At 70.3% G+C, this 56642-nt stretch carries 51 protein-coding genes, 1 tRNA gene and 1 riboswitch; of the genes, 27 read left to right on the forward strand and 25 right to left on the reverse strand.

Annotation, left to right across the window (positions count from 1 at the left end):
- The 5 genes from ACIBVL_RS38170 to ccrA form a co-directional block, all read left to right on the forward strand.
- Positions 1-843 (forward strand): alpha/beta fold hydrolase (locus tag ACIBVL_RS38170; RefSeq protein WP_399104947.1); only part of this gene is annotated, 843 nt, incomplete at its 5' end.
- A 78-nt stretch (positions 844-921) separates the two neighbouring features.
- Complete coding sequence (locus ACIBVL_RS38175; RefSeq protein ID WP_399104949.1) at positions 922-7353, forward strand: amino acid adenylation domain-containing protein; 6432 nt, start codon at positions 922-924, stop codon at positions 7351-7353.
- Positions 7354-7401: 48 nt separating this feature from the next.
- The gene (locus tag ACIBVL_RS38180) at positions 7402-8139 is read left to right on the forward strand and encodes a thioesterase II family protein (protein ID WP_399104951.1); all 738 of its coding nucleotides are present in this window, start codon (positions 7402-7404) and stop codon (positions 8137-8139) included.
- Positions 8140-8208: 69 nt separating this feature from the next.
- Entirely contained in the window at positions 8209-8439 is a 231-nt protein-coding gene (locus ACIBVL_RS38185; protein WP_399104953.1) for an MbtH family protein, read from the forward strand.
- A gap of 61 nt (positions 8440-8500) precedes the next feature.
- Positions 8501-9736: a crotonyl-CoA carboxylase/reductase gene (ccrA, locus tag ACIBVL_RS38190; RefSeq protein WP_399104955.1), complete on the forward strand. Its 1236-nt coding sequence runs from the start codon at positions 8501-8503 to the stop codon at positions 9734-9736.
- 216 nt (positions 9737-9952) lie between these two features.
- Here the strand turns inward: ccrA and groL are convergent, their stop codons facing one another.
- The 4 genes from groL to thrC form a co-directional block, all read right to left on the reverse strand.
- Positions 9953-11575: a chaperonin GroEL gene (groL, locus tag ACIBVL_RS38195; RefSeq protein ID WP_399104957.1), complete on the reverse strand. Its 1623-nt coding sequence runs from the start codon at positions 11573-11575 to the stop codon at positions 9953-9955.
- Positions 11576-11910: 335 nt separating this feature from the next.
- Positions 11911-12117, reverse strand: a complete 207-nt coding sequence (locus tag ACIBVL_RS38200; protein ID WP_007493268.1) for a cold-shock protein — start codon at positions 12115-12117, stop codon at positions 11911-11913.
- A 462-nt stretch (positions 12118-12579) separates the two neighbouring features.
- On the reverse strand, positions 12580-12855 hold the full coding sequence (locus ACIBVL_RS38205) for a ubiquitin-like small modifier protein 1 (RefSeq protein WP_242765365.1): 276 nt from the start codon (positions 12853-12855) through the stop codon (positions 12580-12582).
- A 43-nt stretch (positions 12856-12898) separates the two neighbouring features.
- Positions 12899-14188 (reverse strand): threonine synthase, encoded by a 1290-nt coding sequence (gene thrC / locus ACIBVL_RS38210; RefSeq protein WP_399104959.1) that lies wholly within the window; start codon positions 14186-14188, stop codon positions 12899-12901.
- Between the two features lie 18 nt (positions 14189-14206).
- Positions 14207-14353, reverse strand: a riboswitch (SAM riboswitch).
- Between the two features lie 178 nt (positions 14354-14531).
- Between thrC and ACIBVL_RS38215 the strand changes: the two genes are divergently transcribed.
- On the forward strand, positions 14532-15476 hold the full coding sequence (locus tag ACIBVL_RS38215) for a glucosyl-3-phosphoglycerate synthase (RefSeq protein WP_399104961.1): 945 nt from the start codon (positions 14532-14534) through the stop codon (positions 15474-15476).
- Positions 15477-15569: 93 nt separating this feature from the next.
- Positions 15570-17051: a trehalose-6-phosphate synthase gene (locus ACIBVL_RS38220; protein ID WP_399104963.1), complete on the forward strand. Its 1482-nt coding sequence runs from the start codon at positions 15570-15572 to the stop codon at positions 17049-17051.
- On the opposite strand, the gene otsB is transcribed toward ACIBVL_RS38220, so the two are convergent.
- From otsB to ACIBVL_RS38235, 3 genes are read right to left on the reverse strand one after another with little or no spacing between them, the layout of a single operon-like run.
- Positions 17039-17893: a trehalose-phosphatase gene (otsB, locus tag ACIBVL_RS38225; protein ID WP_399104965.1), complete on the reverse strand. Its 855-nt coding sequence runs from the start codon at positions 17891-17893 to the stop codon at positions 17039-17041. The two genes, ACIBVL_RS38220 and otsB, sit on opposite strands and share 13 nt — an antisense overlap.
- A 17-nt stretch (positions 17894-17910) precedes the next feature.
- Positions 17911-18141 carry a DUF3263 domain-containing protein gene (locus ACIBVL_RS38230; protein ID WP_399104967.1) on the reverse strand — a complete coding sequence of 77 codons (231 nt, stop codon included), beginning with the start codon at positions 18139-18141 and terminating at the stop codon, positions 17911-17913.
- 34 nt (positions 18142-18175) lie between these two features.
- Positions 18176-19441, reverse strand: coding sequence for an ABC transporter substrate-binding protein (locus tag ACIBVL_RS38235; RefSeq protein ID WP_399105210.1), 1266 nt, complete (start codon positions 19439-19441; stop codon positions 18176-18178).
- 214 nt (positions 19442-19655) lie between these two features.
- On the opposite strand from ACIBVL_RS38235, the gene ACIBVL_RS38240 reads away from it, so the two are divergent.
- The 3 genes from ACIBVL_RS38240 (at position 19656) to ACIBVL_RS38250 (ending at position 22870) form a co-directional block, all read left to right on the forward strand.
- Complete coding sequence (locus ACIBVL_RS38240; RefSeq protein WP_399104969.1) at positions 19656-20600, forward strand: ROK family protein; 945 nt, start codon at positions 19656-19658, stop codon at positions 20598-20600.
- Between the two features lie 104 nt (positions 20601-20704).
- Positions 20705-21808: an N-acetylglucosamine-6-phosphate deacetylase gene (gene nagA, locus ACIBVL_RS38245; RefSeq protein ID WP_399104971.1), complete on the forward strand. Its 1104-nt coding sequence runs from the start codon at positions 20705-20707 to the stop codon at positions 21806-21808.
- A gap of 123 nt (positions 21809-21931) precedes the next feature.
- Positions 21932-22870, forward strand: a complete 939-nt coding sequence (locus ACIBVL_RS38250; RefSeq protein ID WP_399104973.1) for a 1-phosphofructokinase family hexose kinase — start codon at positions 21932-21934, stop codon at positions 22868-22870.
- On the opposite strand, the gene ACIBVL_RS38255 is transcribed toward ACIBVL_RS38250, so the two are convergent.
- Both ACIBVL_RS38255 and cdgB read right to left on the reverse strand, forming a co-directional pair.
- Complete coding sequence (locus ACIBVL_RS38255) at positions 22855-23814, reverse strand: carbohydrate-binding protein (protein ID WP_399104975.1); 960 nt, start codon at positions 23812-23814, stop codon at positions 22855-22857. The genes ACIBVL_RS38250 and ACIBVL_RS38255 overlap by 16 nt on opposite strands.
- A 143-nt stretch (positions 23815-23957) precedes the next feature.
- Positions 23958-25628 (reverse strand): diguanylate cyclase CdgB, encoded by a 1671-nt coding sequence (gene cdgB, locus ACIBVL_RS38260; RefSeq protein WP_399104977.1) that lies wholly within the window; start codon positions 25626-25628, stop codon positions 23958-23960.
- 399 nt (positions 25629-26027) lie between these two features.
- Between cdgB and ACIBVL_RS38265 the strand changes: the two genes are divergently transcribed.
- Positions 26028-26546: a flavin reductase family protein gene (locus ACIBVL_RS38265; RefSeq protein ID WP_399104979.1), complete on the forward strand. Its 519-nt coding sequence runs from the start codon at positions 26028-26030 to the stop codon at positions 26544-26546.
- Positions 26547-26593: 47 nt separating this feature from the next.
- Positions 26594-27064: a GNAT family N-acetyltransferase gene (locus ACIBVL_RS38270; RefSeq protein WP_399104981.1), complete on the forward strand. Its 471-nt coding sequence runs from the start codon at positions 26594-26596 to the stop codon at positions 27062-27064.
- Between the two features lie 3 nt (positions 27065-27067).
- Here ACIBVL_RS38270 and ACIBVL_RS38275 read toward each other — a convergent pair whose 3' ends face one another.
- Entirely contained in the window at positions 27068-27985 is a 918-nt protein-coding gene (locus ACIBVL_RS38275; protein ID WP_399104983.1) for an alpha/beta hydrolase, read from the reverse strand.
- A 97-nt stretch (positions 27986-28082) separates the two neighbouring features.
- Positions 28083-28520: an alternative ribosome rescue aminoacyl-tRNA hydrolase ArfB gene (arfB, locus tag ACIBVL_RS38280; protein WP_399104985.1), complete on the reverse strand. Its 438-nt coding sequence runs from the start codon at positions 28518-28520 to the stop codon at positions 28083-28085.
- Between the two features lie 190 nt (positions 28521-28710).
- Here arfB and ACIBVL_RS38285 point away from each other — a divergent pair, with 190 nt between their 5' ends.
- The 3 genes from ACIBVL_RS38285 to ACIBVL_RS38295 all read left to right on the forward strand — a co-directional run bounded on the left by ACIBVL_RS38285 (position 28711) and on the right by ACIBVL_RS38295 (position 30845).
- Complete coding sequence (locus ACIBVL_RS38285) at positions 28711-29286, forward strand: TerD family protein (protein ID WP_037709701.1); 576 nt, start codon at positions 28711-28713, stop codon at positions 29284-29286.
- Between the two features lie 112 nt (positions 29287-29398).
- A complete protein-coding gene (locus tag ACIBVL_RS38290) occupies positions 29399-30370 on the forward strand; it encodes a GNAT family N-acetyltransferase (RefSeq protein ID WP_399104987.1) in 972 nt (323 codons plus the stop codon).
- A gap of 7 nt (positions 30371-30377) precedes the next feature.
- The gene (locus tag ACIBVL_RS38295) at positions 30378-30845 is read left to right on the forward strand and encodes a hypothetical protein (RefSeq protein ID WP_399104989.1); all 468 of its coding nucleotides are present in this window, start codon (positions 30378-30380) and stop codon (positions 30843-30845) included.
- Positions 30846-30862: 17 nt separating this feature from the next.
- On the opposite strand, the gene ACIBVL_RS38300 is transcribed toward ACIBVL_RS38295, so the two are convergent.
- A complete protein-coding gene (locus tag ACIBVL_RS38300) occupies positions 30863-32266 on the reverse strand; it encodes a M1 family metallopeptidase (RefSeq protein WP_399104991.1) in 1404 nt (467 codons plus the stop codon).
- A gap of 54 nt (positions 32267-32320) precedes the next feature.
- Here ACIBVL_RS38300 and ACIBVL_RS38305 point away from each other — a divergent pair, with 54 nt between their 5' ends.
- Positions 32321-32821 (forward strand): hypothetical protein, encoded by a 501-nt coding sequence (locus tag ACIBVL_RS38305; protein ID WP_399105212.1) that lies wholly within the window; start codon positions 32321-32323, stop codon positions 32819-32821.
- 34 nt (positions 32822-32855) lie between these two features.
- Here ACIBVL_RS38305 and ACIBVL_RS38310 read toward each other — a convergent pair whose 3' ends face one another.
- On the reverse strand, positions 32856-33536 hold the full coding sequence (locus ACIBVL_RS38310) for a pentapeptide repeat-containing protein (RefSeq protein ID WP_399104993.1): 681 nt from the start codon (positions 33534-33536) through the stop codon (positions 32856-32858).
- 160 nt (positions 33537-33696) lie between these two features.
- Here ACIBVL_RS38310 and ACIBVL_RS38315 point away from each other — a divergent pair, with 160 nt between their 5' ends.
- Positions 33697-34698 carry a zinc-binding dehydrogenase gene (locus ACIBVL_RS38315; RefSeq protein ID WP_399104995.1) on the forward strand — a complete coding sequence of 334 codons (1002 nt, stop codon included), beginning with the start codon at positions 33697-33699 and terminating at the stop codon, positions 34696-34698.
- A 63-nt stretch (positions 34699-34761) separates the two neighbouring features.
- Positions 34762-36267, forward strand: a complete 1506-nt coding sequence (locus tag ACIBVL_RS38320) for an MFS transporter (protein WP_399104997.1) — start codon at positions 34762-34764, stop codon at positions 36265-36267.
- A 66-nt stretch (positions 36268-36333) separates the two neighbouring features.
- Here the strand turns inward: ACIBVL_RS38320 and ACIBVL_RS38325 are convergent, their stop codons facing one another.
- The 3 genes from ACIBVL_RS38325 to ACIBVL_RS38335 form a co-directional block, all read right to left on the reverse strand.
- Positions 36334-37749, reverse strand: a complete 1416-nt coding sequence (locus ACIBVL_RS38325; protein WP_399104999.1) for an FAD-dependent oxidoreductase — start codon at positions 37747-37749, stop codon at positions 36334-36336.
- 9 nt (positions 37750-37758) lie between these two features.
- Complete coding sequence (locus ACIBVL_RS38330) at positions 37759-38424, reverse strand: rhomboid-like protein (RefSeq protein WP_399105001.1); 666 nt, start codon at positions 38422-38424, stop codon at positions 37759-37761.
- Between the two features lie 50 nt (positions 38425-38474).
- Positions 38475-38548, reverse strand: a tRNA-Thr gene (locus ACIBVL_RS38335).
- A gap of 217 nt (positions 38549-38765) precedes the next feature.
- Between ACIBVL_RS38335 and ACIBVL_RS38340 the strand changes: the two genes are divergently transcribed.
- From ACIBVL_RS38340 to ACIBVL_RS38350, 3 genes are all read left to right on the forward strand, one after another.
- A complete protein-coding gene (locus tag ACIBVL_RS38340) occupies positions 38766-39851 on the forward strand; it encodes an ABC transporter ATP-binding protein (protein ID WP_399105003.1) in 1086 nt (361 codons plus the stop codon).
- Positions 39852-40047: 196 nt separating this feature from the next.
- Positions 40048-40515 (forward strand): hypothetical protein, encoded by a 468-nt coding sequence (locus tag ACIBVL_RS38345; RefSeq protein WP_399105005.1) that lies wholly within the window; start codon positions 40048-40050, stop codon positions 40513-40515.
- Between the two features lie 141 nt (positions 40516-40656).
- Positions 40657-41388 carry an NDP-sugar synthase gene (locus ACIBVL_RS38350; RefSeq protein WP_399105007.1) on the forward strand — a complete coding sequence of 244 codons (732 nt, stop codon included), beginning with the start codon at positions 40657-40659 and terminating at the stop codon, positions 41386-41388.
- Between the two features lie 105 nt (positions 41389-41493).
- On the opposite strand, the gene ACIBVL_RS38355 is transcribed toward ACIBVL_RS38350, so the two are convergent.
- The 6 genes from ACIBVL_RS38355 to ACIBVL_RS38380 all read right to left on the reverse strand — a co-directional run bounded on the left by ACIBVL_RS38355 (position 41494) and on the right by ACIBVL_RS38380 (position 47835).
- On the reverse strand, positions 41494-43140 hold the full coding sequence (locus tag ACIBVL_RS38355; RefSeq protein WP_399105009.1) for a DoxX family membrane protein: 1647 nt from the start codon (positions 43138-43140) through the stop codon (positions 41494-41496).
- Positions 43141-43256: 116 nt separating this feature from the next.
- Positions 43257-44198, reverse strand: coding sequence for a 23S rRNA (guanosine(2251)-2'-O)-methyltransferase RlmB (gene rlmB, locus ACIBVL_RS38360; protein WP_399105011.1), 942 nt, complete (start codon positions 44196-44198; stop codon positions 43257-43259).
- Positions 44199-44284: 86 nt separating this feature from the next.
- Positions 44285-45685 carry a cysteine--tRNA ligase gene (gene cysS / locus ACIBVL_RS38365; protein WP_399105013.1) on the reverse strand — a complete coding sequence of 467 codons (1401 nt, stop codon included), beginning with the start codon at positions 45683-45685 and terminating at the stop codon, positions 44285-44287.
- 83 nt (positions 45686-45768) lie between these two features.
- Positions 45769-46266 carry a 2-C-methyl-D-erythritol 2,4-cyclodiphosphate synthase gene (gene ispF / locus ACIBVL_RS38370; RefSeq protein ID WP_399105015.1) on the reverse strand — a complete coding sequence of 166 codons (498 nt, stop codon included), beginning with the start codon at positions 46264-46266 and terminating at the stop codon, positions 45769-45771.
- A complete protein-coding gene (ispD, locus tag ACIBVL_RS38375) occupies positions 46256-47008 on the reverse strand; it encodes a 2-C-methyl-D-erythritol 4-phosphate cytidylyltransferase (protein WP_399105017.1) in 753 nt (250 codons plus the stop codon). Before ispD ends, ispF begins: the two co-directional genes overlap by 11 nt.
- 344 nt (positions 47009-47352) lie before the next feature.
- Positions 47353-47835 carry a CarD family transcriptional regulator gene (locus ACIBVL_RS38380; protein ID WP_003953493.1) on the reverse strand — a complete coding sequence of 161 codons (483 nt, stop codon included), beginning with the start codon at positions 47833-47835 and terminating at the stop codon, positions 47353-47355.
- 663 nt (positions 47836-48498) lie between these two features.
- Here ACIBVL_RS38380 and ACIBVL_RS38385 point away from each other — a divergent pair.
- Complete coding sequence (locus tag ACIBVL_RS38385; protein ID WP_399105019.1) at positions 48499-49140, forward strand: DUF461 domain-containing protein; 642 nt, start codon at positions 48499-48501, stop codon at positions 49138-49140.
- Positions 49141-49246: 106 nt separating this feature from the next.
- On the opposite strand, the gene ACIBVL_RS38390 is transcribed toward ACIBVL_RS38385, so the two are convergent.
- Positions 49247-49927, reverse strand: a complete 681-nt coding sequence (locus tag ACIBVL_RS38390; RefSeq protein ID WP_015659563.1) for a response regulator transcription factor — start codon at positions 49925-49927, stop codon at positions 49247-49249.
- A complete protein-coding gene (locus tag ACIBVL_RS38395; protein WP_399105021.1) occupies positions 49924-51348 on the reverse strand; it encodes a sensor histidine kinase in 1425 nt (474 codons plus the stop codon). Before ACIBVL_RS38395 ends, ACIBVL_RS38390 begins: the two co-directional genes overlap by 4 nt.
- Positions 51349-51570: 222 nt before the next feature.
- Between ACIBVL_RS38395 and phoU the strand changes: the two genes are divergently transcribed.
- The 3 genes from phoU to ACIBVL_RS38410 all read left to right on the forward strand — a co-directional run bounded on the left by phoU (position 51571) and on the right by ACIBVL_RS38410 (position 54096).
- Complete coding sequence (gene phoU / locus ACIBVL_RS38400) at positions 51571-52263, forward strand: phosphate signaling complex protein PhoU (RefSeq protein WP_399105023.1); 693 nt, start codon at positions 51571-51573, stop codon at positions 52261-52263.
- A 548-nt stretch (positions 52264-52811) separates the two neighbouring features.
- Positions 52812-53060 (forward strand): SCO4226 family nickel-binding protein, encoded by a 249-nt coding sequence (locus ACIBVL_RS38405; protein ID WP_399105214.1) that lies wholly within the window; start codon positions 52812-52814, stop codon positions 53058-53060.
- Between the two features lie 370 nt (positions 53061-53430).
- Positions 53431-54096, forward strand: coding sequence for a rhomboid family intramembrane serine protease (locus ACIBVL_RS38410; protein WP_399105025.1), 666 nt, complete (start codon positions 53431-53433; stop codon positions 54094-54096).
- Positions 54097-54167: 71 nt separating this feature from the next.
- Here the strand turns inward: ACIBVL_RS38410 and ACIBVL_RS38415 are convergent, their stop codons facing one another.
- Complete coding sequence (locus ACIBVL_RS38415; RefSeq protein WP_399105027.1) at positions 54168-54482, reverse strand: hypothetical protein; 315 nt, start codon at positions 54480-54482, stop codon at positions 54168-54170.
- Between the two features lie 233 nt (positions 54483-54715).
- Here ACIBVL_RS38415 and ACIBVL_RS38420 point away from each other — a divergent pair, with 233 nt between their 5' ends.
- Positions 54716-55855 carry a pentapeptide repeat-containing protein gene (locus ACIBVL_RS38420; RefSeq protein ID WP_399105029.1) on the forward strand — a complete coding sequence of 380 codons (1140 nt, stop codon included), beginning with the start codon at positions 54716-54718 and terminating at the stop codon, positions 55853-55855.
- Positions 55856-56000: 145 nt separating this feature from the next.
- Complete coding sequence (locus tag ACIBVL_RS38425; RefSeq protein WP_399105031.1) at positions 56001-56429, forward strand: YrdB family protein; 429 nt, start codon at positions 56001-56003, stop codon at positions 56427-56429.
- The last annotated feature ends 213 nt before the right edge of the window (positions 56430-56642 follow it).

Here is a 56642-nt window from a genome sequence, read left to right on the forward strand (position 1 = left end):
CACACCCTGGGCGTCGAACAAGTCGGAGTAGACGACAGCTTCTTCCACCTCGGCGGCCACTCCCTCCTCGCCGCCCAACTCGTCAACCGCATCCGTACCGAACTCGGCCTCGACCTCACCGTGCGCGATCTCTTCCAGGCCCCCACCGTCGCCGAACTGGCACATCGCCTGGAGACCCCTCGACGAGGGAACGACGACGTCCTCGTGCCGCTGAGGACCACCGGCACCCGGCCCCCGCTGTTCTGCGTGCACCCCGTAGGGGGCGAAAGCTGGCACTACCAAGCTCTTTCCCACCAGTTGCCGGTCGAGCAGCCCGTATACGGGTTCCAGGCACATGGACTGATCCACTCCGACGGCGCGCCGTCGTCCCTGGAGGAAATGGCCACGAGCTACCTCGACCGCATCCTCGAGACCGACCCCGACGGCCCTTACCACCTTCTCGGCTGGTCCTTCGGCGGGCTGGTGGCATTCGAGATCGCCACCCAGCTGCAGGCACTGGGGCGGCCCGTCGGTTCCCTGATCCTTCTGGACTCGTGTCCTCTGACGGCGATGCCCGCGCCGGACGACGACGCCCTGCGCCCCGTCCTCTCCGCATCCGGCGTAACCCCGCAGAACATAGCCCTGGCCCTCGGCTGGACACCGGGGCAGTACGACGGTGACGTCCTGTTCCTCAGCGCGGCGCTTTCGCGGTCGAGGACAGTCGGCCCGCTGCACCACATATGGCGGAAGCACGTCACCGGGCGGATCACGGCACACGACATGGCCTGCCGGCACGACGACATGCTGAGCCCCCCTCACCCGACCGAGATGGCAAAGCACATCGCCGACCACCTGGCGCGGTGACCGACACCCCCCGCCGGCCTGTCCGACACCGCTCCCGCCAACCTCGAAGAGAGCGCCCTCATGAACCGCATGAACCCCATGAACCTTGTTGAACCTGTGAACCCTGAGATCAGTTCGTCCGAAGGCCGGCGGCAGTTGTCGTCCGCGCAGAGCGGTGTCTGGGTCGTCGAGGAAATGAATTCCGGCGGCACGATATTCAGAGCGGGTGAGTACACCGAGATCCACGGTCCCGTCGATCCGGTCGCTTTCGAAGCCGCGCTGCGTGTGGCGGTGAGTGAGGCAGACGGAATCCGCGTCAATCTCGACACCACATCGGGACTGCCCCAGCAGTTCGTCAGCGAGCACGCGGACTGGTCCATGCGGTTTCTCGACGTCGGTTCGGAGGCCGATCCCCGCGCCGCCGCCGAGTCGTGGATGCGCGAGGACCTCGCACGGGACATCGACACCTCGACCGAGCCGCTGTTCACCTTCGCGCTGTTCCGCGCCGCCGCGGACCGGTTCTTCTGGTACCAGAGCTACCACCACATCGTCATCGACGGCGTCGGCGGATCGCTCCTCGCCCGTAGGGTCGCAGAGGTCTACACGGCGACGATGAACCAGACCGACCGTCCGCGGGCCTGGTTCGGATCGTTCCTCGATGTGCTGGACGAGGAGGACGACTACAGGAACTCGGAGGAGTTCTCCAGCGACCGGGCGCACTGGCTCGACAAGCTCTCCGGAGAACTCCAGACCCATCCGTTCATGGCTCCGCCGACGGCATCGGTCTCGGACCACCGGCGGCAGACCGCCTTTGTGCCACGGTCCCTGACCGAGCGCGTCCGCGCCGCCGCGGCGTCAGCCGGAACGAGTCACTCCCGGTTCCTCTTGGCCACGGCCGCGGCTTACGTGCACTGCTGGACAGGGGTCCAGGACGTGGTCCTGGACGTGCCCGTCACCGGCCGTGTCACTCCCACGGCACGTACCACTCCGGGAATGATGGTCAACGTCCTCCCGCTGCGACTGGACGTGCGCCCCGACATGCCGGTGGCCGCCCTAGTCGAGCAGGCTTCACGTGGGGTCTCGGAACTCGTCAGGCACCAGCGCTACCGCGGCGAGGACCTGCGGCGCGAACTGAACTCCGGCCGGGTCGGGCGGGGATTCGGTCCCGTGGTCAACATCATGGCCTTCGACTACTCCACGCAGTTCGACGGACACGCCACCGCCACCCGCAACGTCTCGCTGCGGCGGGTCGAGGGCCTTGCGATATCGGTCTACGACCGTTCCGACGGCAGCCCTGTCCGCGTGGACTTCGAAGTCAACAACGCACTGCCCACCGGACACCCGGGCCTGCGGCCCGAACGCTTTGTGCAGTTCCTGGAGCAGATGGTGGACGCCGCGACGGATCCTTCCGTCCGCGTCGGCAGTCTCGTCACGCTCTCGGGGGCGGAACAGCAGGAGATCCTCGCCGCGTTGAACGGTCCGGTGCGGCGCGTGCCCGAGGCGTCCCTGCCGCAGCTCTTCCAGGCTCGGGCCGCCAGGTCACCCGAGGCGCCGGCGGTCGGTTCCGTCGCGGACGGGCTGAGCTACGGGGAACTGAACGAACGGTCGAACCGTCTCGCCAGGCTGCTGGTCTCCCGTGGGGCGGGCCCCGAACAGGTCGTGGCCCTGGCGCTGCCGAGAACAGCCGACATGGTCGTGGCAGAGCTCGCGGTCCTCAAGGCGGGTGCGGCCTGCCTGCCGCTGGACCCGTCTCTTCCGAAGAGCCGGTTCGCGTTCCTGCTCGCCGACGCCCGGCCGATGCTGCTGGTGACCACCGGGCAGACTGTCCCGGTACGGCCCGGCGAGCCGACCCGCCTGGATCTCGACGACGACGCGGTCCGGACGGAGCTGGCCGGGCTTCCCGGCACTGATCTGGAGGACACCGAACGGATCCGTCCGCTCCATCCCGCGAACCCCGCGTACCTCATGTACACGTCCGGATCGGCCGAAAAGCCCAAGGGCGTCGTGGTGTCGCACCAGAACGTCGCTCGACTCGTCGACGGCTACCGTCCTCGCCTGGATCTCGACGCCGGCGATACCTGGACGCTCTTCCACTCCTTCGCCTCCGAGGTCTCGGTGTCGGAGATGTGGGGCGCACTGCTCAACGGCGCCCGGCTCGTCCTGGTCCCGGACGACGTGAGCCGCTCGCCGGATGAGTTCCTCGCACTCCTCGTACGCGAACGCGTCACCGTCCTGTCCCAGACACCCATGGCATTCCACCAGCTGACCGAGGAGGCCCGCAGGTCTCCCGAACTCCGCCGGAATCTCTCCCTGAGGTATGTGGTCCTCGGCGGCGAGAAACCCGACCCCGCGCGGCTGAAGGGCTGGTACGACCTCTTCCCCGACCGCTCACCCGAACTGGTCAACGCCTACGGCTCGGCCGAGACCACCGTCCACGCGACAAGCAGGTCGCTGACCCGGTCCGATGCCGCGGCCGGAGCAGCCAGTGCCATCGGCCGCGGCTTTGCGGACCTGCAGGTGTACGTCCTGGACGACGGTCTGCGTCCGGTGCCGACGGGTGTCGCCGGTGAGCTGTACATCGCGGGAGCCGGAGTGGCCCGCGGCTACCTCAACCGACCGGCACTGACGGCGGAGCGGTTCGTCGCCAACCCCTTCGGACCCGCCGACAGCCGCATGTACCGGTCCGGTGACGTGGTGCTGTGGCGGGAAGGCGGAGAGCTGGAGTTCCTGGGCCGGGCCGACCAGCAGGTCGAGTTCCGCGGCTTCCGCATCGAACCCGGCGAAGTGGAAGCCGCCCTCACCCGGCACCCTTCCATCGCACAGGCAGCCGTCGTCGTACGCGAGGACCGGCCCGGCGAACCACGCCTGGTCGCCTACGCCGTCCCCACCGAGGGCGCCGTCCCACACTCCGGGACGCTGCGGGAGCACCTGGCCGGACTTCTCCCGGAATACACGGTGCCCTCCGCGTTCGTCGTGATGGACGCCCTGCCGATGACGCGGGACGGAAAACTGGACCGGGCAGCGCTGCCCCAGCCGGAATACAGCACGCCCGATGCACACCGGACACCGAGCACCCCTCGCGAAGAAGCGGTGGCAGGCCTGTTCGCCGACGTACTCGGAATTCAACGAGTCGGTGTCAACGACAACTTCTTCGCCCTCGGCGGCCACTCCCTCTTCGCTGTCCAATTGGTCAACCGGATGCGTGCGCGGCTTGGTGTGCGTCTGACCGTCCGTGATGTGTTCGAGGCGCCGACGGTTGCGGGGCTGGCCCGTCGTGCGGGAAACGAGGACGATGGCCGGCCGACCCTGCGGAACACGGTGCGACCTGAGCGGGCTCCGCTGTCCTTCGCGCAGCGTCGGTTGTGGTTTCTGGACCGGTTGGAGGGTCCGGCTCCGACGTACAACATTCCGGTGGTGGTGCGGTTGTCGGGGGTGTTGGACCGGGATGCGCTGGGTGTGGCCCTGGGGGATGTGGTGGGCCGGCACGAGGTGTTGCGGACGGTGTTCGCGGAGGCGGAGGGCGAGCCTTTCCAGCGGGTTCTGGACGAGGTCCCCGATGGTTTGCTGAGCGTGGTCGAACTGCCTTCCGAAGACGCGGTGGAAGCCGCGGTCGGGCAGGTGGTGGGGCATCGCTTCGATCTCGCGGTGGACGTGCCGCTGCGGGCCTGGCTGTTCGCGGTGGGTCCGCGGGAACACGTGCTGGTCGTGGTGGTGCACCACATCGCGGCCGACGGCTGGTCGATGGGGCCGTTGCTGGGTGATCTCGGTGCGGCTTACCAGGCACGGTCGGCCGGGGCGGTTCCGGCGTGGAGCGAACTGCCGGTCCAGTACGCGGATTTCGCGGTGTGGCAGCGGGAACTGCTGGGTGCGGAGGGTGATGCGGACAGTCTGATGGCCGTGCAGTCGGCCTTTTGGCGGCGGGCTCTGGAAGGGCTGCCGCAGCGGGTGGAACTGCCGGTGGACCGGCAGTATCCGGAGGTCGCCGGGACCGAGGGCGGCTCGGTGCGGTTCAAGGCGGACGCGGGAGTGCACCGCGGGCTGGTGGAACTGGCCCGTGCGCGGGGCGCGTCGGTGTCGATGGTGCTGCAGGCAGCCCTGCTGGTGGTGCTGCACCGGTCGGGCGCGGGAGTGGACGTGCCGCTGGGTGTGGCGGTCGCGGACCGACCCGACGCGGACCTGGAGGGCCTGGTCGGATTCTTCGTGAACACCCTCGTGATGCGGGGTGATGTGTCGGGAGATCCGAGTTTCGGCGAACTGCTGGAACGGGTCCGTGCGGTGAACCTCGACGCCTTCGACCACCAGGACATCCCGTTCGAGCGGCTGGTGGAAATCCTGAACCCCCCGCGCACCCTGGCCCACCACCCCCTCTACCAGATCCTGCTCTCCCACAGGAGTTCTCCCGCTGCGGAATTCACACTGCCCGGAATCAATGTCGAGCCCTGGGCCTCAGGAGTCGACACCGCCAAAACGGACCTCGCCTTCAGGATCACGGAGTTGCGTGATGAGGCCGGTGAGCCGGCTGGTGTGCAGGGTGGGGTGTCGTATCGGACGGACCTGTTCGACGCGGTGACGGTGGAGGCCCTGGCCGAGCGCCTGGTGCGGGTACTGGACGCGGTCGTGGCCGATCCGGACCGCAGGGTAAGTGCGATCGAATTGCTCTCCGGGGAAGAGCGCGAACGCGTCCTCGTGGAGTGGAACGACACAGCCGCGCAGGTACCCGACGCCACCCTGCCGGAGCTGTTCGAGGAGCAGGTACGCCGCTCACCCGACGCCACCGCACTGATCACCAGCGCGGGAGAACGGTCGTACGACGACCTGAACACGGCGGCCAACGCGCTGGCACGGCTGCTGCGGGCCCAGGGCATCGGCCCGGAGAACGTGGTCGCCCTGGCACTGCCCCGCACGGCGGCCCTGGTCACCGCCGTCCTCGCGGTACTGAAGACCGGAGCCGCCTATCTCCCCCTGGACACGGGCCATCCGGCCGACCGGCTCACGCACATGCTGCACGACACCCGGACCGCCGTCATCCTCACCGACACCGGCATCAGCGGTCTGATCCCCGACGCCGGCATCCCCGCCATCCACCTCGACGACCCCGCCATCACCGCAAAACTCGCCGAACTGCCCACCCACGACCTCACCGACGCCGACCGCACCACACCCCTCCACCCGCAGAACCTCGCCTACATCATCTACACCTCCGGCTCCACCGGCACCCCCAAAGCCGTCACCACCCCCCACAGCAACGCCGTCAACCTGGTGACAACACTCATCGAGCGGTCCGCGATCGGGCCGGACAGCAGGGTGCTCCAATTCGCCCCGCCCACTTTCGACGCTTCGATCAGCGAGATATTCCGGGCGCTGCTGTCCGGGGCGACACTCGTGATACCTCCGGCGAACCGGCTGGCCCCCGGCCCCGACCTCGCGCAACTGGTCGCCGAGTGGGGCATCGACCACTGTGCGCTGCCGCCGTCGGCACTGGCGGTCATCCCCGCAGGAGGCCTGCCCGTCGGAACGAATCTCGCGGTCGCCGGCGAGGCCTGCCCTCCGGACATGGTCGAGCGCTGGTCCGCCACTACCCGAATGCTCAACGTCTACGGTCCGACCGAGACCACGGTGTGCTCCACCATCAGTGGCCCTTTGTCCGGGTCGGTGGTGCCGCCGATCGGCCGGCCGATCGCGAACACCCGAGTCCACGTACTGGACGAGGGTCTGCGGCCGGTACCGGTGGGCGTCACCGGCGAGCTGTACATCGCGGGAGCCGGAGTCGCCCGCGGCTACCTCAACCGGCCCGCGCTCACCGCGGAGCGCTTCGTGGCCGACCCCTTCGGACCGGCGGACAGCCGTATGTACCGGACCGGAGACCTCGCCAAATGGCGCCATGACGGACAACTGGACTACCTCGGCCGAGCCGACCAGCAAGTCAAGCTGCGCGGCTTCCGCATCGAATGCGGCGAAGTGGAAACCGCCCTCACCCGACACCCCTCGGTGGCGCAGGCAGCCGTCGTGATCCGCGAGGACCAACCCGGCGACCGACGCCTGGTCGCCTACACCGTCCCCGTCGACGGCGGCACACTCCCCGGCGGGACGCTGCGCGAGCACCTGGCCGGGCTCCTCCCCGACTACATGATCCCGTCCGCGTTCATGACGGTCGACGCCCTGCCACTGACCCGCAACGGCAAACTCGACCGCACCGCGCTCCCCCGGCCCGACTACACCTCCACCGACACCTACCGGGCCCCCGACACCCCCCGCGAACAGGCACTCGCCACCCAGTTCGCCCACACCCTGGGCGTCGAACGAGTCGGAGCGGACGACAGCTTCTTCGCCCTCGGCGGCCACTCCCTCCTCGCCGCCCAGCTCGTCAACCGCGTCCGTAACGACCTCGGCCTCGACCTCACCGTCCGCGACCTCTTCCAGGCCCCCACCGTCGCCGAACTGGCACGTCGCCTGGAATCACGGTCTCCTGCTCGGCCTCGCCCCAAACTGCGGCGGATTCCCAGGAATCGGGGAGACGGCCCGGACGCATGAACGGCAGAAAAACCCTTTCACATGAAAGCCAGAACAGGAGATTCTTCGGTGCCCTTTGACAACAGCGTCTGGCTGCGCCGCTTCCATCCGGCCTCGGAAAACTCGGTACGTCTTGTCTGCTTCCCCCACGCAGGGGGAGCGGCCAGCTTCTACTTCCCGTTCTCCGCGGCTCTCGCACCATCCGTGGAAGTGCTGGCCGTGCAGTATCCCGGGCGACAGGACCGGCTGGCCGAGGAAGGAGTCCCGGACATCGGCCGGCTGGCGGACGGAATCTTCACGGAGCTCCAGTCCCTGACCGACAAGCCAATGGTCCTCTTCGGCCACAGCATGGGTGCCATCATCGCCTTCGAAGTGGCCCACCGACTGGAACAGAAGGCCGGTATCTCGCCACGGAACGTGATTCTCTCGGGGCGGGCCGAGCCGTCGGCGCGGCCCGAGCAGATGTTCGACATCACCGACGAGGGCCTTGCCGCGGAGATCGGGGCGATGGCCGGCACCGATCCCGCACTGCTGGACCACCCGGAAATCCGGCAGATGATGTTCCGTGTCCTCCGCAACGACTACATGGCCATCTGGCGGTACCGCTCATCGTCCGACGCCGTACTCGACTGTCCCATCACCGTTTTCACGGGAGACCGCGACTCGAAGGTCACGGTTGACGAAGCGGAATCATGGCGCCACCGCACGAACAGTGAGTTCGGTCTCCAGGTGTTTCCGGGCGGCCACTTCTACCTCACAGACCAGAAGGAAGCCGTTGTCAGTGCTCTGATCGGCAGCGCCGCATAGGTTTTCCGGCCTCGCGCCACAGTTCCTTCCGCGCCCATCATCCGAACAAAAGAAAGCGAAGAAACCGTCATGACGAACCCGTTCGAGCGCGACGACGCAACCTACTATGTCCTGCTCAACCACGAAGGCCAGTACTCACTGTGGCCGTCGTTCGCGGAGATCCCCGCCGGCTGGTCGGTCGCTCACGGCGAAGCGAGCCGTGCGGCGTGCCAGGAATTCATCGAAGAAAACTGGACGGACATGCGGCCGAAGAGCCTCGTCGAGCTGATGGAGCGACGGCCCGTCCAGAGCATGAGGTAGCTGAATCGCCGCCGGGCGACCGCCGTGGACCGATATCAAGCCGACGAAGGAGCAGTACACCATGCGTGAGATCTACGAGCCCGGGCAGCTCCCCCCGCTGGGAGTCGTCCCGAAGTACATGTACGCCGCGATGATCCGGCCGGAGCGCTACGGCCCGCCGGAGAAGGCGATCTGCATCGAGACCACCGAGGTACCCGAGGTGGGACCCGGCCAGGTGCTCGTCAAGGTGATGGCGGCCGGGGTCAACTACAACAACATCTGGGCCGCGTTGGGCAGTCCGGCCGACGTGATCGCCGACCGGCAGCGGCTGGGGGCGAAGGAGGACTTCCACATCGGCGGGTCGGACGGCGCCGGTGTGGTCTGGGCCGTGGGCGAGGGCGTCAGCCAGGTGAAGGTCGGCGATGCGATCGTCATCTCGCCGGGGATCTGGGACGAGAAGGCCGCCGACATCCGGATGGGCGCGGACCCGATGACCTCGAAATCCGCGTTGGCCATGGGGTATGAGACCAACTACGGCACGTTCGCACAGTTCACCGTGGTCGACGAGTACCAGTGCCATCCCAAACCGGCCGGGCTGACCTGGGAGCAGGCGGGCAGCTTTCTGCTCACGGCCAGCACCGTCTACCGGCAGTTGCGCGGCTGGCAGCCGCACGTGGTCGAGCCCGGCGACCCTGTTCTTGTCTGGGGCGGTTCGGGCGGCCTGGGCTCGATGGCGATCCAGATCGTCCGGCAGTTCGGCGGCATCCCCATCGCGGTGATCTCCGACCCCTCGAACGAGGAGCACTGTCTCCGCCTGGGCGCGAAGGGGGTGATCAACCGGAACGACTTCGACCACTGGGGGCGGATCCCGTCCGCTTCCGACGGGGCCGCGTTCGCCACCTGGCTGGCCGGCGTCCGGGCGTTCGGCAAACGCATCTGGGACATCCTGGGCGAGCGCCGCTCACCCAGGATCGTCCTGGAACACCCGGGCGAGGACACCATTCCGACCTCGATGTACGTCTGCGACAACGCGGGCATGGTGGTCACGTGCGGGGCCACCAGCGGCTACGCCGCCGATGTCGACCTGCGGTTCCTGTGGATGCGGCAGAAGCGGCTGCAGGGTTCGCACGGGGCGAACACCTCACAGTTCCGGGCGGTCACGGAACTGGTCGCGCAAGGGCAGCTCGACCCCTGCCTGTCCATGGTCGTCCCGTTCGAAGACACCCCCGGTGTGCACCAGTTGATGTACGAGAACCGCCACCCGGGGGGCAACATGTCCATCCTGATCGGCGCCGCGGCTCCCGGACTGAAGGAGTGACCCAGCCGGAGTTCGGCTCCCTGTGCGGGCCGTCGCGTCCGCCGGCGGATCGGCGATGACCAGCGGTGTGCCTCCGGCACCCGTCCCTGGTCGGTGGACCGGTCTGGCCCTCAACAGTCGGCAGCGGCAGCTGAAACGCCCGAGGGCGGCACCCCCAGCCGTAGCCAGGGGATACCGCCCTCGGTCCGAAGGACAGGCGATCAACCGTCAGGTCGATCAGAAGTCCATGTCACCGCCCGGCATGCCGCCGCCGGCCGGGGCCGCGGCCTTCTCCGGCTTGTCGGCGATGACGGCCTCGGTGGTGAGGAAGAGCGCGGCGATGGAGGCGGCGTTCTGCAGGGCAGAGCGGGTCACCTTCGCCGGGTCGATGATGCCTTCCTTGACCAGGTCGACGTACTCGCCGGTCGCGGCGTTCAGGCCGTGCCCCGGGGTCAGGTTGCGCACCTTCTCCACGACCACGCCGCCCTCGAGGCCGGCGTTGACGGCGATCTGCTTCAGCGGGGCCTCGAGCGCGATGCGCACGGCGTTGGCGCCGGTCGCCTCGTCACCCTCGAGGTCCAGCTTCTCGAAGACGGAGGACGCCTGGATGAGCGCCACGCCACCACCGGCGACGATGCCCTCCTCGACGGCGGCCTTCGCGTTGCGGACGGCGTCCTCGATGCGGTGCTTGCGCTCCTTGAGCTCCACCTCGGTGGCGGCACCGGCCTTGATCACGGCCACGCCGCCCGCGAGCTTCGCCAGGCGCTCCTGCAGCTTCTCGCGGTCGTAGTCCGAGTCGCTGTTCTCGATCTCGGCGCGGATCTGGTTCACACGGCCCGCGACCTGGTCCGAGGAACCGGCACCGTCGACGATGGTGGTCTCGTCCTTGGTGATGACGACCTTGCGGGCCTTGCCCAGCAGGTCGAGGGTCGTGTTCTCGAGCTTGAGACCGACCTCCTCGGAGATGACCTCGCCGCCGGTGAGGATGGCGATGTCGTTCAGCATCGCCTTGCGGCGGTCGCCGAAGCCCGGGGCCTTGACCGCGACGGACTTGAAGGTGCCGCGGATCTTGTTGACGACCAGGGTCGACAGGGCCTCGCCCTCGACGTCCTCGGCGATGATCAGCAGCGGCTTGCCCGACTGCATGACCTTCTCCAGGAGCGGGAGCAGGTCCTTGACGTTCGAGATCTTGGAGTTCGCGATCAGGATGTACGGGTCGTCGAGGACGGCCTCCATACGCTCCATGTCGGTGGCGAAGTACGCCGAGATGTAGCCCTTGTCGAAGCGCATACCCTCGGTGAGCTCCAGCTCCAGACCGAAGGTCTGGGACTCCTCGACGGTGATGACGCCTTCCTTGCCGACCTTGTCCATGGCCTCGGCGATGAGCTCGCCGATCTGGGTGTCGGCGGCGGAGATGGAGGCCGTGGAAGCGATCTGCTCCTTGGTCTCGACATCCTTCGCCTGCTCCAGCAGGGCGCCGGAGACGGCCTCGACGGCCTTCTCGATGCCGCGCTTGAGGGCCATCGGGTTGGCGCCGGCGGCGACGTTGCGAAGGCCTTCCTTGACCAGGGCCTGGGCCAGGACGGTCGCGGTCGTCGTGCCGTCACCGGCTACGTCGTCCGTCTTCTTCGCGACTTCCTTGACCAGCTCGGCGCCGATCTTCTCGTACGGGTCCTCGAGCTCGATCTCCTTGGCGATGGACACACCATCGTTGGTGATCGTGGGGGCGCCCCACTTCTTCTCGAGGACGACGTTGCGGCCCTTGGGGCCGAGCGTCACCTTGACGGCGTCCGCGAGCTGGTTCATGCCGCGCTCGAGGCCGCGCCGCGCCTCCTCGTCGAACGCGATGATCTTGGCCATGTGAAGTGGTCCCTCCAGGACTGGGGGTGATTCCTTCGGACCGCGCCCGCGCCCGCGACGGACGGCTCGCAATGCCGCGTGGTTCCTTGCCCCACCTGGCCTGCGGGCCTCACCGACCCGGTCCTTCTTTGTCACTCTCACCTTCAGAGTGCTAACGCAATGATTAGCACTCGGCATGGTCGAGTGCAAGCGCCTCTCCCGGATGCGGACCACTTGCCACCCCTGACGCCGGGCACGCCGAAGGGCTCGTACCCGGGAGGTACGAGCCCCTCGATCATGTACGGACCGCGTACAGAGTCCGTACAAAGAAAGTGCGCTCTCAGTCGGCGCGTGCTTCAGCCGGTCGCCAGCCGGACCATGTCCGCCTGCGGCCCCTTCTGACCCTGCGAGATCTCGAAATCGACCCGCTGGCCCTCTTCCAGGGTGCGGTACCCGTCCATCTGGATCGCGCTGTAGTGGACGAAAACATCCGCACCACCGTCGACCGCGATGAAGCCGTACCCCTTCTCCGCGTTGAACCACTTGACGGTGCCCTGAGCCATGCCTAACTCCCCTATTACTGGCCCTTGCACAGATCCACACTTCGCGGATCCGGGTCAGACCTCACCCCCCAGTTGGTTGGGGGCGTGCGCCGGAACGCGTCGACCGCGGCTGAATGTATCTGTCCAACTGCCGTCTGCAACAGGTCAGTCGGACGAGAATTCTGGACGCACGCGATCCGGAATGTGGCGAGAATTCGCCAGAATTCAGGGCAAGTCGGGCCCCGCAAAAGCCACAAATGCCACACAAGAGACACACACTTTGGCTGCTTCTTGTCGGGCCAGGGCAGAAATCAAAGGCTCCGGATCAGGGTTTCGCGACCCGGTTCCCCAACTGTACCGCGCTCAACCACACTGAATTGCCCCCTCCGCTTCTCTCACGGAGGGGGCAATTCGATGAACTCTCGGTAATCACTGTTACCGACGGTTACTACCGGCCGGTACTGACCAAAGGTCAATCACGACTCAGCCGCCGGCGACGGCGGGAATGATCGACACGCCCGCACCGTCCGGAGTGGCCGTCTCCAGCCCCTGCTCGAAGCGCACGTCGTCGTCGTTCACGTACACGTTGACGAACCGCCGCAGCTTGCCCTGGTCGTCCAGGACACGGGCGGCGATGCCGGTGTGGTTCTTCTCCAGATCGGCGATGACCTCGCCGAGGGTCGCCCCCTCGGCGGAGACCTCGGCCTGCCCGCCGGTGTAGGTACGCAGGATGGTGGGGATGCGGACGTTGACGCTCACGATGTGACCTCCGGTCGGGTGTCTGTCTGGGGACGGGCCGCTCTTACGCGAGACCAGCCTCGCGGAACGACTCCAGGTTGGGGCGGATCGTCGCCGTGAGCCCCGTCCCGGCCACCGCGTCCAACGTCTTCAGACCGTCACCGGTGTTGAGCACGACGGTCGTCAGCGTCGGGTCCAGCAGGCCGTTCTCGATCAGCTTGCGCGTCACACCCACGGTCACCCCACCGGCGGTCTCCGCGAAGATCCCCTCGGTCCGCGCCAGCAGCTTGATCGCGTCCACGACCTGCTCGTCCGTCACGTCCTCCACGGCCCCGCCCGTACGCCGCGCGATGTCGAGGACGTAAGGACCGTCCGCCGGGTTGCCGATCGCCAGCGACTTGGCGATGGTGTTCGGCTTCTGGGGACGGACCACGTCGTGGCCCGCCTTGAAGGCCACGGACACCGGGGAGCAGCCCTCCGCCTGCGCGCCGAAGATCTTGTACGGCTTGTCCTCGACGAGACCCAGCTTGATCAGCTCCTGCAGACCCTTGTCGATCTTCGTGAGCTGCGAGCCCGAGGCGATCGGGACCACGAGCTGGTCCGGGAGCCGCCAGCCGAGCTGCTCGGCGATCTCGTACGCGAGGGTCTTGGAGCCCTCGGCGTAGTACGGCCGCAGATTGACGTTGACGAAGCCCCAGCCCTCGCCCGCCGGGTCGCCGATGAGCTCGGAGCAGAAGCGGTTGACGTCGTCGTAGTTGCCCTCGATACCGACGAGCTCGCCGCCGTAGACGGCGGCCATGACGACCTTGCCCTGCTCCAGGTCGTGCGGGATGAACACGCAGGAGCGGAAGCCGGCGCGGGCGGCGGCGGCGCCGACGGCGCCGGCGAGGTTGCCGGTGGAGGAGCAGGAGAGGGTGGTGAAGCCGAACGCGCGGGCGGCCTCGATGGCCTGCGCCACCACCCGGTCCTTGAAGGAGTGCGTCGGGTTGCCGGAGTCGTCCTTGACGAAGAGCTTGCCGGGGTCGACGCCGAGTTCACGGGCGAGGTTGTCGGCCTGGACGAGCTGGGTCCAACCGGGGTTGATGTTGGGCTTGTCCGCCACGTCGGCCGGGACGGGCAGCAGCGGCGCGTAACGCCAGATGTTCGCGGGTCCCGCCTCGATGCGCTTGCGGAGCTCCTCGGTTTCGTAGGAGGAGAAGTCGTACGCGATCTCGAGCGGGCCGAAACACTCCTCGCAGGCGAAGACCGGGCCGAGGGGGACGCGGTGGCCGCATTCGCGGCAGCTCAGGGCCGCGGCGGGGCCGAGGTCGACGGTGGTGGAGTCGGTGGTGCTTGCAACAGTCTGCGCAGCCATGTGAGGCGAGGCCCTTTCTCCTCATCTTCCTCACGACGCATCTCGCCGTGAGACGGATTTGGCACCTTCCCTAGCCGGGAGCCTCACCACGACGACGTGGTCAGACCGGCTGGAGGGTTGCCGGGGCTTCATCGGGCCGTATCCCTCTGCCCCTCTGGATGAGCGGTATGCGGTTGTTGAACGTCGAACGCCTGATGACCCCGGACATGCGATGGTCATCCGCGTTGTTCAAGACTGTAACCGAAGGCCAGGACAGTTGAGAGAGTCGTCCGAACCGCGAGATGGATCACACGGTCACCTGCCGTGCACCCGGTGTGATCACGACAGTGAGGAGCCGCTGACTGTGCTGGAAGAAGTCGAGCGCTGGCTGGCCACCCGCTCCTGGTCCGTGACAGATCGTCCGCTGCACCGCGTCCTGTCCGCGAAACGCGCCACGGGTCAGTCGGTGTCCGTCGTCCTGCCCGCGCTGAACGAGGAGGAGACGGTCGGCGACATCGTCGCCATCATCCGTCACGACCTCATGCAGCAGGTTCCGCTCGTCGACGAGATCGTCGTCGTCGACTCGGGATCGACCGACCGCACGTCCGAGGTCGCCGCCGCGGCCGGCGCGCGGGTCGTGCACCGCGACGCGATCCTGCCCCGCATCCCGGCCGTGCCCGGCAAGGGCGAGGTCCTGTGGCGCTCCCTGCTCGTCACGAGCGGGGACATCGTCTGTTTCATCGACGCCGACCTGAGGGAGTTCTCCTCGGACTTCGTCTCGGGCATCGTCGGCCCGCTGCTCACCGACCCGGGCGTGGACCTGGTGAAGGGCATGTACGACCGTCCCCTGGGCGGCGCGGCCGGCCAGGGCGGGAGGGTCACCGAGCTGATGGCCCGGCCCCTGCTCAACATGCACTGGCCGCAGCTGGCCGGTTTCGTGCAGCCGCTCGGCGGTGAGTACGCGGCCCGCCGCGGCCTGCTGGAGCAGCTGCCGTTCCCCGTCGGGTACGGGGTGGAGCTGGGGATGCTGGTCGACGCGCTGCACCTGGTGGGGCTGGACGCGCTGGCCCAGGTGGACGTGGGGGTGCGCAAGCACCGCCACCAGGACGGGCAGGCGCTCGGCCGGATGGCCGCGGCGATCTACCGCACCGCCCAGCTCCGCCTGGCGCGCGGCCATCTCATCCGTCCCTCCCTCACCCAGTTCGAGCGCGGCGCCGACGGTTTCGAGCCGCGCACCTACTCGGTGGACATGGAGGAACGGCCGCCGATGGCGGAGATCGCGGAGTACGCGGCGCGCAAGGTCGCGTAACGGCACGGGCGGGCCGTATACGGCTGGATACGGCCCGTCCACAGGGGGCGACCGTACGTTTGAGCGTTTACCGACCGGGCTAGGTTGTGGCGTATGGCTTCCATGCACGGTGCTGTTGCTCGGGGTGCTGAGGTGCTGGTCGCGTCCAACCGCGGCCCCGTCTCCTACACGGTCGGCGAGGACGGCTCGCTGCACGCGAAACGCGGGGGCGGCGGCCTGGTCTCCGGTCTGTCGGCGATCGGCCCGGACGCGGGCGCGCTCTGGGTGTGCTCGGCGCTGTCCGAGGGCGACCGGGAGGCGGTCCGGCGCGGGATCGGCGAGGAGGGCGTGCGGATGCTGCCCGTCCCGGCCGACGTGCACGAGGACGCGTACAACGGCATCGCGAACTCGGTCCTGTGGTTCGTCCACCATCTGCTCTACCAGACCCCGCTGGAGCCGGTCTTCGACACGGAGTTCCGGCGGCAGTGGGCGTCGTACGAGACCTACAACCGCGCCTTCGCGGAGGCGCTGGCGGAGGAGGCGGCCGACGGCGCGGCGGTCCTGGTGCAGGACTACCACCTGTGTCTGGTCCCCGGGATGCTCCGGGAACTCCGCCCCGACCTGCTCATCGGCCACTTCTCGCACACTCCGTGGGCGCCGCCGGCGTTCTTCCGGATGCTGCCCGACGACATCCAGGAGCGGCTGATGGAGGGGATGCTCGGGGCGGACCGGGTGGCGTTCCTGACCTGGCCGTGGGCGACGGCTTTCCAGAACTGCGTCGAGGGGCTCGACCCGTATCGCTGGGTTCCGGCGTGGCAGTCGGGCGGGCCCAGGTCGATCGGGCACCTGAGCGACGAGCGGATCAGCCGCCGTACGTACATCGGCGTGCACAGTCTCGGCGCCGACGCGGAGTTCCTGCGCGCCCGTTCGCACGCGGCAGACGTCGAGGAACGCATGGCGGAGCTGCGCGCGGAGATCGGCGGGACGGGGCGCAAGACGATCGTCCGGGTGGACCGTACCGAGCTGTCGAAGAACATCGTGCGCGGACTGCTGGCCTACCGGCAGCTGCTCGAGGACCACCCCGAGTGGCACGAGCGGGTCGTGCACGTGGCCTTCGCCTACCCGTCCCGTCAGGACCTCGCGGTCTACCGGGACTACATGGCGGAGGTGCGGCGGGTGTCGGACGAGATCAACGAGCGCTACGGCACCCCGGGCTGGACCCCCGTGCTCCTCAACCTCAAGGACGACTTCGCCCGCTCCCTCGCCGCCTACCGCCTCGCGGACGTGGCCCTCGTGAACCCCATCAGGGACGGCATGAACCTGGTCGCCAAGGAGGTCCCGGTCGTCTCCGACGAGGGCTGCGCGCTGGTGCTGTCGCGGGAGGCGGGAGCGTACTGGGAGCTGCGCGAGGACGCGATCGTCGTCAACCCGTACGACATCCTGGAGACCGCCCGTGCCCTGCACGAGGGCCTGTCGATGAAGCCGGAGGAGCGCGCCGAGCGCACCAAACGGCTGGCTGCCGCCGCGACCGCGCTCCCTCCGGCCCAGTGGTTCCTGGAACAGCTGACCGCCCTGCGGGAGCTTCAGCCGAGCTGACCGGCCAGGTTCCGCAGGAGTCGTACGACGCCGGAGGGGCCGTCGACGACGAGGTCGGCGCGGGCCGCCAGTTCGGTGACCTCGGCACTGCCGCTGCACACCAGGAGGCCGGGGACGCCGTCGGAGCGGAGTTTCTCCACGGCGGCGAAGGCGGGGAGGTCGCCGAGGTCGTCGCCGGCGTAGAGCACGGACTCGGCGCCGGTCTCACGGATGTGCTCGAGGAGGGCGACGCCCTTGTCCATGCCGGGCGGGCGAAGCTCCAGGACCATCCGGCCGGGCTCGACGATCAGGCCGTGGCCGGTGGCGAGGCCGGTGAGGGGTTCACGCAGGGCGTCGAAGGCGGCCTGGGGGTCGGTGGCGCGGCGGGTGTGGACGGCGACGGCCCGGCCGCCCTTCTCCTCCACCCAGACGCCGGGCCAGTCCCCGGCGGCTTCGAGGACGGCGGGGAGTTCGGCGCGGGCGGCGGCGACTCCGGGGTGCGGGGCGGGGGCGGTGACCTCGCCGGTGGCCGCGTCCCAGCGTTCGGCGCCGTAGTGGCCGAGGACGGCCAGACGGTCCAGCCCCTCGGCTCCCGCGAAGCCCGCGTTGCGTACGGCCACCTCGGCGGGGCGGCCCGTGATCACCGCGACGGCGGCGACCTTAGGGGCGAGGGCCTGGAGGGCCGTAAGGGCGTCGGGGTGGGCGCGGGCGTCCTCGGGGTTCTCGACGATGGGGGCGAGGGTGCCGTCGAAGTCGAGGGCGACGAGGGTTCCGGAGGGGCGGGTGGTGATCGCGGCCAGAGCGGCCCGGCCTGCCGGGGTCGTGGGTGCGGGGTCCGTGGAGTGCGTCTCTTGGCTGCCCATGCGACGACCCTAACTTTCTAGCGGTCGGACCGCCGCGCCTCCCTCACTCTCCTCAGTCTGTTCACCGTCACCGGGTCGTGGGCCAGGGCCCGCGGGTCGTCCAGGAGGGCGTTCAGGAGTTGGTAGTAGTGGACCGGGGACAGGTCCAGTTCCTCGCGGATCGCCCGTTCCTTCGCGCCGGGGCCGGGGAAGGTGCGGCGCTCCAGGGCGAGTATGTCCCGCTCCCGCGGCTCCAGCTCTTCCTGCATGCCCCGCACGCTACCCCCGCCCGCCGACAGCGGCTCACTCGCCGGTGGCGCTCTCCGCGCTCGTGGCGGTGGCCTGGAGGTGGCCGAGGACCGCGGCCGCGCTGCCGGAGGGGCTGACGGCGGCGCCGATCCTCTTCTTGATGGACGCGCTGACCCGGGCCCAGGAGGTCCGTCCCACGGGGTAGAGCTGGGAGAGCGGGAGTTCGTCCAGGAAGGGCCGGAGATCGGCGTCCTGCTTGGCCGTGCTCATGACCTGGGAGGCGGAGTTGGTGGCGGGCAGCAGGTCGTACTCGCGGGAGAAGTCGAGGACGTTCTTCTCGCTGTAGACGTAGTCGAGGAACTCGCCGATCTGGTCGGCGTGCCCGTTCTGCCGGAAGGCCATCATCCAGTCGGCGACACCCATGGCGACCTTGCTGGGGCCGTCGAGGCCCGGCATCGGCACCATGCCGACCTTCACGCCCTTCGCCTCGGCGGCCTTCATCAGGGAGGGGTGCCCGTTCAGCATGCCTACGTCACCGGCGGCGAAGGCCGCGAAGGCGTCCGCGCGATTCAGCTTGCCGGGCGCGACCGGCCCGGTGAGGCCCTTGCCGACCAGCTCGTTCTTCAGCCAGTTGAAGGTCTCGATGTTCTCGGTGGAGTCGAGGCTGTAGCTGCTGACGGTCTGGGTGTAGCCACCCCCGCCGCTGAGCAGCCACTGCAGGGTCTCGCCCTGCGCCTCCTCGGGCCCGAGGGGCAGCGCGTACGGGTACTTCACGCCCTTGGCCTTGAGCGCCTCGGCGTCCTCGGCGAGCTCGGCCCAGGTGGTCGGCGGGGTGATCCCGGCCTGGGCGAAGAGGGTCTTGTTGTAGAAGAGCAGGCGCGTGGAGGAGGCGAACGGCATCCCGTACTGCGAGCCCCGCACCTTGCCGGCCTGCGCGAGCTGGGGGACGAAGTCGGCCTGGGTGGTGATGGAGAGCACGTCGTCCGCCTTGTAGAGCTGGTCGGCGGCCGCGTAGTCGGCGTAGGCGCCGATCTGCGCCAGGTCGGGCGCCTTGCCCGCGTCGACCATGTCCTTGACCTTGGCGTCGACGTCGTTCCAGGAGTAGACGGTCACGTCGACGGTGACGTCCGGGTGCTTCTTCTCGTACGCGTCGACGAGCTCGGCCCAGTACTTCTCGGAGCTGTTGGCGCTGCTGTCGCCGTAGTCGGCGGCGACCAGTCTCAGGGTGACGTGGTCGGAGCCTCCGGTGAGTCCGCATCCGGAGAGGGCCGCGGTCATGCCCAGGACGGACACCCCAGCGATCCTCCCGGCGATCGTCATCGACTTGTCTGCCCGCCGCTGCACAGCGTCACTTCCCTCGCGAGTGTCCGATTACTGGACAACTGATTGTGCCTACCAATGGATCGTTATCCGCATGAAGGTCTACACCACATGTGTGGACTAGACCTCTTTCGGCCCTCTTGGGGGCGCACGCTACCCCCAAGACAGGGCAGTGGACTAGACCTCTTGTGGGTCCACGGGCCACACTGTTCCCGTGAGACATGTCATCGCCCTCGACGTGGGCGGCACCGGGATGAAGGCTGCCCTGGTCGGGGCGGACGGCACTCTGCTGCACCAGGACCGCCGGGCCACCGGCCGCGAGCGCGGCCCCGACGCGGTGGTCGCCGCCATCCTCGACTTCGCCGCAGACCTGCGCGCCCACGGCGTCCAGCACCTGGGCGAGCCCGCGGCCGCCGCCGGTGTCGCCGTACCCGGCATCGTCGACGAGGCGCACGGCATCGCCGCCTACGCGGCCAACCTGGGCTGGCGGGACGTACCCCTGCGCGAGCTGCTCACCGAGCGGCTCGGCCTCCCCGTCGCCCTCGGCCACGACGTCCGCACGGGCGGGCTCGCCGAGGGCCGGATCGGCGCCGGCCGGGGCGCGGACCGCTTCCTGTTCGTGGCCCTGGGCACCGGCATCGCGGGCGCGATCGGCGTCGACGGCCGGGTGGAGGCGGGCGCGCACGGCTTCGCCGGCGAGATCGGCCATGTGGTCGTACGTCCCGGCGGGACCCCGTGCCCGTGCGGGCAGCGCGGCTGTCTGGAGCGGTTCGCATCGGCGTCGGCGGTCAGCGAGGCATGGGCGGCGGCCTGCGGGGATCCGGAGGCGGACGCGGCGGACTGCGCCAAGGCCGTCACGTCCGGCGACCCGAACGCCGTCCGGGTCTGGCAGCACGCCGTGGACGCCCTCGCCGACGGCCTGGTCACCGCCCTCACCCTCCTTGACCCTCGCACGCTCGTCATCGGCGGCGGCCTGGCGGAGGCGGGGGAGACGCTCTTCACACCGCTGCGGGACGCCGTCCGGGAGCGGGTCACCTTCCAGAAGATCCCGACGATCGTCCCGGCGGCCCTGGGCGACAGCGCCGGATGCCTCGGCGCGGGCCTGCTGGCCTGGGATCTCCTCAACCACACCATCGACCGTTCGGAGGTAACCGCGTGACGGCAACGCCCGCAGGGGCGCGGGAAACCGCGCGACCAGCCACAACGCTTCCGCAGCCCGCGACGGCCGGAAGCCCCCTGGTGCTCGCCGGTGCCAACGTGGTCATGCCCACAGGAACCGTCGAAGGCGGACGGGTCGCCCTCGAGGGCAGGCGCATCACCGGTGCCGCCCCTGAACACGCGCAGGTGATCGACGTGTCCGGCCACTGGCTGGTCCCCGGCTTCGTCGACATCCACAACCACGGCGGAGGAGGGGCCTCCTTCTCCGGCCCCCTGGACGACGTGTTCAAAGCCATCCACACCCACCGCGTCCACGGCACCACCACCCTCGTCGCCTCCACCGTCACCGACGACATGGACGTGCTGGTCCGTCAGGCCGGCCTGCTGAGCGAGCTCACCGAGCAGGGCGATCTGGCCGGCATCCACTTCGAGGGCCCGTTCATCTCCCCGTGCCGCAAGGGCGCGCACTCCGAGGAACTGCTGCGCCACCCGGACCCGGCCGAGGTGCGCAAGCTGATCGACGCGGCACGCGGCCAGGCGCGGATGGTCACCCTGGCCACGGAACTCCCCGGCGGTCTGGACTCCGTACGCCTGCTGGCCGCACACGGTGTGATCGCCGCCGTGGGACACACGGACGCGACCTACGAACAGACGGTTCAGGCCATCGAGGCGGGAGCGACTGTCGCCACCCACCTCTTCAACGCGATGCCCGTCCTCGGCCACCGCTCCCCCGGCCCGATCGCCGCCCTCCTGGAGGACGAGCGGGTCACGGTGGAGCTCATCAACGACGGCACCCATCTCCACCCCGCCGCCCTTGAGCTGGCGTTCCGTCACGCGGGCGCGGGTCGGGTGGCGTTCATCACGGACGCGATGGACGCCGCCGGCATCGGCGACGGCCGCTACATGCTCGGCCCGCTGGAGGTCGAGGTCAGCGAGGGCGTGGCGCGCCTGGTGGAGGGCGGTACGATCGCGGGCTCGACCCTGACCCAGGACCGCGCCTTCAAGCGGGCGGTGACGATCGACCGCCTCCCCGTCGAGGACGTCGTCGCCGCCCTGTCCGCCAACCCGGCCCGCCTCCTGGGCCTGCACGACAGGGTGGGCTCCCTGGAGCCCGGCAAGGACGCCGACCTGGTCCTGCTGGACGCGGACTTCGACCTCAAGGGCGTGATGCGCAAGGGCGATTGGGTGGTCGGTCCCCCACTGGCCTGAATCATCCCCCGGCACAGGAACGGTGGCCGACCCGAGGGCTGGGCCGGTCGCCGTCCTTTTGGCATGATCAGGCCTCCGGAATCAGTCGCACACGCTTGCACCACTCGGGGGAGGTCGGCACAGGTGATCCTCACGGTCACGCTGAACACCGCTCTCGACATCACCTACCGGGTCCCGGCGCTGCGGCCGCACGCCTCGCACCGGGTGACCGACGTGACGGAACGCCCCGGCGGCAAGGGGCTGAACGTCGCCCGCGTGCTGGCCGCCCTCGGCCACGAGGTGACGGTCACCGGTTTCGTGGGCGGGGCGACGGGACGTGTCGTACGGGAGCGGCTCACCCAGGTGGCCGACGCGCTCGTACCGGTCCGCGGGACCACCCGCCGTACGGTCGCCGTCGTGGACGCCGGCACCGGTGACACGACCCAGCTCAACGAGCCCGGCCCCGTCATCACGCCCACCGAGTGGTCCGCCTTCCAGCGGGCGTACTCGGAGTTGGTCGCCGACGCCGACGCGGTGGCCCTGTGCGGAAGTCTGCCGCCGGGGGTGCCGGTGGGGGCGTACGCGGGCCTGGTCCGTACGGCGCGGGCCGTGGGCATACCCGTCCTGCTGGACACGAGCGGTGAGCCGCTGCGCCGGGGGGTCGCCGCCCGCCCGGACATCATCAAGCCGAACGCCGCCGAGCTGGCCGAACTCACCGGTTCGCACGAGCCGCTGAGGGCGACTCAGGGCGCCCGGCGGCGGGGGGCGCAGTCCGTGGTGGCCTCGCTGGGAGCGGAGGGCGTGATCGCGGCGACACCGGAGGGCCGCTGGCGGGCCACCCCGCCCGCCCGGATGCACGGCAATCCCACGGGCGCCGGCGACTCGGTGTCGGCCGGTCTGCTCTCGGCCCTGGTCGAGGGCCTCACCTGGCCCGACCGGCTGGCCCGTGCCGTCGCGCTGTCCGCGGCGACCGTCCTCGCCCCGGTGGCCGGCGAGTTCGACCGCGCGGCGTACGAGGACCTGCTGGGCCGGGTCACGGTGACCGGGGAGGCCACCGCGCCTGAGGGTCAGTCCTTGACCTGACCCTCCTTCAGGTACAGCTGGTCGAGCAGCACGTCGCACTTGTCGCCGTTCTCACAGGAGACGGAGATCGTGTTGGTGCCCTTGGTGAGCGTGGGCCAGGAGTAGGTCTTGGTCCAGCCCTTGGCGAAGTCGCCGTCGTCGGCTTGCGCGAAGTTGCCCAGGTTCAGCTTGCTGCCGAAGACCTTGCCGTTGACGGTGAGCGTCATGGACTGGTCGTCACCGGCCGCGCTGTAGTGCGCGAAGAGGGTGTACGTGCCGTCCTTGGGAATGCCGTTGACCGTCCAGGTCACCGAGTTGCCCACCTGGTTGAGGTTGCCGACGTAGACGCCGCCGTCCGCCTCTGCGCCCTCGACGTCGGAGGCCAGGGCGGCGGTGCCGCCGAGTTTCAGGGCCTTGGCGTCGATCGTCGGCAGTTCCGCCTCGTTCGCCTCGCTCGTGGACGACTCGCTGGGCGAGGGGCTCGCGGAGGCGGAGGACGAGGGCGAGACCTCGGCGCCGGCCTTGTCGTCGTCGGTGCCGGAGTCGCCGTTGGCCATGGCCACCGCGATGCCGATCACGACCGCGGCGACCACCGCGACCGCGCCGATCAGCAGCCCCTTGGTGTTGGGGCCGCGGCCACGGCCGCCACCGCCCTGGGCCGGCTGCCGCCCGGTGGGTGCCCCGCCGGGGAGGGTCTCGGGCGCCGTGTAGTGCGCGTTCGGCTGGCCGTACGCGCCCTGCTGCTGCGGGGCCGTCGGCTGGCCGTACTGCCCGTACTGCGCGGTCTGCTGCTGCGGCTGCCCGTACTGGCGCTCGCCGACCGCACGCACTCTGCTGACCGAGTTGGGGTAGCCGTAGCCACCGCCGGAGGGCGGCTGGGCGCCGTTGGCCTGGCCGTCGGCGTAGAGGTAGCCGAACGGGTCGTCGTCCTCGGGCGTACTCGCGCCGTTGTTGCCGGGCGTCATCCCTTCGTACTCCTCAACAGGTGCGGGGCTGATGCGATGCAAGGTGAGAGTTGCGAGCCTACCCGCTCCCGGTGCCCCAAACGGGTGACTCGGATCGCATCAGCTCGGTGACCAGGCTGCTGACCTGGTCGTACGGCGTGGATTCACCCCGCACGTCTGTGCTGTTTGGGACGAGATCGTTTCTCGACGTACATCCGTTCGTCGGCGGACTTCAGGACCTCGTCGGCTGTCATCCCGCAGTGCGCCCATCCGATGCCGAAGCTGGCGCCCACCCGGACGGCCCGGCCCTCGGCGCGGATCGGCTGGATGATCTCGTTGCGCAGGCGTACGGCGAGGTCCGCCGCGTCGGCGCGGCCGAGTCCGTCGGCGAGGATCACGAACTCGTCGCCGCCGAGCCGGGCGACCGTGTCGCCGTCGCGCACGGCCCTGGAGAGGCGCCGGGCGACCTCGATGAGGACCGCGTCGCCCGCGTTGTGCCCGAACCGGTCGTTGATCGACTTGAAGCCGTCGAGGTCGCAGAAGAGGACCGCGAGCCCCTTGGTGCCGTCGTCGCGGACGCCGTCCTCGGGGGCGGCGGTGTGCACGTGGTGGTCGTAGGCGTCGTACGCCTCCGCGCCGGGGGGCCGGTAGTCGAAGCCGTGGCCGTTGGCGTCGAAGGCGGGGTGGCCGTAGGTCTGGTCCATGGCGTCGACCGCGGCGGGGTGCGTCGACTGGGGGCGCTGGCAGATCCGGGCGGAGAGCCGCGAGCGCAGTTCCGCGGAGTTGGGCAGGCCGGTCAGGGAGTCGTGGGAGGCGCGGTGGGCCAGCTGGAGCTCGCGCCGCTTGCGTTCCTCGATGTCCTCGACGTGGGTGAGCAGGAAGCGGGGCCCGTCGGCGGCGTCGGCGACGACGGAGTTGCGCAGGGACACCCAGACGTACGTCCCGTCCCGGCGCCCGAGCCTCAGCTCCGCGCGGCCGCCCTCCGCCGACGTACGCAGCAGGGTGCCTATGTCCTCGGGGTGGACGAGGTCGGAGAAGGAGTAGCGGCGCATCGCGGAGGCGGGGCGGCCGAGCAGGCGGCACAGGGCGTCGTTGGTCCTGAGGATCCGGCCGTGCTGGTCGCCGCCCATCTCGGCGATCGCCATGCCGGAGGGTGCGTATTCGAACGCCTGCCGGAAGGATTCCTCACTGGCCCTCAGGGCCTGCTGATCACGCTCGAGGCGCACCAGTGCCCGCTGCATATTCGCACGTAGACGCGCGTTGCTGATCGCGATGGCGGCCTGGAAGGCGTACATCTGCAGCGCCTCGCGCCCCCACGCGCCCGGTCGCCGGCCGTTGCGCGGCCGGTCCACGGACAGGACGCCGATCAGCTCGCCGCACTGACCGCCGCTGCCGGGTGCCGCCGGCGTGTACATGGGGGCGAAGAGCCGGTCCGAGGGGTGCCACTCGTCCTCGAAGCGGGGCGCGGGCCCGTCGGTGTACCACTGCGGGACGTCGTCGTCGTCGAGGACCCAGCCCTCGGTGTGGGGTATGAAGACCAGGTCACCCCAGGTCTCGCCCATGTTCAGGCGCCGCTCCCAGGAGGCTCTGGAGCCGACCCGGCCGGTGATGAGGGCCTCGGCGGCCGGGTTGCCCGCGAGGGCGGCGACCACGAGATCGCCGTCCGGGCGCACGAGGTTGACGCACGCCAACTCGTACCCGAGTGCCGTGACCACGCCGTCGGCGACGGTCTGCAGTGTGTCGGCCAGGCTGCGGGCCGTGTTCATGTCGGCCATGACCTGGTGCAGCTGTCGCAGGGACGCAAGACGGACGTACGGTTCCGACTCGGTCTCCATGCTTCGCCCTCCCCCCGAGACTTCGCAGCGAATCAAGGGTTGTCTTCGGCGTAACGTTCGTTTCTGTCGTTCCAGTCGTTGCGTATGCCCTAGTGACACCTCCGCCACTGAATCACAGCGCGCTGCCCACTCGGTACACAGGGTCAACAATTCATGCGTCTTGTGACTCAAGTCACAGAGGAACGTGAACATTTGAGTGGAGTTTCCGCGTTTCCCCTGTGTGCTTACCGAAACACAGGGAACAAACAGCGAATCCGTCCACGGACCTACGACCCTACTCGGACCGAGGTCCGATGCGGCGCGCCCACGGCTGACACTAGCGTTCCGGACGTGGCTCCCGACATTTTGAAGACTTCAGCCGTCCCCGCCCACTCCCCGGCCTCCGGGCATGCTGTGGGGGTGAGCAACGACGAGTTCCGCGCGGTCATGTCCCGGCTGGCCGGCGGCGTGGTCCTGGTGACCGCTCAGGAGCCGCCACTGGACCCGGACGACCCGCAGGCGCCGGCCGGCGAGAACGCCGGCATGACGGCGACCGCGTTCCTGTCGGTCTCCCTGGACCCGCCCCTGGTCCTGGTCAGCCTGCGCACGGGTTCCCGCATGGACGACCTGCTCGACGAGCAGCCCCTGTGGGCGGTGTCGGTGCTCTCCGAGAGCCAGCGGCACATCGCGGGCCGCTTCGCGATGAAGGGCCGCCTCAGCGACCGCCTGCTCTTCGAGGACATTCCGTACGTCCGCGGCGAGGTGACCGGCGCGCCCCTGGTGGGCGGGGCGCTGGGCACCCTGGAGTGCCGGACCGAGCAGCGGGTTACGGCGGGCGATCACACGCTGGTGATCGGCCGGGTGCTGAAGGCGCGGATGCCGAGTGCGGACGGCGGTCCGCTGGTGTATTTCCGGGGCCGTTACCGGCAGTTGGACTGACGGGAATTCAGTGGCCCGCCGTCGACCGGCCGTTTTACTTTGCCCGGATGACGACAAGGACTTCTCTCAAGCTCGAAGAAATCACCCCCGCGAATGTGGACGCGGCTCTCGCCATCAAGGTGCGGCCGGAGCAGGAATTCGCAGTCGCACCGGTGGTGAAGTCCCTCGCGGAGGCATACGTCCATCCCGGCGTCGCCTGGCCCCGGCTGATCTTGGACGGCGACCGTCCCGTCGGCTTCCTGATGGCCTTTTTCGACATCGACTGGAAACTCGACGGCACGGTGATCCGCTCCGGTCTGTGGCGCCTGAACATCGCGGCGGGCGAGCAGGGCCGGGGCTACGGGCGTTTCGCGGTGCAATCGGTCGCGGAGGAGATCCGGCGCCGGGGCGGCAGGGAGCTCTTCGTCAGCTGGCACGGGGGAGAGCACGGCCCGGAGAACTTCTATCTGGGGCTGGGCTTCCGCAGGAACGGGGAGAAGGTCGAGGGGGAGACGGTGGGGGTGCTGGCGCTGGACTGAGCCTCAGCGGGCACCGCGGGCCCGGCACTCCTCCAGGAAGTCCAGCAGGCGCAGATGGTGGCGGCGGGCGGTGCGGCCGAGGCTGATGTTGTGGCCGGCGTCCGGCTCGTGGTCGACGCGGACCAGCGGTGCGGCGAGGGACCGGGTCAGCTCCCGCAGGGCCGGGGGGTCCCAGGCCCACAGGCGTTCGTACTCGGCGAAGGTGAAGCGCACCGGGATACGGATACGGCGGGCCACCTCGGCGTACTTGCCGGGCCAGTCGGGGATCTCCTCGGCCTCCCGGGCCGGGACGGGCGCGACGAAGCCGCGGGCCAGCCGGAAGGTCTCCGGCGGATACAGGGTGAGCGGCCCCCAGTGAAGGCGGTGGTCGGGGCGGTGCCCCAGGGTGGCCAGCCGGTCGGGCGGTACGGCCCAGCGGGCGCCGACGCCGGAGACGTCCACCCCGAGGAGCCCTTCGCCGCACTCCGCCGCGGCAGCCGTGGTCAGCGCGACCTTGCCGCCCAGCGAGTGGCCCACGAGGAGGAACCCGGCCCCCGGGTCCCGCTCGGCGGCGTACGCGCGCAGGGCCGCCCGCACGCACCGGGCCTGCTCGGCGACGGGCAGCCCGTGCGGCAGACGGCGCGCCGAGAGGCCGTAGCCGGGGCGGTCCAGGGCGAGGGCGGCGTAGCCCGCGCCGGCGGCCAGGGAGAGCAGGGAGGTGGAGGCCTCGGCCTGGCCGTGGAAGTACCCGGCGGCCATCCCGCCGCCGTGCAGGGCGACGAGGACGGCGCGGGGCGGGGCAGCGGAGGGAAGGGCGAGCAGCCCGGAGAGCCGGATGCCACCGGCGTCGAGCTCGACGCGCCGGACGGGCTGGACCTGCTGCTGCCGGACCGGCTCTACCGGCTCGACCGGCTCTACCGGCTCGACCTGCTGTACGGCCATGGGCGGCGTCTCCTCGCTTGCGGGCTACCGTCCAATGTCACACCGACGGAAGCGGCCTGCGAGACGACGAGGGCCTGTCGAGGGTGCCTCCCGGCCCTCAGGCCCAGTCCCGCCCGGTCCTGCCCCGCTTGGTCTCGGACCGCTGCTTCTTCTCCCGCAGCCGCCGTTCGTTGATCCCGCGCGGTATGCGGGTCGGCCGACGCTGCTTGGGCGGCGGGGCGGTGGCTTCCGCGAGCAGCGCGGCGAGTCGTACGGCGGCGGCCTCGCGGTTGCGCCACTGGGACCGGTGCTCGGAGGAGCGGACGCTGACGACACCGTCGACGAGACGGCCGGCCAGCCGCTCCAGCGCCCGCGCCTTCCACACCTCGGGCAGGGCCTCGGTGCCGGCCAGGTCGAACCGCAGTTCCACCTGGGAGTCGCTGGTGTTGACGTGCTGCCCGCCCGGCCCCGAGGACCGCGAGAAACGCCACAGGAGCTCCGCCTCGGGCAGGGCGACGGAACCGCGGATGAGATAGGGACCGGACATGCCGACCATGTTCCCGCCCGGGTCGGCCCCGAGTCACCCCATTTAGCGACGGGGGGGACGGCTCGGTAAAGAAAGTAAAGAAACCGGGGGCTGCGGGGAACCTTGGCCGCGCTTCACTGCGTTCATAGGGATAGCTGTAGCTTCGTGCCCGTACGAAGCCCGTACGAAGCCGTACACAACGAGGGAAGGACTCCCAACCATGGCTGTAAGCCTGTCCAAGGGTGGCAACGTCTCGCTCACCAAGGAGGCTCCGGGCCTGACCGCCGTCACCGTGGGCCTCGGCTGGGACGTCCGTACCACCACCGGCACGGACTTCGACCTCGACGCCTCCGCCATCGCGGTCAACACGCAGGGCAAGGTCTACTCCGACGCCCACTTCGTCTTCTTCAACAACAAGCAGACCCCCGACAGCACGATCGTCCACACCGGCGACAACCGCACCGGTGAGGGCGCGGGCGACGACGAGGCGATCAACGTCAACCTGGCGGGCCTCCCGGCCGACATCGACAAGATCGTCTTCCCGGTCTCGATCTACGACGCGGAGAACCGCTCGCAGAACTTCGGCCAGGTCCGCAACGCCTACATCCGCATCGTCAACCAGGCCGGCGGCGCCGAGATCGCCCGCTACGACCTCTCGGAGGACGCGGCCACCGAGACGGCCATGGTCTTCGGCGAGCTCTACCGCAACGGCGCGGAGTGGAAGTTCCGCGCGGTCGGCCAGGGGTACGCCTCGGGCCTCGTCGGCATCGCCCAGGACTTCGGCGTGAACGTCTGACCCACCCGCACCACCACGCCGACCCGCCCCGGCTCCCCCAGGAGACCGGGGCGGTCGCGTACGCAAGGACGCGGCCTGGTCGGTGCCGGACGGTGACCGTAGCCTGCGCCCCATGATCCTGACCCCCCTCCCCCTCACCCCCGACCACGACATCCCGGCCCCCCTCCTCACCGAACTCACCGCCCTGTACGCCTCCAACCGCGAGTTCCAGGCGCTCAGCGGGGACTTCCCGGACCCGGACGACATCCGGCCGGAGCAGGTGGCGGCGGCGTTGGCGAAGGAGTCGGCGAACCCGGAGATCGAGGTGCTGCTGGCGCGCAGCGGGGGGCGGCTGGTGGGGGTCGTCATCACCCTCGCCCGGCATCCCGACCCCGCCGACCCCGACCCGTGGATCGGCCTGCTGATGGTCGACGCGAGCGCGCACGGGCAGGGGTACGGCCGGCGCATCGCCGGGCAGGTCGAGGAGCGGTTCCGCCGCGACGGCCGTACCGCCGTTCGCCTCGCCGTCCTCGACGCCAACCCCAAGGGGCTCGCCTTCTGGACGGCCCTGGGATACGAGGTCGTCGCTCACCGGCCCGACCTCCAACTGGGCCGGCCCTGTTCCGTGTTGCGCAAGCCGCTCCCGACCGTCCGCCTCGCCGGCCGCGTCGCCGTCCTCGACCCCGACGGCGCCGTCTTCCTCTTCCGGTACGACGGCGAGGACATCGGCCCGCACTGGGCGCTGCCCGGCGGTGGCCTTGAGGAGGACGAGACCCCGCTGGAGGGGGCCTTGCGCGAGGTGCGTGAGGAGACGGGGTGGGGGGACGTGACGCCGGGCCGGCTCCTGTGTGTGTGGGAGCACGACTTCACCCGCATGGGACACCGCGTCCGCCAGCACGATCACATCTACGTCTCCCACGGAGCCCACCGCGAACCGACCGGCCCCCACCTCGCCGCCGAGCACGCCAGGGACGGCATCCTCGGCGGACGCTGGTGGAGCAGGGAGGAACTGCGCACCACGGCCGAACTCGTATGGCCGCCCCACCTGGCCCGACTGCTCGACGAGGCCGACGGAGCCGGCCCCGGCCCCGGCGAGAGGGGCTGAGCCCGCGGTGGAGTGGACCACCCTCGCCGCCACCGGCCTCGGCGCCCTCGTCGGTGTCGGCTCCACCCTCCTCGCCGACCGGGTGCGTTGGCGCCGCGAACGGGCGGAGCGGACCCGGCAGGAGCGCAAGGAGATCTACGTGACCTGTCTGACGAAGTACCGGCAGGCGTACGAGGACATGTACGCGGCAGCGAGCCGGCCCCCGGAAGGGGTCGCCCGGGAAGCCGCCGTACGCGAGGCCTTCCGCGCCTCCGGCTGTGACGAGGTCCGCGAGTCGGCGCTGATATGCGCCCCGCAGGCGCTGAGCGACGTCCTGGAGACCGTCTACGAGACCCTTCGGGACCTGCTGGAGGTCCTGGCCCGCGGTGAACCTCCTCTGGACTCCCCCGCGTTCCAGGAGCGGCGGCTCAGGCACGGGAAGGCCGTGTGGGCCGCCCGCGCGGCGATGCGGCGCGACCTCGGCCTACGGGGCTGAGGCCGGGACTCCCCTGGCTACGGCCGCTCCGGTTTCCCCTCCCCGTACAGCCAGTCGTCCCAGATCCCGGTGAAGTCCTCGTCCGGCACCTGCTGTTCGACGTAGGTCGTGAAGTCCTCGGTGCTCGCGTTGCCGTGGCGGTGGGCGGCGGTCCAGCCCTGGACGAGGTCGTAGAACGTGTCGTCGCCGACCGTCCGGCGGATGCGGTGGATCACCATCGCGCCGCGCTGGTAGACGGGGTCGCCGGAGATCTGCGCGGCGGTCGTGGGCTCGGCGGGCGGGAAGGACCAGAGGTCCTCGTACGTGTCCTCGCCGTGGTCGTACAGCTCGGTGAAGGTCTCCTCCGCCGTGTCGCCGCCCTCGTCCTCCGTCCACAGCCATTCGGCGTAGGTCGCGAAGCTCTCGTTGAGCCACATGTCCTGCCAGGTCCTGGGCGTCACGGAGTCGCCGAACCACTGGTGGGCGATCTCGTGGACGAGGGTCTCGGTGTCCGGGGCACCCGGGTACACCGGGCGGGTCTGGGTCTCCAGGGCGTAGGCCGAGTCCTCCGGGCGGTCGACGATCGCGCCGGTGGAGGAGAACGGGTACGGGCCGAAGTTGTCCTCCGCCCACTCCATCACCTCGGGGAGCCGGGCGAGCACCCTGCGGCTCGCGGACACCTGCGACGGGTCGACCGCGACGTACACCGGCAGGCCGTCCCGGATGGAGGAGCGGGTGACGGTGTAGCGGCCGATCGCCACCGTCGCCGCGTAGCTCGCCATCGGCTCGGCGGTGTGCCAGGTGAAGGTCGTGCGGCCGTTCACCGTCCTCGCACCGCTCAGCTCTCCGTTGGAGACCGCCGTCAGGTCTTCCGGGACCGTGACGGCGATGTCGTACGTCGCCTTGTCGGAGGGGTGGTGGTTGCCGGGGAACCAGGCCATGGAGCCGGTCGGTTCGCCGAGGGCCAGCGCTCCGTCCTCGGTGCGCAGCCAGCCCTCCTTCGAGCGGTCCGGGTCGGTGAGCGTCCGGGGCGTGCCGGAGTAGCTCACCCTCGTCTCGAAGGTCTCGCCCTTGTCCAAGCCGCCGGGCGGGCGGACGGTGAGCTCCTGGCCGTCGCGGTCGGCACCGGCCGCCGCGCCCTCGACGGTGACCTTCGTGACCTCCATGCCCTGCAGGTCGAGGTCGAAGGACGCGAGGTCCCGCGTGGCGCGGGCCGTGATGGCCGCCGTACCGGTGAGACGGTGGGTGCCGGGGTCGTAGGCGAGGGTCAGGCCGTAGTGGGAGACGTCGTAGCCGCCGTTGCCGGCCTTCGGGAAGTAGCGGTCGCCCACGCCCGGGGCGCCTCGCGCACCGTCGGGCGATCCGCTGTCCTCGCATGCCGTGAGCACAAGGCCCAGGGACAAGAACGCGACGGCCGGGACAAGGCGTACGGATCTGGACATGTCAGAGATCCTAGGGGGCCCGTGCGTCCACGCGTCCGTGACACCATCGCCTACGTGCTCGACATCGGCTACGCCCTCTCCAACCGCTTCCCGGACCCCCCGCAGACGGACTACCGCCGCGCGGACGTCCACGCCCTGCGCCACGACCTGTTCTGCGGTGACGTGTACCTCGCGGACACCAAGGCGGACCGGGAGTTGTCCACAGCCTGGGGATGGGTGCCGGTGCTCGACTTCGCCTGGGCGCTGTGCGACATCGTGGAGCGGATCGACCAGGACCCGGCGGGCTCCCGCGCCTCCCGCCCCCAGTACGCCGAACTCGACTTCACCGAGTCCACCGACCGGATGCTCTTCGAGCGCCGCTTCGGCTGGGTGGACATCGAGGCCGACTGGATGCCGGCCGAGGAACCCCCGCTCACCTTCTCCCACACCGAACTCCGGCGAGAGGCCCGCGACTTCCTCCACGACCTCCTCGCCGACCTGACCGACCTCCATGAGGACCTGGCCGAGAACCCGGCCGTCTGGACCCTCCAGGCCCGCTTCCCGAGAATCGGCTGAACGCCGGCGGCCGCCCCGTCGCCCCGCCCGGCCCTCAGCCCTCCACCCGTATCCCCAGCGCCCCCGCCAGGACCGGAGCCAGGTCCAGTAGCTGCGTCGCGCTGATCACCGCGCCCGAGAGGCGGTCGACGCCTGCCGCGACGGTCAGTTCGGCCGCGGCGCGCAGGTCGACGTCCGTCAGGGTCGCCGCGGTGAGGTCCGCCGACCGCAGGGCGCAGTCGACGAACTCGACGCGCTCCAGGCGGGCGCCGCCGAAGTCCGGTTCGACCAGGACACAGGACTCGAAGACGACGTCCCGCAGCCGTGCCTGGCGGAGGTTCAGGAAATCGATCTTGCCGCCTCTGATCAGCACCCGCTCCAGGACCGCCCCGTGCAGCTGGGTGCCGCCGAGGCGGGCGTCGACCAGCTCGACATCGCGCAGGGTCGCGTCCGCGAGGTCCGTGCCGACACCCCGGACGCCGGTGAGGACCGAGTCGAGGACACGGGCGCGGGTCAGGGCCGTCCCGTCCAGCGCGCACTCCGTCAGCGCGCAGTCCATGAAGCGGGCGCCCACGCCGTCCTGCCCGGCCAGGTCGGCCTCCCGGAACTCCACGCCGTCGTAGTCCCCGTCCGGCTCCAGCTCCCCTCCCCCGTACGGCTCCAGTGCCGGCAGCCGCACCTCCGGCCGCCGCGCACCCTTCACGGCCCCACCGGTCCCGCTCGCTCGCCTCGCCATGCCCCCCATCCTGCACCCCGCCACCGACAATCCCCCTGACCTGGAGCGACGCCCCTTGACCTCAACCATGCTCGAGGTTGAAGAGTGGGTGCCCGAGCACGACGGAGATCGGGCCGGGAACGGCCACCGACAGAGAACGCCAACCGATGGGGGACCCCAGATGCACGCCATCCGCCTGCACGCCTTCGGCCCGGCCGAGAACCTCACCTACGAGGAGGTGGACGACCCCGTCCCCGGCCCCGGCCAGGTCCGTATCGCCGTACGAGCCGCCGGTGTCCACCTCCTGGACACGGCCCTGCGCGAAGGACTGCGGGGCCCCGCCGCCGCGCCGCCCCCGCTGCCCACCGTCCCCGGCCGCGAGGTCGCCGGTGTCGTCGAGTCCCTCGGCCCCGGCGCCCCCGGCTCCTGGCTCGGCCGACGCGTCGTCGCCCACCTCGGCTTCGCGCCGGGGGTGCCCCAGGGCTCTTCCGGCGTCGGGGGAGGCTATGCCGAACTCGCCGTCACCGACGCCGACCGTCTCCACGAGATCCCGGCGACCCTGGACCCCGCCCAGGCCGTCGCGATGATCGGCACGGGCCGTACGGCCCTGGGGATCGCGCAGTTCGCCGCGCTCGGGCCGGACACGGTGGCCCTCGTCCCGGCGGCCGCCGGAGGTATCGGCACCCTCCTGGTCCAGTACGCCAGGAACGCCGGCGCCACCGTCATCGGCCTCGCCGGCGGGCCGGCCAAGACCGCCCGGGTCGCGGCCAACGGCGCCGACCTCGCCGTCGACTACACGGACCCCTCCTGGCCGCAGAGGGTCCGTGCCCACCTCGGCGGCCGGGCCGTCACCGTCGTCTTCGACGGCGTCGGCGGGGAGGTGGCCCGCGAAGCCGTCGCCCTCCTCGCCGACAACGGCAGGCACCTCGTCTTCGGCTGGTCCGCGGAGGGCATCCGAGACGGAAAGGGCCACTTCGTCGAGGGCGTCTCCCAGTCGGTCCTGGGGCCGGTGATGCTGGAGCGGGCCGGAGGCGTGCGCCCCCTGGAGGAACGCGCCCTCGCCGAGGCCGCCGCAGGCCGACTCACCCCCGCCGTCCACCGCTTCCCGCTCGCCGAGGCCCCCGCCGCCCACCGGGCCCTGGAGACCCGCGGAACCACCGGAAAGGTGGTGCTGGAACCATGACCCGCCACCATCCCCTCACAGGAAGGGGATGCGATACACGCCGATTCATGGTCTTCTGGGCGAATGAGTGTCACCCGGACAGGTGAACCCTCGACGGAGCCGGACCAGCCCGACCCCCGCCGCTGGTGGGGTCTGGTGATCATCGCCCTCGCTCAGCTGATGGTCGTCCTGGACGCGACGATCGTGAACATCGCGCTCCCCTCCGCCCAGCAGGACCTGGGAATCTCGGACGGCAACCGCCAGTGGGTCATCACCGCCTACACCCTCGCCTTCGGCGGCCTGCTGCTGCTCGGCGGCCGCATCGCCGACCTGGTCGGCCGCAAACGCACCTTCGTCGTCGGACTGATCGGCTTCGCCGCCGCCTCCGCGCTCGGCGGCGCCGCCGTCGACTCCGGGATGCTGTTCGGCGCCCGCGCCCTCCAGGGCGCCTTCGCCGCCGTCCTCGCGCCCTCCGCGCTCAGCCTCCTGACGACGACGTTCACCGACCCCAAGGAACGCGGCAAGGCCTTCGGCATCTACGGCGCCCTGGCCGGCAGCGGCGCCGCGATCGGCTTCATCGTGGGCGGAGTGCTCACCGAGTACCTGAACTGGCGCTGGTGCCTGTACGTGAACGTGCCGATCGCGATCATCGCCGTCCTCGGCGCCTCCGCCCTGCTCCACGACCGCCCCGGCCACCGGGGCGCCCGCCTCGACGTACCCGGCGTGCTGCTGGGTTGCGGCGGCCTGCTCGCGATCGTCTACGGCTTCAGCGAGGCCGAGCCGCGCGGCTGGACCGACCCGTTCGTGCTGTCCCTGTTCGCGGCCGGCGCCGTCCTGCTCACCGTCTTCGTGTGGTGGCAGACGAGGGCACCCAGCCCCCTCCTCCCCCTGCACATCATCAAGGACCGCAACCGCGCGGGCTGCTTCCTGACCATGATGCTGGCCATCATCGGCATGTTCGGCCTGTTCCTGTTCATGACCTACTACCTGCAGGTCATCCTCGGTTACTCCCCCATGAAGACCGGCTTCGCCTTCCTCCCCCTCACCCTCGCGATCATCACCGGCTCCACCCAGATCTCCGCCCGCCTGATGAACCGCGTGCCGCCGCGCGCCCTGATGGTCCCCGGGATGATCCTCGCCTCCGGCGGCATGCTGGTCCTCACCCAGATGACGGTCGACTCGTCCTACACCAGCGAGATCCTGCCCGCGCTGCTCCTCATGGGTCTCGGCATGGGCCTGACCTTCATGCCGGTCTTCGCCACGGCCACGGCCGGGGTCGCCCCGCAGGACGCCGGCGTCACCTCCGCCACCGTCAACACCTCGCAGCAGGTGGGCGGCTCCATCGGTACGGCACTGCTCAACACGATCGCCACCACCAGCAGCACCGCCTACATCACCGCCCACCTCACCCGCGCCGCCGACCGCGACGCGATCACCCGCGCGGGCATCGTCCACGGCTACACGGTCGCCATCTGGTGGGCCGCCGGCATCATGCTGCTGGCCGGCCTGATAGCGGGCCTGATGGTGACCGCGAAACCGCCCAAGCAGCACGCCCCCGCGGAGACGGCCGTACCGGAGCCCGTCGGCTGACGGCCCCCGCCGCTCGCCGGGGGGACGGGACCGGCCGGTGCCTCAGTGGCGGCCGGCCCGCAAGCCTCAGTGGCGCCCCGCCACCCGGTCCGCGACCCGCGCCAGCCGCGACGACCGCGTACTGTGCCGCTCGGTCTCGCGCCGGTCGGCGGTCCGGTAGGTGGCGTACATCCCCTGCACACCCAGCCAGCGCAGCGGCTCCGGCTCCCACTTGCGCACCTTGTGCCCCACCCACGGCAGCACGGTCAGCTCGGTCTGCCCGCCCTCCCCGGAGTCGAACCGGACGAGGTCGCACAGCGTCCGTCCGGCCAGATTGGCGGTCGCGACCCCGGAGCCCACGTACCCGCCCGCCCAGCCGAGGCCCGTGGCCCGGTCCAGCGTCACCGTGGCGCACCAGTCACGCGGCACCCCCAGCACCCCGGACCAGGCATGCTCGACCCGCACCCCGGCCAGCGCCGGGAAGAACCCGACCAGAATCTCCCGCAACGCCTCGACGGTCTCCGGCCGCGTCCGCCCGTCGTTGTCGGTCCGCGACCCGAAGCGGTACGGCACCCCCCGCCCACCGAGCGCGATCCGCCCGTCGGCGGTGCGCTGGGCGTACATATAGGCGTGCGCCATGTCGCCGAGCGCCTCCCGCCCCTCCCAGCCGACGGCCGCCCACTGCTCCCGCGTGAGCGGCTCGGTGGCGATCATCGACGAGTTCATGGGCAGCCAGGTCCGCTTCTCCCCCTTCAGGGCGGCCGTGAACCCCTCCGTGCACCGCAGCACATACGGCGCCCGCACGGTCCCGTACGGCGTCACCGCCCGCCCCACGAGGATCTCGGTCACCGGCGTGGACTCGTGAACAGCGACCCCCAGCCCCTCGACGACGGCCGCCAGCCCCTTCACCAGCTTCACCGGATGCACCCGTGCCCCGTGCGGCGTCCACGTCGACCCGACGGCCCCCGCCACCCGCACCCGCTCGGCGGTCTCCCGGGCCCCGTACAGCTCGCGGTCCTTCTCCCCGTACGACAGCTCATGGGCGTGGAAGTCCCTCAGCCGGGCCAGCTGCGCGGGCGTCCGGGCGACCTCCAGCACGCCGCCCTCGTGGACGTCGGCCCCGAAGCCCTCCGCCCGCATGACGCGCACGACCTCGCCGACGGTGTCGTTCATCGCCCGCTGCAGCCGCACGGCGGCCTCGTGCCCGTGCAGGGCGGCGTACCGGTCACGCCCCGCGATCCCGTTGTACAGCCAGCCGCCGTTGCGCCCCGAGGCCCCGTACCCGCAGAACCGCTGCTCCAGCACGACGATCCGCAGCCCGGGCGCCGCCTTCTTCAGGTAGTACGCCGTCCACAGCCCCGTGTACCCGCCTCCGACGATCACGACGTCCGCGACCGCGTCCCCCGCGAGCGGCTCCCGTACCGCCGGGAGCCCGTCATCCGCGTACCAGAAGGAGACGCCACCGTTCACGACACCGCCGGCCGGCGGGGGAGTGCTGCTCATGCCCGGACGCTAACCCGGTGGAACGGCCCCTGTCTCCTTCGGATTCCGCACTCTTTCCCGCCCCCTGACCAGCGGATAACAACCGAGACCGATGAGTACGGCGGCGAAGTGACCGAAGTCGGTGAAGGTCGGCCCGGCCGTCAACGGCACGACGAACACCCCGAGCACGACCGCGACATACCCATACCGCCAGGGCACCGGCACCCGGTACGCGAGCACCGCCACCACCCCCGCCAGCGCGTAACTCACCCCCACGTCGAGGGTGTTGACGTACGACTCGGGCGCGATCCCGTCCCGGATCGCCTTCAACAGCGCACCCTCGCTGATCAGCGTCGCCAGCACATGCGCCGCCACGCACACCACCAGCCAGCGCACGGTCCCCAGCCACCGCTCCACCTGGGCGTGGAACACGGAGTACAGCACCGCGTACGGCACCCAGGAGCCGCCGTCGATCCACATCGCACTCGCGATCAGCGCCCGCACCGGATGCCGCGACAGCTCATGGAGGTTCGTCGAACGCTGCCGCAGGAACTCCTGCTCGAACTCCGGAGACATGTGACGCAGCGCCACCGTGGTGACGAAGAGGATCCCCAGCCACACATACGTGCCGGGCGCACCGCGGACATACGCCCACACCGCCCGCCGCACACCGGAAACGCCCCGGAGCCGATTCACACCCGCAAGTATCGTCCCTGCGGGAAGGGCACCTGATCTTGCGTTTCCAGAGCCCCCTGTCGGATTCGAACCGACGACCTACGCATTACAAGTGCGTTGCTCTGGCCAGCTGAGCTAAGGAGGCATGCGCGCACGAGGTCACGTACGTGCCCGTGCAGTGTACCCAGGTCGCCGGCGTGCTCCGTCGAAAATTTCGGCGAAGTTCACATGGCCTCGGGTACTGACACAGCGGGAAACGCCAGGTACCGTCCTGACCCAGTTCGCTCATGTGGACTACACCAACCACCTTCCTGCAACGGATCGTCCGGCACGTTCCTGCCGGTAGAAGGGGGCCCTTCACCATGGCCACTGTCACGTTCGACAAGGCGACCCGGGTCTACCCGGGTTCCACGAAGCCCGCCGTCGACGCCCTGGACATCGAGATCGCGGACGGCGAGTTCCTCGTCCTGGTCGGCCCGTCCGGCTGCGGCAAGTCCACCTCGCTCCGGATGCTCGCCGGTCTCGAGGACGTCAACGCCGGCGCGATCCGCATCGGTGACCGCGACGTCACCCACCTGCCGCCGAAGGACCGGGACATCGCCATGGTGTTCCAGAACTACGCGCTCTACCCGCACATGACGGTCGCCGACAACATGGGCTTCGCGCTCAAGATCGCCGGCGTCAACAAGGCGGAGATCCGGCAGAAGGTCGAGGAGGCGGCGAAGATCCTCGACCTCACCGAGTACCTCGACCGCAAGCCGAAGGCCCTGTCGGGTGGTCAGCGTCAGCGTGTCGCGATGGGCCGCGCGATCGTGCGTGAGCCCCAGGTCTTCCTCATGGACGAGCCGCTGTCCAACCTGGACGCCAAGCTCCGTGTGTCGACGCGTACGCAGATCGCGTCCCTGCAGCGCCGCCTCGGCATCACCACCGTGTACGTCACCCACGACCAGGTCGAGGCCCTGACGATGGGCGACCGCGTGGCGGTCCTCAAGGACGGTCTGCTCCAGCAGGTCGACACCCCGCGCAACATGTACGACCGGCCCGCCAACCTCTTCGTGGCCGGCTTCATCGGCTCCCCGGCGATGAACCTCGTCGAGGTGCCGATCACCGACGGCGGCGTGAAGTTCGGCAACTCGGTCGTGCCGGTGCAGCGTGACGCGCTCTCCGCCGCCACCGACAAGACGGTCACCGTCGGTGTCCGCCCCGAGCACTTCGACGTGGCCACCGACTCCGACAAGGGCGTCGCGGTCGTCGTGAACGTGGTCGAGGAGCTCGGCTCCGACGCCTTCGTCTACGGCACCGCCCAGGTCGGCGGCGAGACCAAGGACCTCGTGGTCCGCGTCGGCGGCCGTGACGTCCCGGAGAAGGGCAGCACGCTGAACGTCGTCCCGCGCGCGGGCGAGACCCACGTGTTCTCCACCTCGACGGGTGAGCGTCTCTCCGACTGATCCAGTGTTGACGAGAAGGGCCCCGCAGCAGCCTGCGGGGCCCTTCTCGTTGCCAGGAACACCCCCGGCGGACCGGGCGATTCCCCTCGACCGGACGAACGTCCGTCAACCCATTACCCAAAAAGAGACACCACTTCATCCCCCATCCGAGTGACTAAATGTCGCTGAATGATTACGGGGCGCTACCCTCTCACGCGTGAAGCACTCCGCGAACCACTCCACCCAGCGCACGCGACGCGGCCAGGGCGGCCCAGCCCGCCGGATCGGCCGCTCGCTCGCCCTCGTCCTGCCCGTCGTCATGGTGCTCTCGGGAACCCTCGCGGTCACCCGGGTCAACTGGTCGGGGAACCCCTCGGAATCGGTGCTCACCGCCTCCGACGTCTCCGCCGCGCACCACTCCTCGCACGGCGCCGCCCAGGCCCCGCAGGACGCCCTGCGCGACCAGCTGCTGACCGAGCTCCAGGAGAAGGACCCGGGCACCGCCCTGACCCACCTCCAGGCGGCCGTGAACGGCAAGCCGTCGCTGGCGAGGCACTGCACGTCCATCGCCCGCGCCCTGGGCCGCGCCGCGGTCCGTATCTACGGCCCCTCACGCGCCCAGTCCTACGCCCGCCCCGTCTGCGACACGTCCTTCGCCTCGGGCGTCCTGGCGGCCCACAGCTGAGCCCGTGGGGCGTGGGGGGGGGGGGGGGCCCCCGGGGGGGGGCGCCCCCCCCCCCCCCCCCCCCCCGCCCCCGGCCCCCCCCCCCCCCCCCCCCCCCCCCCCCCCCCCACGCCCCGGAATCACGGCGCGTACAGTGCGCCCATGACCCATCCGCACGCCGCGTCCCGTCCCACGCAAGCCGTCGTCCTGGCCGGTGGCCAGGGGTCCCGGCTGCGTCCGTACACGGACGACCGGCCCAAGCCGATGGTCGAGATCCCCGGCACGGGGACGCCGATCATCGGTCACCAGCTCGGCTGGCTCGCCGAGGAGGGCGTCACCGACGTCGTCGTCTCCTGCGGCCATCTCGCCGAGGTCCTGCAGGACTGGCTGAAGTCGGCCGACCTGCCCGTGAACGTCACCACGGTCGTCGAGACCGAGCCGCTCGGCCGCGGCGGCGGCCTCAAGTACGCCGCCGCCCGTCTCCCCCACCCGGACCGGCCCTGGTACGCCACCAACGGCGACATCTGGACCCGCTTCTCGCTGCGTGAGATGGCCGACTTCCACACCGAGCGGGACGCGGTGGCGACCCTCGCGCTCGCGCGTCCGCGCATCCCCTGGGGCGCCGTCAAGACGGACGGCTTCGGCCACATCACCGACTTCATCGAGGCTCCGCCCACGACGTACGAGATCAACGCCGGTGTGTACGTCTTCTCGCCCGAGTTCGCCGGGCTGCTGCCCGAGCGGGGGGACCACGAGCGGACCACGTTCCCGCACCTTGCCCGTGAGCGGCGGCTGGCCGGTTTCCCGATTCCCCAGGGCGCGTACTGGCGGGCGATCGACACCGCGAAGGATCTGACGGAGGCGGCGAAGGAACTGGCAGCGTTGGGCCGCTGAGAGCCGCTCCGCGGATGGGGCCGCCTTGTCGTACCGCCCCGCGCCCCTGAAAACACCAGGTGCCGCACGCCCACGGGCGCGCGGCACCTTTGTCGTCCGATACCGCTACCCGAGCAGGCCTCCCACCAGCCCCGGCTGACCGGAGGACGAGGAACCACCGGTCGAACCGCTCGTCGCGCCGCCGGAGGTGCTGCCGGCGCCGCCCGACGTGGGGCCGGAGGTGGTCGAGGGGGCCTGTTCCACCGGGGTGGACCGCTGGGGCGGGGCCTGGCCCGCCGTGCCCTGGGTCTGGCTGGGGGCGCCGGTGGTGGCGGCGCCGGTGTCGCCGGTGTCGCCGGTGTCGGGCGCGCTGTCGGTGCCGGCCGTCGGGGACGCCGAGGTGGCGCCCTGGGTGGGCGAGGTGGACGCGACGGGCTTGCGGGGCGCCTTGTGGGTGCCGGACTCGCCGGGGAGCGGGGAGCCGGGCAGCTCGTTGCGCGGGGCCTCGCCGGGGCCGGGGACGACCACGCGGTCGGCGTCACGGACGGCGCCGCCGAGCAGGGAGCCGATCAGCAGGGTGAGGCCGACGGCGATCGCGGTGACCAGGGCGCCGCGGCGCAGCACGTAGCGGCGCAGTTCCCAGAGGTCGGAGCGGGGGCCGAGACGGCGCCAGGCCCCGGCGGCGAGGCGGCCGTCGACGGAGTAGACGGGGGCGCCTGCGATGATCAGCGGCGACCAGGCCGCGAGGTAGATGATGTCGGGCGTGTCGTAGACCGGGACGGTCTTCCAGCTGACGGTGACGATGAGCGCGGCGGAGAGGCAGGCGCCGACCACCGCGGCGACCCGCTGCCAGCAGCCCAGGACGGTGAGGACGCCCACGACGACCTGGAGGAAGGCGATGACGAGTCCGGAGCCGACGGGGTGGTGCAGGGCGAACTGGCGGAGCGGTTCGGCGACTTCCCATGGGTGCAGGGTGTTGAGCCACTTGACCATCGAGCCGCGCTTGCCGCCGTCGAAGTAGACGGGGTCGCACAGCTTGCCCATGCCGGCGTAGACGGAGATGAAGCCGAGGAAGACGCGGAGGGGGAGGAGGACCACGCCGAGGTTCATGCGGCGGCCCGGGTAGTAGGCGTGCCGGGCGGGGTCTCCGTCGCCGTGCCGTCTGCCGCGTGGCTCGCCGACCTCCGCGAGCGCCTCCCCGAATTCCTCGAACTCGGAGTCGTCGTAGGGCGGTTCGTCGTAGGCGCTGCCGACGGTGCGCATGGCCGGCAGGAGGCGGTGCTCGCCGGCGGCGGGGGCGCGCTGGGCGCCGACGATGGGGGTCTCGAGGGTCTGCGTGGTGAGGTGGCCGTCGTAGCCGTCGCTGACGCGGGGGATGACCTGGGTGGCTCCGGCGTCGGCGGCCGACGGTTCGCCGTGGCCGACGCTGCCTGCCCGCACGGCCTGCAGCAGCCGGTGGGCGCCGGTGTCGTCCGGGGCGGTCTGGCCGCTCCAGACGACCGGCCGGCGGCGGGCACCGGACGCGGCGCCCGCTCTGCCCGCCGCCCCGACGACGGGGATGCGCGCGGTGTCCTCGGCGCTGGGGTGCCAGGCGATCCGCGGGTTCTGGTTACGCCGCGCCGACGCGCCCAGCTGCACGCGGAAGCTGGCGTGATTGACGATGATCTGCGCCGGATCGCTCGGCACCTTCACCATGCTCAGCGCGGGAGCGTCGTCGAATCCCGACGAGCGGTCCCCCGTGGGTGTGCGGGGTGTTCTGGTGTCCACACTCATCTAACCGAGTGACGTGTGGATAGGACACTGCTTTGACCCGCCGGATCTGTCCGGACCCCGTCAAGGCTGCACAACCCGCACGAATTGCCCGTCCGGGTTGCCTCACGGACGGGTGTTCAGGCCCGTCGCCGGGCCGCCTCGTACAGCACGATCCCCGCCGCCACACCGGCGTTGAGCGATTCGGCGCCGCCCGGCATCGGGATCCGTACGCGGAAGTCGCAGGTCTCGCCGACCAGTCGGGACAGGCCCTTGCCCTCGCTGCCCACGACGATGACGACCGGGCCGTCCAGGGCCTGCAGTTCGCCCAGCTCGGCCTCGCCGTCGGCGGCCAGGCCGACGACCACGATGCCGGCCTTCTTGTAGGCCTCCAGGGCGCGGGTGAGGTTGGTGGCGCGGGCCACCGGCGTACGGGCCGCCGTACCGGCGGAGGTCTTCCAGGCGCCCGCCGTCATGCCCGCGGCGCGGCGCTCGGGGACGACGACGCCGTGGCCGCCGAAGGCGGAGACGGAGCGGACGACGGCGCCGAGGTTGCGCGGGTCGGTGACCCCGTCGAGGGCGACGATGAGCGGGTCCTCGCCCTCGTCGTAGGCCGCCTCGGCGAGGTCCTCGGGGTGGGCGTACTCGTACGGCGGGACCTGGAGCACGAGGCCCTGGTGGTTGAGGCCGTTGGTCATGCGGTCCAGCTCGGGGCGCGGGGCCTCCATGAGGTTGATGCCGCCACGTTCGGCCGCGAGCTGCAGCGCCTCGCGCACCCGCTCGTCGTTGTCGATGAACTGCTGGACGTAGAGGGTGGAGGCCGGTACGCCCTCGCGCAGCGCCTCGACGACCGGGTTGCGGCCCACCACCAGCTCCGAGGTGCCCTTGCCGCCCCGGCCGCGCGCCACCGGACGGCGCTGGGCCTGCTTGGCCTTGGAGGTGGCGATCCGGTTCTTCTTGTGCCCCTTGCGCATCTCGGCGGGCGGGGTCGGGCCCTTGCCCTCCAGGCCCCGGCGCCGCTGGCCGCCACTGCCGACCTGCGCGCCCTTCTTGCCGGACATGCGGCGGTTGTTGGCTGCCATGACCTACCTGTCTGTGTGAAGTGTGCGTACGTCTGTGCAGTGTGCCGCCCGGACGGCCGGGCGGCACAATCGATCACCGTCGGGGACTACCTGGGACCGAGCGTCCAGCGCGGTCCCTGCGGACCGTCCTCGATGGTCAGCCCGGACTGGTTGAGCTGGTCGCGGATCGCGTCCGCGGTCCCCCAGTCCTTCCGCGCGCGCGCCGCCTCCCGCTGGTCCAGGACCAGGCGTACGAGGCTGTCGACGACGCCGTGAAGGTCCTCGCCCCCGTCGGACTCGCCGGCCCATTGCGGGTCGAGCGGGTCGAGGCCGAGGACGCCGAGCATGGCGCGGACCTCGGCGAGGCGGGCCACCGCGGCTTCCTTGTCGTCGGCGGCGAGGGCGGAGTTGCCCTGCCGGACCGTGGTGTGCACGACGGCGAGGGCCTGGGGGACGCCCAGGTCGTCGTCCATCGCCTCGGCGAACGCCGGCGGCACCTCGGCGGCGGGCTCGACGACTCCCCCGGCCAGCTCGACCACGCGCTGCACGAAGCCCTCGATCCGCGCGAACGCCGAATCGGCCTCGCGCAGCGACTCCTCGCTGTACTCGATCATCGAGCGGTAGTGCGGCGTACCGAGGTAGTAGCGCAGGACGATGGGCCGCCACTGCTTGACCATCTCGCTCACCAGCACCGAGTTGCCGAGCGACTTCGACATCTTCTCGCCGCTCATGGTGACCCAGGCGTTGTGCACCCAGTACTGCGCGAAGTCGTCGCCGAAGGCCTTGGCCTGGGCGATCTCGTTCTCGTGGTGGGGGAAGATCAGGTCGAGGCCGCCGCCGTGGATGTCGAAGGCCGAGCCCAGGTACTTGTGCGCCATGGCCGAGCACTCCAGGTGCCAGCCGGGGCGCCCGCGGCCCCAGGGCGTCTCCCAGTCGGGCTCGCCCGGCTTGGTCGCCTTCCACATGGCGAAGTCGCGCGGGTCGCGCTTGCCGGTGATGCCCTCCTCGGCGGGCTGGCGCAGGTCGTCGATGTCCTGGTTGGACAGCGCCAGATAGCCGGGGTAGGAGCGCACGTCGAAGTAGACGCTGCCGTCGGCCTCGTAGGCGTGACCTCGCTCGACGAGGCCGCGCATCATCTCGATCATCTCCGGGACGTGCCCGGTGGCGCGCGGCTCGTACGTGGGCGGGAGGCAACCGAGGGCGTGGTAGCCGTCGTTGAACGCCCGCTCGTTGTCGTAGCCGATGGACCACCAGGGGCGGCCCTGGTCGTGCGACTTGGTGATGATCTTGTCGTCGATGTCGGTGACGTTGCGGATGAACGTGACGTCGTAACCGCGGTACTCGAACCAGCGGCGCATGATGTCGAAGTTCAGGCCCGAGCGGATGTGCCCGATGTGGGGGGCCGCCTGCACGGTGGCGCCACACAGGTAGATCGAGACACAACCCGGCGTGAGCGGGGTGAAGTCACGGATCTGCCGGGCGCTGGTGTCGTACAGGCGAATGGTCACCACTCCAGGGTAGTGGGCCCCGGGCGATGCCCCGAGCCCGATCCCCCCAAGGGCCACACATTCGTGACATGCCTTGGCATATGTCAGGCAGTGCGGACGACCAGGGCGGTCGCGATCGCCATCAGCCCCTCGTCGCGGCCCGGGAAGCCGAGTCCGTCCGTCGTCGCTCCCGACACCGACACGGGGGCGCCCGCCGCCTCCGACAGGAGTTTCTGTGCCTCGTCGCGGCGTTTGCCGATCTTGGGGCGGGGGCCGACGACCTGGACGGCGATGTTGCCGATGGTGAAGCCGGCCTCGCGGACGATGCGGGCGGCCTCGGTGAGGAGCGTGACGCCGGACGCGCCGGACCACTCGGGTCGGCCCGTGCCGAAGTGCTGACCGAGGTCACCCAGCCCCGCCGCCGAGAACAGCGCGTTGCAGGCGGCGTGGGCGACGACGTCGGCGTCGGAGTGGCCGGCCAGGCCGGGGCCCTCCCCTTCCCATTTCAGGCCCGCGCACCACAGTTCGCGGCCCTCTTCGAAGGCGTGGATGTCGGTGCCGATGCCGACCTGGGGGAGCGCGTAGGGAGCCTCAGAAGCCATCGTTGAGCCTCCTGCGGGCCAGGACCGCCTCCGCGAGCACCAGGTCCAGGGGGCGGGTGACCTTGAAGGCCTCCTCGTGGCCGGGGACGACCACGACCGTGTGGCCGAGCTGCTCGACCATGCTCGCGTCGTCGGTGACGTCCTCGGTCACCGTCTCGTGGGCGCGGACGAGGGTGGCCCGGTCGAAGCCCTGCGGAGTCTGCACGGCGCGCAGACGGGCGCGCACCGGGGTGGCGACGACCGGCTCGGGGTCGCCGGGGGTGCCGGCCGGCTCGACCTCCTTGACGGTGTCGGCGAGGGGCAGCGCCGGGACGACGGCGGGGGCGCCGTCGCGTACGGCCTCGATGACGGCGTCCACCGTGTCCACGGGGACGAGGGGGCGGGCGGCGTCATGGACGAGGACGATGTCGTAGTCGGGCGGCAGCGCGTCCAGGCCGAGCCGTACGGACTCCTGGCGGGTGTCGCCGCCCGGCACGACGAGGAAGTCGGTGCGGTCGGGCAGCGCGTGCGCGTCGAGCAGCGACTTGACCTCGGCGGCGCCGTCCGGCGGGGCCACGACGACCACCAGGGAGACGGCACGGGAGGCGGCGAGCGCGCGCACCGCGTGGATCAGCATGGGCGTTCCGCTCAGCGCGCGGAGCGCCTTGGGGGCGCCCGGACCGAGGCGTACACCCCGGCCGGCGGCGGGAATCACCGCGGCCGTGCGGGCGGGCGCGGGCGAGGGACGCGAATCGTCAGACATCGGTTCCTGTCAGGTTTGTGTGCTCGGCCTACGTGGGTACGGAGACAGCGTGCCGGGCGCGACGCCTTGACCGGACCCTTCCGTGACGCGCCGGTCGAGCGCAGCCCGGGCTCGGCACGAAAAGTATCGGGGGAAGGATCGGGGGATCTCTCCCCGAGGTGTCGGCAACAGCGGCCTCGGCGTCCGTGGCTCGGCGTCGGTGCGCTCGGCGCAGTGCCGTTTCCGGAGGAACCTTCGGAGCTTCCGGGCGCGAACATGCCGCAGCGCCCGGCGACGGGAAATACGTCATCGGGCACCGCGGCATTTCGGTGTTCAGTGTGCTGAGGCTGGCTCTTGCGCCGGCGTCAGGACGCGAGAACCTCGTCGAGCAGGGCCTCGGCCTTGTCCTCGTTGGTGTTCTCCGCGAGGGCGAGTTCGCTCACCAGGATCTGGCGGGCCTTGGCGAGCATGCGCTTCTCACCTGCGGAGAGTCCACGCTCGCGCTCACGACGCCACAGGTCACGCACGACTTCCGCGACCTTGATGACATCGCCGGAGGCGAGCTTCTCCAGATTTGCCTTGTAACGACGCGACCAGTTCGTGGGCTCCTCGGCGTACGGCGCGCGCAGCACCTCGAAGACCCGGTCCAGCCCGTCCTGACCGACCACATCACGTACGCCGACGAACTCCGCATTGTCCGCTGGCACACGCACCGTCAGGTCACCCTGGGCGACCTTCAGCACCAAGTAGGTCTTGTCCACGCCTTTGATCTGGCGAGTTTCGATGGCCTCGATCAGCGCGGCCCCGTGATGGGGATAGACCACGGTGTCGCCAACCTTGAACGTCATGTGACAGGTACCCCTTCCGTGGCTATCCAGAGTAACACGGAAACGGCGGTTCCTGAATGGCGTTTTCGCAGGTCAGGGCATATCTCGGGGCTTGACAACAGTAACAGGAACGTGCTTCGGGCGGCCTGCGGAAGCAGGTATTCGCAGGTCGGAGCGGCTCTTCGAGGGGGGTGAAACGCGTACGTTACACGCATCCGGAGCCCGCTCCGAGCGGCGGAACATCCACATATGTCCACCTCCAAGCGTGCGACTTCCGCTACTCCGTTCGATACCTGTGGCCGGATACACGTCGTTTCCGGAATTGATCACCGCCCGTTCGACGGAGGTCGCGGTGATCAATTCCGGGGGCCGCGCATTCCTTCACTGAAAATCCGCGAGCGGAGCTCGACGGCGCTTAAGCGGACGCGGGTCGCGCTTATGTGAATGACGGACGAGCAGGAAGACCAGTGGTGAAGTCGGAGTGGCCGGTGGGTCACTTGTGAGTGGCGTGACGGGTGTGGCGACCAGGGCCTTCGGGCGCCCAGGGGGCCCCAGAACGCGCTAGAGGCGGGTCGGGTGCGGCGGCGCGAGAACGGCTCGGTAACCTAAGGCCGCTGACAGACCCTTAGGGCGGCTTTATCACCAGGTGAGCTGCCCGTGTGCGTTCAAGGAGTTGCCGCCGCCGTGAGCAGCAGCCTTCGACGCGGCGCCCTCGCCGCATCCGCCATCGCGTTCTCGATCGCCTCGCTCGCCGCCTGCGGCGCCGGCAACGACTCCCAGACGCTGGAGATCAAGCCGGACAACGCAGCCACCAGCGTCGGCGACATCAAGATCCAGAACGCTGTCGTCATTACGCAGCCCGACCCCACCGGAGGCGGCCCGGTCGCCGTCTCCGCGACCATCTTCAACAGCGGCAGCAAGGCCCAGACCCTGGACTCGATCGACGTCGAGGGCCTCGGCGCCGCGAAGCTCTCGCCCGCCGGGGGCAAGGGCGAGCTGACCGTCCCGGCCGGCGGCTCCGTCGTCATCGGCGGCAAGGGCAACGCCTCCGCCGTCCTGGAGCACCCCGCGGAGGACTCCCTCGACGGCAACGCCCAGAAGACCACCTTCACGCTGAGCGAGACCGGCGCGGTGAGCCTGCGGGCCTTCGTCGTCCCGGCCGACAGCTACTTCTCCGGCTGGGGCCCGACCGCCGTCCCGAGCGCCCCGGCGGAGTCCGCCTCCCCGAGCGCGACGACCTCCGAGTCGCCGTCCGGCGCCCCGTCCGGGACGGGTACGGCCTCGGCGACCGCGACCTCCTCGGAGTCCGCGACGACCGGCCACTGAGCCTCGTACACACGAGAAGGGCGGCACCCCGTGTCGGGGTGCCGCCCTTCTCGTACGTACCGAGCCGTCTGTGGCGTTCTCGGCGTCGCTGTCGATGCGGCGCTGTCTACGGCTCGAACTTGTAGCCCAGGCCGCGGACCGTAACAAGGTACCTCGGCGCGCCCGGGTCCGGCTCGATCTTGGCGCGCAGTCGCTTGACGTGGACGTCGAGGGTCTTGGTGTCGCCGACGTAGTCGGCGCCCCAGACGCGGTCGATGAGCTGCATGCGGGTGAGGACGCGGCCGGCGTTGCGCAGCAGCATCTCCAGGAGGTCGAACTCCTTGAGCGGGAGGTCGACCTTGGAGCCGGAGACCGTGACGACGTGGCGGTCGACGTCCATGCGGACCGGGCCCGCCTCCAGCGCGGCCGGGGTCACCTCCTCCGGCTCACCGCGGCGGCGCAGGACGGCCCGGATACGGGCGACCAGCTCCCGCGAGGAGAACGGCTTGGTGACGTAGTCGTCGGCTCCTATCTCCAGCCCGACGACCTTGTCGATCTCGCTGTCCTTGGCGGTCACCATGATCACGGGGACGTTGGAGCGGCCGCGCAGCTGCCGGCACACCTCCGTGCCGGGCAGGCCCGGCAGCATCAGGTCGAGGAGGACGAGGTCGGCGCCGTTGCGCTCGAACTCGTCGAGTCCGTCGGGCCCCGTGGTCGCGACGGCGACCTCGAAGCCCTCCTTGCGGAGCATGTACGACAGGGCGTCGGAGAAGGACTCCTCGTCCTCGACGACGAGCACTCGGGTCACGGAAGGACCTCCGGGGCGGGAAGCGTCTGGTACGCGGTCGAATCGGGGGATGAGGCGTGGGACGGGAGATGGGGGGAGGCGGGAGAGGAGGAGGCGGAGGTGTGGGGGGTGCCGGCGGCCTGCCCGTCCTCGTCGTTGAGGTCGTCCAGGTCGTCCAGGTCGTCGGGGCCGTCGGGGCCGTCCAAGTCGTCGGGGTCCGCGTACTGGTGCGCCCGGTCGCGGGTCGCCGCGTCGGGAAGCCGCAGCGTGAACGTGGAGCCCTGTCCCTCGGCGCTCCACACCGTGACCTCCCCGCCGTGCGAGGCGGCCACGTGTTTGACGATCGCGAGTCCGAGGCCCGTACCGCCCGTCTGGCGGGAGCGGGCCGGGTCGACGCGGTAGAAGCGCTCGAAGATGCGCTCCTTGTCCTTGTCGGAGATGCCGATGCCCTGGTCGGTCACGGCGATCTCGATCAGGTCGCCGCCGGGTGCGTTCACCCTGTGCGCGGCTATGCCGACGCGGGTGCGGGCGGGCGAGTAGTTGACGGCGTTCTCGACCAGGTTGCCGAGGGCGGCGGCCAACTGGCCGCGGTTGCCCCAGACGCTCAGGGCGGCGGTGCCGCCCGCCCGTCGCCCGCCACCACCCTGCTCGAGTCCTTCGGACGCCGTCACACTCGTGGCCATGGTGATCTGCTTGGTGCCGGCCTGGTGACGGCAGCGGTCGACGGCCTCGGCGACCAGTTCCTCCACGCCGACCCGTTCGGCGTCCTCCAGAGGGTCGTCGTTCTGGACCCTCGACAGGTCGATGAGCTCCTGGACCAGATTGGTGAGCCGGGTGGCCTCGATCTGCATCCGCCCGGCGAACCGCTCCACCGCCTCCGGGTCGTCGGAGGCGTCCATGACAGCCTCGGAGAGCAGGGAGAGCGCGCCGACCGGGGTCTTCAGCTCATGGCTGACGTTCGCCACGAAGTCCCGGCGGACCGCCTCGATACGACGGGCCTCGGTGAGGTCCTCGACGAGGAGGAGGACGAGCCGGGAGCCCAGCGGTGCCACGCGCGCCGAGACCGCGAGGGCCTCCCCGCGCCCGGTCCCGCGCCGGGGCAGATCCAGCTCGACCTGGCGTATCTCCCCGTCGCGCCGGGTGTCCCTGGCCATCTTGAGCATCGGCTCGACGGCCAGTTTTCCGCCACGGACCAGCCCGAGGGCGTACGCCGCCGAGCTGGCCTTGACGACGGCGTCGGCCTCGTCGAGGACGACGGCCGAGGAGCGCAGCACCGACAGGACCGTGTCCACGCCCGGCGGAAGCACCGGGTCGGTGTGCAGGGAGGTGCGGGTGGGGCGGGCCTGGTCGCGTTCGCTCCAACGGAACGCCAGCATGGCGATGACACCGGTGAGCACCCCGGCGATCGCTGCCGCTGCGGCGACCGCCGCGTTCACGTCCATGCGTCCAGGTTAGGCATGGGATCCGGCCTGGCCACAGCCATCGAGGTGCGAGCTCGAACACTCGTCGCCCAGAGTTCACCTTGGAGCCAGTAGTGGTTCATTTGAGGTGACGGAATCCGACGCGTACGGGGCAGACCGTGGCACCGTGGGGTTCGCAGCGCCGGTTCCACGGCCGGTTCTGGCCCCCGGGACCCCAGGAATGACGTACGAGAGGGAATGCTGATGCGGGACGCGTACCACGAGGAACTTGACTCGATCGGCGACAGCCTGGTGGAGATGGCCCGGCTGGTCGGGTCGGCGATCGGGCGCGCCACGACCGCCATCCTCGACTCCGATCTGAAGCTGGCCGAGAGCGTCATCGAGAACGACCAGAAGGTCGACGAGCTGCAGCACGACCTGGAGGCGAAGGCGATAGCCCTGCTCGCCAGGCAGCAGCCGGTCGCCACCGACCTGCGGATCGTCGTCACCTCGCTGCGGATGTCGGCCGACCTGGAGCGCTCCGGCGACCTCGCCCAGCACGTGGCGAAGCTCGCGCGCCTGCGCTTCCCGAACCGTGCCGTGCCGCACGACCTGCACGCCACGATCCTGGAGATGGGCCAGCTCGCGCAGCGCCTGATGGCGAAGGCGGCGGAGTGCATCATCACCAAGGACGTCGACCTGGCTCTCCAGCTGGAGTCGGACGACGACGCGATGGACCTCCTCCACCGCACGCTGTTCCAGCACCTGATCGACGAGCGCTGGAAGCACGGCATCGAGACCGCCGTCGACGTCACCCTGCTGGGCCGCTACTACGAGCGGTTCGCCGACCACGCCGTGGCGGTCGCCAAGCGGGTGGTGTTCCTGGTCACGGGCGAGCACGCGGACGAGCTGCAGGCCGACGTCCAGCCGGAGATCCAGCCGACCGAGAGCGCGTAGGGCGTGTTTCGAAAGTAGCGTCGTCCGCCCGGAGACCAGACGGGACTTTCGAAACACGCCCTAGCCCTCCAGGGCCCTCGGGGTTGGCTTCCGAGGGCCTCTGGGGGGTGGGCCTCCCAGGGGTGGGCTTGCTCGGGGGCCTGCTTCCGGGGTGTGCGGGCGCCACCGTGCGCCGTTGATGCGCCCGACCCACAGGGCATGCAATGGGCACAGGCCCTACGCCTCCGGGAGGAACCCATGGCCGAGTCCCCGAGCACTCCTCAGCCCGACCCGACCCAGGAACGCCCGACCGAGCGGCCCGCCGAGATCAGGAACCTGATGCTGATCGGCGCGTGCGGCTGCGGCTCGGGATGTGGCTGCGGATGCCAGTCGGGCAATGCGTGCCAGTGCGGCTGAGTACGGTCGTACGACCGTGGGGGCTCCGGTGAACTCACCGGGGCCCCTTCCCATGATCGTTCCCGCACGGTAGCGGGCGGGCCGGGCCGGGCGCAGCATGGAGAGACGGACACCAGCAGGGGCGGGCACGAGCAGGAAAGGGGGTGGACACCATGGCCAAGTTCATGGACGTCCACCACGGTATGGAAGGCATCACCGCCGAACAGCTCCGTCAGTCGCACCAGTCCGACCTCGACATAGAGGGAGACGAGGGCGTGCACTTCGAGGCCGCCTGGGCGGACCCCGAGGCCGGCATCGTCTACTGCCTCTCCGAGGCCCCGTCGGCGGAGGCGGTCCAGCGCATCCACGAACGCTCCGGCCATATGGCGGACGAGATCCACCCGGTGCCGCTGTCGGTCTGAACGGCCTCGCGCTCAGTGCGTGGGGAAGGGCGTGCCTTCGAGGTCGGCGAGGAGGGCGGGCCCACTGTCCGGCCGGGGCTCGGCCTCCTCGACGGCGCGTCGTCGAGGAGCCCGAGGGCGGCGTCCCTGATTCGGGGCCGCCCGCGGGGGGTCGTCGCCGGGACGGGTGGCCGGGACGGGTACCGCGGACCAGTCCACGGAGTCGACCGAGGCGTCGGGGACACCGGCGCATTGTGCACAACGGGGAAACCGGCATCATGGAGGTCCTCACGGGGAGGGGACACCCATGGACAGACAGGCGCCGGATTCCGCCTCTGCTTCTGCTTCTTCTGCTGCTGCTTCTGCTGCTGCTTCTTCGGATTCTGCGGCGATGATCGCGGAGGCGCGGAAGGCGTTCTTCGTGATGTTCGGCTTCCTGGCGCTCGTCTGGCTGGTGCAGTTGGTGAATTTCGCGGACGACTACACGCCGGCGCGCGAGTACGGGGTGGTCTCCGAGGACGTCGGCACTCTGCCCCACATCCTCACCGCACCTTTCCTGCACTGGAGTTGGGCTCACATCGAGAGCAACTCCGGCCCGTTGTTCATCTTCGGCTTCCTGGCCGCGTACCGCGGGGTGCTCCGTTTCCTCGGGCTGAGCCTGTTGGTGGCGGTGACCAGCGGTCTGGCGGTGTGGTTCTTCGAGGGCGGGAACGCGGAGACGGTCGGCGCGAGCGGCCTGATCTTCGGCTACTTCGGGTACGTCGTCGTCCGCGGCCTGTTCGACCGCCATCTCATCGACACCCTGATCGGCATCGTCATGGCGGCCTCCTTCGCCTACATGCTGACGGTGGCCGTCCCCGGCACCCCCGGGGTGAGCTGGCTCGCCCACCTCGGCGGACTGCTCGGCGGCCTGGTGGGCGCCTGGCTGTTCCGCGACCGCCGCAAACGCCCGACGGCCACACCCCCCGCCCCACGCGGCACGACACCACTGACCACCGGCACCGACAACCCCCGGGCGGACCTGCACAAGGAACTGGGCGACCTGGGCCTGCTGTAGGCACGAAGGAGTGGGGCCCTTATCTCCTACGGCACCGGGCTCCTCTTCGCGGCTTCTTCCCGGCTTCTTCCTCAGGCTTCTTCCAGTGCCTCACCGAACTCGCGCAGCACCCGGCTGTGATGGTTGTGTGCGAGCTGGTGTCCGACCGCCAGGACCAGCGCCACCGGCCATTCGAGGACGTTGACGGCGGCCAGTACCCCGACACCGGCGAGGAAGGCGAGGTGGTCGGGAGGGGGCAGTTCGAGACGCGTGCCGAACACTTCCAGGGCCACCGTGTTGTGCGCGACAGCGCGTTCGGCCGCCGCTCCGGCCGCCGTCGAATCCGCGCCCGACGCACCACACTGGACGGGGCGGCTGCCTTCTGCGGCGAAGGTTGATGCGGTCATGGTCGCCATCCGTTCCATCGCCGAACACGACCCGTTCGCCGATGCGTTTTGGCATGATTCGTCCGTTACCAAGCATATCCAGCCCACAAGGCCGACGCACCGCCGTGCGCGACCCACCGGCTTGTCCCGCGCGGCCAGGGGTCGGGGCTGTGGACCGACGCTGGACATCCTCATCGAGTACTACGACAGCGTGGCGAAGAAATGGGTGCTGTCTCCTGGTATGTCATGAGTGGATGATCAAGCCGTCTACCGCCGCCCAACTCCGCCGGATCGCCCGTCGACGGGCCGCCGGAGATCAACGACCGCGACGGAGCCGCCGCGTCGGGACGGGCCGCGACACCGGTATCAGCCGACTGACATGGGTGGCACTCGCGGCGTCCACGCTGCCGGGACTGGCCGCACTCGTCGCCCTGCTGTTCACATGGATGTCGGTCGAGCAGACCGACAAGGATCTGCAGATCTCCGAGCAGGGGCAGATCACCACCCGGTACAACGCCGCGATCACCAACCTGGGATCGACATCGTTGGATGTGCGTCTTGGGGGAATCTACGCCCTGCAACGCATCATGCAGGATTCCTCGCGAGATCAGCTCACCGTCGTCTCGGTGCTGTCCGCGTTCGTACGCCGGCACGCTCCCGTTCCAGGCAGTGGCTTCAAGCCGGCAGAGGAGTACAGACCCCCTGCTGACGTGGCGGCTGTGGTTGCCGTGCTGGGCGACCGGTCCGCCGACCGGGAGGTGACCCGGGACGGGAAGCCGCTGTACCGAGTTGATCTGAGCGGCGTCGATCTACGCGGCCTGGAGCGCGAAGTGGGCCTCACAGAAGCCGGCCTGCCCAAACGCAGCAACTTCCGCTTCGCGAACTTCACCGGCGCGGACCTCCGAGACGCGGGCCTCGAGAATTTCGACCTCTTCGGCGCGTCCCTCGACGACGCCAACATGCCCAACGTGAATCTGCAGGACACGGACCTCCGGCACGCATTTCTCGGAGGCGCCGTTCTGACCAACGCGCGCTTGGGCGCGGCCGTCATGACCGGCGCGGACCTCGGCGGAGCGAACCTTCACAACGCGCACCTGAGCAGGGCCGAGGAAACCAACGAAACCAGCGAGGCCGCCTCGAGCGCCGACTTGACCCGCGCGTTTCTGAAAGACGCGAATCTGAGCACCGCCGACCTGCGCGGTGTGGTCCTGATCGGTGCGAACCTGACTGACGCGGACCTGGCCGGAGCCGACCTGCGCGGCGCCGACCTGACCCGTGCGGACCTGAGCAACGCGGACTTGACCGGGGCGAAGATGTCGGGCGCGAAGCTGTCGGGCGCGATCCTTGAGGGCGCACGCGGAGTTCCTCCTCACAGCGGGAGCGGCTCGCCGTGATCCTCCGGCCACCGCACACGGACGGCCGGTTCAGACGGTCCGCGGCCGGAGCGTCTGCCTTGAGTTCCGCTCCCTTGACGGCCCGGCCGCACCCATGCGGCGCCGCCTTGGCATGCTGGGTGCCTTGATCCAGCGAGAGGACTCGATGCCAACACATCCTGACGCCGCAGCCGTGACAGACGGGCGGCGCTGGTACGCCGCGAACGAACTGCTGGCGTTCCTGGTGGAGCTTGCCGCTCTGGCCTGCCTGAGCTGGTGGGGATTCGCCGTCGGCCACGACCAGGCCCTTCGTATCCTGCTCGGCGCGGGAACCCCCCTGCTGGCCATGGTGCTGTGGTCCTTGTTCGCGGCACCGAGGGCCCGGCTGCGACCCGGGCTGCCGCTCGTGCTCGTGGTCAAGGCGGTAGTGCTGGGTGGTGGCGCAGCGGCCTTGTACGGCGTCGGGCATCCGGGTGCCGCCGTAGCCATGGCAGTCGTCGTGGTGGCGAATACAGCCGTTGCCGAGATCTTTCGCCGCAGGCCGCCCGCCCCGCACACAGGGCAGTCACCCGCGGACGGCTCACCGGCTTCCTGAGATGAGCCCCGATGCCAGAAGTCGAGGTCCTGGCCGTCCGATTGGGCTCACGGCCGCAAGGGGTCCTGGAGCCGCGTGACGATCCGGGGGGAAGGCCCACGGACTACCGGCACCTCGGCCCGGGCAGATGGAACCCATCAGAAGGGTCAGCTGCCTTGTGACCTGCTCCCCCAGGCCCGCGAGGCCTACCCCCTCGAGGTCGTCGAGACATCA

The organism is Streptomyces sp. NPDC049687 (assembly GCF_044465285.1).
Classification (GTDB): domain Bacteria; phylum Actinomycetota; class Actinomycetes; order Streptomycetales; family Streptomycetaceae; genus Streptomyces.

Excerpts from the sequence above, each read along its gene's own strand:
- ACIBVL_RS38315 (WP_399104995.1), top strand. The coding sequence starts at position 33,697 with ATGCACGCCATCCGCCTGCACGCCTTCGGCCCGGCCGAGAACCTCACC.
- groL (WP_399104957.1), bottom strand. The coding sequence starts at position 11,575 with ATGGCCAAGATCATCGCGTTCGACGAGGAGGCGCGGCGCGGCCTCGAG.
- ACIBVL_RS38235 (WP_399105210.1), bottom strand. The coding sequence starts at position 19,441 with ATGACGATCGCCGGGAGGATCGCTGGGGTGTCCGTCCTGGGCATGACC.
- ACIBVL_RS38405 (WP_399105214.1), top strand. The coding sequence starts at position 52,812 with ATGGCCAAGTTCATGGACGTCCACCACGGTATGGAAGGCATCACCGCC.
- ispF (WP_399105015.1), bottom strand. The coding sequence starts at position 46,266 with ATGGCTTCTGAGGCTCCCTACGCGCTCCCCCAGGTCGGCATCGGCACC.
- ACIBVL_RS38420 (WP_399105029.1), top strand. The coding sequence starts at position 54,716 with ATGATCAAGCCGTCTACCGCCGCCCAACTCCGCCGGATCGCCCGTCGA.
- ACIBVL_RS38285 (WP_037709701.1), top strand. The coding sequence starts at position 28,711 with ATGGCTGTAAGCCTGTCCAAGGGTGGCAACGTCTCGCTCACCAAGGAG.
- ACIBVL_RS38275 (WP_399104983.1), bottom strand. The coding sequence starts at position 27,985 with ATGGCCGTACAGCAGGTCGAGCCGGTAGAGCCGGTCGAGCCGGTAGAG.
- ACIBVL_RS38310 (WP_399104993.1), bottom strand. The coding sequence starts at position 33,536 with ATGGCGAGGCGAGCGAGCGGGACCGGTGGGGCCGTGAAGGGTGCGCGG.
- ACIBVL_RS38300 (WP_399104991.1), bottom strand. The coding sequence starts at position 32,266 with ATGTCCAGATCCGTACGCCTTGTCCCGGCCGTCGCGTTCTTGTCCCTG.
- ACIBVL_RS38355 (WP_399105009.1), bottom strand. The coding sequence starts at position 43,140 with ATGAGTGTGGACACCAGAACACCCCGCACACCCACGGGGGACCGCTCG.
- ACIBVL_RS38425 (WP_399105031.1), top strand. The coding sequence starts at position 56,001 with ATGCCAACACATCCTGACGCCGCAGCCGTGACAGACGGGCGGCGCTGG.
- thrC (WP_399104959.1), bottom strand. The coding sequence starts at position 14,188 with ATGGCTGCGCAGACTGTTGCAAGCACCACCGACTCCACCACCGTCGAC.
- ccrA (WP_399104955.1), top strand. The coding sequence starts at position 8,501 with ATGCGTGAGATCTACGAGCCCGGGCAGCTCCCCCCGCTGGGAGTCGTC.
- ACIBVL_RS38230 (WP_399104967.1), bottom strand. The coding sequence starts at position 18,141 with ATGCAGGAAGAGCTGGAGCCGCGGGAGCGGGACATACTCGCCCTGGAG.
- ispD (WP_399105017.1), bottom strand. The coding sequence starts at position 47,008 with ATGTCTGACGATTCGCGTCCCTCGCCCGCGCCCGCCCGCACGGCCGCG.
- ACIBVL_RS38220 (WP_399104963.1), top strand. The coding sequence starts at position 15,570 with ATGGCTTCCATGCACGGTGCTGTTGCTCGGGGTGCTGAGGTGCTGGTC.
- phoU (WP_399105023.1), top strand. The coding sequence starts at position 51,571 with ATGCGGGACGCGTACCACGAGGAACTTGACTCGATCGGCGACAGCCTG.
- ACIBVL_RS38350 (WP_399105007.1), top strand. The coding sequence starts at position 40,657 with ATGACCCATCCGCACGCCGCGTCCCGTCCCACGCAAGCCGTCGTCCTG.
- ACIBVL_RS38340 (WP_399105003.1), top strand. The coding sequence starts at position 38,766 with ATGGCCACTGTCACGTTCGACAAGGCGACCCGGGTCTACCCGGGTTCC.
- nagA (WP_399104971.1), top strand. The coding sequence starts at position 20,705 with ATGCCCACAGGAACCGTCGAAGGCGGACGGGTCGCCCTCGAGGGCAGG.
- otsB (WP_399104965.1), bottom strand. The coding sequence starts at position 17,893 with ATGGGCAGCCAAGAGACGCACTCCACGGACCCCGCACCCACGACCCCG.
- ACIBVL_RS38270 (WP_399104981.1), top strand. The coding sequence starts at position 26,594 with ATGACGACAAGGACTTCTCTCAAGCTCGAAGAAATCACCCCCGCGAAT.
- ACIBVL_RS38395 (WP_399105021.1), bottom strand. The coding sequence starts at position 51,348 with ATGGACGTGAACGCGGCGGTCGCCGCAGCGGCAGCGATCGCCGGGGTG.
- ACIBVL_RS38255 (WP_399104975.1), bottom strand. The coding sequence starts at position 23,814 with ATGACGCCCGGCAACAACGGCGCGAGTACGCCCGAGGACGACGACCCG.
- ACIBVL_RS38320 (WP_399104997.1), top strand. The coding sequence starts at position 34,762 with ATGAGTGTCACCCGGACAGGTGAACCCTCGACGGAGCCGGACCAGCCC.
- ACIBVL_RS38410 (WP_399105025.1), top strand. The coding sequence starts at position 53,431 with ATGATCGCGGAGGCGCGGAAGGCGTTCTTCGTGATGTTCGGCTTCCTG.
- ACIBVL_RS38415 (WP_399105027.1), bottom strand. The coding sequence starts at position 54,482 with ATGACCGCATCAACCTTCGCCGCAGAAGGCAGCCGCCCCGTCCAGTGT.
- ACIBVL_RS38380 (WP_003953493.1), bottom strand. The coding sequence starts at position 47,835 with ATGACGTTCAAGGTTGGCGACACCGTGGTCTATCCCCATCACGGGGCC.
- ACIBVL_RS38200 (WP_007493268.1), bottom strand. The coding sequence starts at position 12,117 with ATGGCTCAGGGCACCGTCAAGTGGTTCAACGCGGAGAAGGGGTACGGC.
- ACIBVL_RS38325 (WP_399104999.1), bottom strand. The coding sequence starts at position 37,749 with ATGAGCAGCACTCCCCCGCCGGCCGGCGGTGTCGTGAACGGTGGCGTC.
- rlmB (WP_399105011.1), bottom strand. The coding sequence starts at position 44,198 with ATGGCAGCCAACAACCGCCGCATGTCCGGCAAGAAGGGCGCGCAGGTC.
- ACIBVL_RS38185 (WP_399104953.1), top strand. The coding sequence starts at position 8,209 with ATGACGAACCCGTTCGAGCGCGACGACGCAACCTACTATGTCCTGCTC.
- ACIBVL_RS38290 (WP_399104987.1), top strand. The coding sequence starts at position 29,399 with ATGATCCTGACCCCCCTCCCCCTCACCCCCGACCACGACATCCCGGCC.
- arfB (WP_399104985.1), bottom strand. The coding sequence starts at position 28,520 with ATGGTCGGCATGTCCGGTCCCTATCTCATCCGCGGTTCCGTCGCCCTG.
- ACIBVL_RS38175 (WP_399104949.1), top strand. The coding sequence starts at position 922 with ATGAACCTTGTTGAACCTGTGAACCCTGAGATCAGTTCGTCCGAAGGC.
- cdgB (WP_399104977.1), bottom strand. The coding sequence starts at position 25,628 with ATGGAGACCGAGTCGGAACCGTACGTCCGTCTTGCGTCCCTGCGACAG.